Source organism: Vibrio sp. CB1-5 (assembly GCF_059412285.1).
Window position 1 is genome coordinate 1 of sequence record NZ_JBJHPB010000025.1, and the last position, 57,323, is coordinate 57,323.

Annotated in this window: 60 protein-coding genes (1 of these 60 running past the window's edge); 23 read left to right on the forward strand and 37 right to left on the reverse strand. The window is 47.6% G+C overall.

Annotated features, from left to right (window positions below):
- The first annotated feature begins 134 nt into the window (after positions 1-134).
- The gene (locus tag ACJB0T_RS16425; RefSeq protein WP_479292158.1) at positions 135-683 is read left to right on the forward strand and encodes a gamma carbonic anhydrase family protein; all 549 of its coding nucleotides are present in this window, start codon (positions 135-137) and stop codon (positions 681-683) included.
- Positions 684-694: 11 nt separating this feature from the next.
- Here ACJB0T_RS16425 and ACJB0T_RS16430 read toward each other — a convergent pair whose 3' ends face one another.
- From ACJB0T_RS16430 to tsaC, 4 genes are all read right to left on the reverse strand, one after another.
- Complete coding sequence (locus ACJB0T_RS16430) at positions 695-958, reverse strand: DUF1488 family protein (RefSeq protein ID WP_112481093.1); 264 nt, start codon at positions 956-958, stop codon at positions 695-697.
- A gap of 1 nt (position 959) precedes the next feature.
- Positions 960-1,790 (reverse strand): shikimate dehydrogenase, encoded by an 831-nt coding sequence (gene aroE, locus ACJB0T_RS16435; RefSeq protein ID WP_479292156.1) that lies wholly within the window; start codon positions 1,788-1,790, stop codon positions 960-962.
- A gap of 99 nt (positions 1,791-1,889) precedes the next feature.
- Positions 1,890-2,795, reverse strand: a complete 906-nt coding sequence (hemF, locus tag ACJB0T_RS16440; protein ID WP_479292154.1) for an oxygen-dependent coproporphyrinogen oxidase — start codon at positions 2,793-2,795, stop codon at positions 1,890-1,892.
- Positions 2,796-2,804: 9 nt separating this feature from the next.
- Positions 2,805-3,362, reverse strand: coding sequence for an L-threonylcarbamoyladenylate synthase type 1 TsaC (gene tsaC / locus ACJB0T_RS16445; protein ID WP_112481089.1), 558 nt, complete (start codon positions 3,360-3,362; stop codon positions 2,805-2,807).
- Positions 3,363-3,545: 183 nt separating this feature from the next.
- Between tsaC and purE the strand changes: the two genes are divergently transcribed.
- The gene (purE, locus tag ACJB0T_RS16450) at positions 3,546-4,031 is read left to right on the forward strand and encodes a 5-(carboxyamino)imidazole ribonucleotide mutase (RefSeq protein WP_042478050.1); all 486 of its coding nucleotides are present in this window, start codon (positions 3,546-3,548) and stop codon (positions 4,029-4,031) included.
- A gap of 2 nt (positions 4,032-4,033) precedes the next feature.
- Positions 4,034-5,164, forward strand: coding sequence for a 5-(carboxyamino)imidazole ribonucleotide synthase (locus ACJB0T_RS16455; protein ID WP_479292353.1), 1,131 nt, complete (start codon positions 4,034-4,036; stop codon positions 5,162-5,164).
- Positions 5,165-5,213: 49 nt separating this feature from the next.
- Here ACJB0T_RS16455 and ACJB0T_RS16460 read toward each other — a convergent pair whose 3' ends face one another.
- Genes ACJB0T_RS16460 through ACJB0T_RS16475 form a run of 4 tightly spaced genes read right to left on the reverse strand, consistent with a single transcriptional unit; the run spans position 5,214 to position 8,508 of the window.
- Positions 5,214-5,792: a DNA topoisomerase family protein gene (locus ACJB0T_RS16460; RefSeq protein WP_479292152.1), complete on the reverse strand. Its 579-nt coding sequence runs from the start codon at positions 5,790-5,792 to the stop codon at positions 5,214-5,216.
- A 45-nt stretch (positions 5,793-5,837) separates the two neighbouring features.
- Positions 5,838-6,314: a DUF494 family protein gene (locus tag ACJB0T_RS16465; protein WP_479292150.1), complete on the reverse strand. Its 477-nt coding sequence runs from the start codon at positions 6,312-6,314 to the stop codon at positions 5,838-5,840.
- A 2-nt stretch (positions 6,315-6,316) separates the two neighbouring features.
- On the reverse strand, positions 6,317-7,417 hold the full coding sequence (gene dprA, locus ACJB0T_RS16470) for a DNA-processing protein DprA (protein WP_479292149.1): 1,101 nt from the start codon (positions 7,415-7,417) through the stop codon (positions 6,317-6,319).
- 11 nt (positions 7,418-7,428) lie between these two features.
- Positions 7,429-8,508, reverse strand: coding sequence for a LysM peptidoglycan-binding domain-containing protein (locus tag ACJB0T_RS16475; RefSeq protein WP_479292146.1), 1,080 nt, complete (start codon positions 8,506-8,508; stop codon positions 7,429-7,431).
- A 115-nt stretch (positions 8,509-8,623) separates the two neighbouring features.
- Here ACJB0T_RS16475 and def point away from each other — a divergent pair, with 115 nt between their 5' ends.
- From def to ACJB0T_RS16500, 5 genes are all read left to right on the forward strand, one after another.
- Positions 8,624-9,133, forward strand: a complete 510-nt coding sequence (def, locus tag ACJB0T_RS16480; RefSeq protein ID WP_446648901.1) for a peptide deformylase — start codon at positions 8,624-8,626, stop codon at positions 9,131-9,133.
- A gap of 36 nt (positions 9,134-9,169) precedes the next feature.
- Positions 9,170-10,117 carry a methionyl-tRNA formyltransferase gene (gene fmt / locus ACJB0T_RS16485; protein ID WP_479292143.1) on the forward strand — a complete coding sequence of 316 codons (948 nt, stop codon included), beginning with the start codon at positions 9,170-9,172 and terminating at the stop codon, positions 10,115-10,117.
- Positions 10,118-10,207: 90 nt separating this feature from the next.
- Positions 10,208-11,488 (forward strand): 16S rRNA (cytosine(967)-C(5))-methyltransferase RsmB, encoded by a 1,281-nt coding sequence (gene rsmB / locus ACJB0T_RS16490; protein ID WP_479292142.1) that lies wholly within the window; start codon positions 10,208-10,210, stop codon positions 11,486-11,488.
- Positions 11,489-11,589: 101 nt separating this feature from the next.
- Positions 11,590-12,966: a Trk system potassium transporter TrkA gene (gene trkA / locus ACJB0T_RS16495; protein WP_479292140.1), complete on the forward strand. Its 1,377-nt coding sequence runs from the start codon at positions 11,590-11,592 to the stop codon at positions 12,964-12,966.
- A 9-nt stretch (positions 12,967-12,975) separates the two neighbouring features.
- Positions 12,976-14,421: a TrkH family potassium uptake protein gene (locus tag ACJB0T_RS16500; RefSeq protein WP_479292138.1), complete on the forward strand. Its 1,446-nt coding sequence runs from the start codon at positions 12,976-12,978 to the stop codon at positions 14,419-14,421.
- Between the two features lie 17 nt (positions 14,422-14,438).
- Here the strand turns inward: ACJB0T_RS16500 and trhA are convergent, their stop codons facing one another.
- Both trhA and ACJB0T_RS16510 read right to left on the reverse strand, forming a co-directional pair.
- Entirely contained in the window at positions 14,439-15,089 is a 651-nt protein-coding gene (trhA, locus tag ACJB0T_RS16505; protein ID WP_479292136.1) for a PAQR family membrane homeostasis protein TrhA, read from the reverse strand.
- A 70-nt stretch (positions 15,090-15,159) separates the two neighbouring features.
- Positions 15,160-15,960 carry a sporulation protein gene (locus ACJB0T_RS16510; RefSeq protein WP_479292133.1) on the reverse strand — a complete coding sequence of 267 codons (801 nt, stop codon included), beginning with the start codon at positions 15,958-15,960 and terminating at the stop codon, positions 15,160-15,162.
- Positions 15,961-16,196: 236 nt separating this feature from the next.
- On the opposite strand from ACJB0T_RS16510, the gene ACJB0T_RS16515 reads away from it, so the two are divergent.
- From ACJB0T_RS16515 to ACJB0T_RS16535, 5 genes are all read left to right on the forward strand, one after another.
- A complete protein-coding gene (locus ACJB0T_RS16515; protein ID WP_479292355.1) occupies positions 16,197-16,439 on the forward strand; it encodes a hypothetical protein in 243 nt (80 codons plus the stop codon).
- A gap of 116 nt (positions 16,440-16,555) precedes the next feature.
- Complete coding sequence (locus ACJB0T_RS16520; RefSeq protein ID WP_112460775.1) at positions 16,556-16,822, forward strand: YihD family protein; 267 nt, start codon at positions 16,556-16,558, stop codon at positions 16,820-16,822.
- A gap of 247 nt (positions 16,823-17,069) precedes the next feature.
- Positions 17,070-18,488, forward strand: a complete 1,419-nt coding sequence (gene ccoG / locus ACJB0T_RS16525; protein WP_479292131.1) for a cytochrome c oxidase accessory protein CcoG — start codon at positions 17,070-17,072, stop codon at positions 18,486-18,488.
- Positions 18,489-18,547: 59 nt separating this feature from the next.
- Complete coding sequence (locus ACJB0T_RS16530; protein ID WP_479292129.1) at positions 18,548-19,531, forward strand: serine/threonine protein kinase; 984 nt, start codon at positions 18,548-18,550, stop codon at positions 19,529-19,531.
- A 54-nt stretch (positions 19,532-19,585) separates the two neighbouring features.
- Positions 19,586-20,185 (forward strand): thiol:disulfide interchange protein DsbA/DsbL, encoded by a 600-nt coding sequence (locus ACJB0T_RS16535; RefSeq protein WP_479292126.1) that lies wholly within the window; start codon positions 19,586-19,588, stop codon positions 20,183-20,185.
- A gap of 50 nt (positions 20,186-20,235) precedes the next feature.
- Here the strand turns inward: ACJB0T_RS16535 and yihG are convergent, their stop codons facing one another.
- Positions 20,236-21,120 (reverse strand): 1-acylglycerol-3-phosphate O-acyltransferase, YihG family, encoded by an 885-nt coding sequence (gene yihG / locus ACJB0T_RS16540; RefSeq protein ID WP_479292123.1) that lies wholly within the window; start codon positions 21,118-21,120, stop codon positions 20,236-20,238.
- A gap of 198 nt (positions 21,121-21,318) precedes the next feature.
- On the opposite strand from yihG, the gene ACJB0T_RS16545 reads away from it, so the two are divergent.
- A complete protein-coding gene (locus ACJB0T_RS16545; RefSeq protein WP_479292122.1) occupies positions 21,319-22,308 on the forward strand; it encodes a DUF2860 family protein in 990 nt (329 codons plus the stop codon).
- 142 nt (positions 22,309-22,450) lie between these two features.
- A complete protein-coding gene (locus ACJB0T_RS16550; protein WP_479292120.1) occupies positions 22,451-23,419 on the forward strand; it encodes a DUF2860 family protein in 969 nt (322 codons plus the stop codon).
- Here the strand turns inward: ACJB0T_RS16550 and ACJB0T_RS16555 are convergent, their stop codons facing one another.
- On the reverse strand, positions 23,420-24,943 hold the full coding sequence (locus ACJB0T_RS16555; RefSeq protein ID WP_479292119.1) for a YifB family Mg chelatase-like AAA ATPase: 1,524 nt from the start codon (positions 24,941-24,943) through the stop codon (positions 23,420-23,422). It lies immediately after the preceding gene.
- Between the two features lie 481 nt (positions 24,944-25,424).
- Here ACJB0T_RS16555 and ilvG point away from each other — a divergent pair, with 481 nt between their 5' ends.
- Genes ilvG through ilvA form a run of 5 tightly spaced genes read left to right on the forward strand, consistent with a single transcriptional unit; the run spans position 25,425 to position 31,708 of the window.
- Positions 25,425-27,071 carry an acetolactate synthase 2 catalytic subunit gene (ilvG, locus tag ACJB0T_RS16560; protein ID WP_479292118.1) on the forward strand — a complete coding sequence of 549 codons (1,647 nt, stop codon included), beginning with the start codon at positions 25,425-25,427 and terminating at the stop codon, positions 27,069-27,071.
- Positions 27,071-27,352 carry an acetolactate synthase 2 small subunit gene (ilvM, locus tag ACJB0T_RS16565; RefSeq protein WP_479292116.1) on the forward strand — a complete coding sequence of 94 codons (282 nt, stop codon included), beginning with the start codon at positions 27,071-27,073 and terminating at the stop codon, positions 27,350-27,352. Before ilvG ends, ilvM begins: the two co-directional genes overlap by 1 nt.
- Positions 27,353-27,366: 14 nt before the next feature.
- Entirely contained in the window at positions 27,367-28,314 is a 948-nt protein-coding gene (locus ACJB0T_RS16570; protein WP_479292114.1) for a branched-chain amino acid transaminase, read from the forward strand.
- Positions 28,315-28,325: 11 nt separating this feature from the next.
- A complete protein-coding gene (gene ilvD, locus ACJB0T_RS16575; protein WP_338165717.1) occupies positions 28,326-30,167 on the forward strand; it encodes a dihydroxy-acid dehydratase in 1,842 nt (613 codons plus the stop codon).
- Between the two features lie 2 nt (positions 30,168-30,169).
- On the forward strand, positions 30,170-31,708 hold the full coding sequence (gene ilvA, locus ACJB0T_RS16580) for a threonine ammonia-lyase, biosynthetic (RefSeq protein ID WP_479292112.1): 1,539 nt from the start codon (positions 30,170-30,172) through the stop codon (positions 31,706-31,708).
- Between the two features lie 42 nt (positions 31,709-31,750).
- On the opposite strand, the gene punR is transcribed toward ilvA, so the two are convergent.
- Positions 31,751-32,650, reverse strand: coding sequence for a DNA-binding transcriptional activator PunR (gene punR / locus ACJB0T_RS16585; protein ID WP_479292111.1), 900 nt, complete (start codon positions 32,648-32,650; stop codon positions 31,751-31,753).
- Between the two features lie 138 nt (positions 32,651-32,788).
- Between punR and punC the strand changes: the two genes are divergently transcribed.
- On the forward strand, positions 32,789-33,994 hold the full coding sequence (gene punC / locus ACJB0T_RS16590; RefSeq protein ID WP_479292110.1) for a purine nucleoside transporter PunC: 1,206 nt from the start codon (positions 32,789-32,791) through the stop codon (positions 33,992-33,994).
- Between the two features lie 73 nt (positions 33,995-34,067).
- Here the strand turns inward: punC and ACJB0T_RS16595 are convergent, their stop codons facing one another.
- Entirely contained in the window at positions 34,068-34,844 is a 777-nt protein-coding gene (locus tag ACJB0T_RS16595) for a transporter substrate-binding domain-containing protein (RefSeq protein WP_112460764.1), read from the reverse strand.
- Positions 34,845-34,935: 91 nt separating this feature from the next.
- Between ACJB0T_RS16595 and ACJB0T_RS16600 the strand changes: the two genes are divergently transcribed.
- The gene (locus tag ACJB0T_RS16600; protein ID WP_479292350.1) at positions 34,936-35,679 is read left to right on the forward strand and encodes an amino acid ABC transporter permease; all 744 of its coding nucleotides are present in this window, start codon (positions 34,936-34,938) and stop codon (positions 35,677-35,679) included.
- 95 nt (positions 35,680-35,774) lie between these two features.
- Here the strand turns inward: ACJB0T_RS16600 and glmU are convergent, their stop codons facing one another.
- The 23 genes from glmU to ACJB0T_RS16715 all read right to left on the reverse strand — a co-directional run bounded on the left by glmU (position 35,775) and on the right by ACJB0T_RS16715 (position 55,883).
- On the reverse strand, positions 35,775-37,136 hold the full coding sequence (gene glmU / locus ACJB0T_RS16605; RefSeq protein WP_479292108.1) for a bifunctional UDP-N-acetylglucosamine diphosphorylase/glucosamine-1-phosphate N-acetyltransferase GlmU: 1,362 nt from the start codon (positions 37,134-37,136) through the stop codon (positions 35,775-35,777).
- Positions 37,137-37,289: 153 nt separating this feature from the next.
- Positions 37,290-37,712: a F0F1 ATP synthase subunit epsilon gene (locus ACJB0T_RS16610; RefSeq protein WP_042478114.1), complete on the reverse strand. Its 423-nt coding sequence runs from the start codon at positions 37,710-37,712 to the stop codon at positions 37,290-37,292.
- 18 nt (positions 37,713-37,730) lie between these two features.
- Positions 37,731-39,134 (reverse strand): F0F1 ATP synthase subunit beta, encoded by a 1,404-nt coding sequence (gene atpD / locus ACJB0T_RS16615; RefSeq protein ID WP_112460762.1) that lies wholly within the window; start codon positions 39,132-39,134, stop codon positions 37,731-37,733.
- Between the two features lie 35 nt (positions 39,135-39,169).
- Positions 39,170-40,036, reverse strand: a complete 867-nt coding sequence (atpG, locus tag ACJB0T_RS16620; RefSeq protein ID WP_042478116.1) for a F0F1 ATP synthase subunit gamma — start codon at positions 40,034-40,036, stop codon at positions 39,170-39,172.
- 41 nt (positions 40,037-40,077) lie between these two features.
- On the reverse strand, positions 40,078-41,619 hold the full coding sequence (atpA, locus tag ACJB0T_RS16625) for a F0F1 ATP synthase subunit alpha (protein WP_353497484.1): 1,542 nt from the start codon (positions 41,617-41,619) through the stop codon (positions 40,078-40,080).
- Positions 41,620-41,632: 13 nt separating this feature from the next.
- The gene (gene atpH / locus ACJB0T_RS16630) at positions 41,633-42,166 is read right to left on the reverse strand and encodes a F0F1 ATP synthase subunit delta (protein ID WP_353497483.1); all 534 of its coding nucleotides are present in this window, start codon (positions 42,164-42,166) and stop codon (positions 41,633-41,635) included.
- A gap of 14 nt (positions 42,167-42,180) precedes the next feature.
- The gene (gene atpF / locus ACJB0T_RS16635) at positions 42,181-42,651 is read right to left on the reverse strand and encodes a F0F1 ATP synthase subunit B (protein ID WP_112460760.1); all 471 of its coding nucleotides are present in this window, start codon (positions 42,649-42,651) and stop codon (positions 42,181-42,183) included.
- 82 nt (positions 42,652-42,733) lie between these two features.
- On the reverse strand, positions 42,734-42,988 hold the full coding sequence (gene atpE / locus ACJB0T_RS16640; RefSeq protein WP_006073065.1) for a F0F1 ATP synthase subunit C: 255 nt from the start codon (positions 42,986-42,988) through the stop codon (positions 42,734-42,736).
- A 57-nt stretch (positions 42,989-43,045) separates the two neighbouring features.
- A complete protein-coding gene (atpB, locus tag ACJB0T_RS16645) occupies positions 43,046-43,849 on the reverse strand; it encodes a F0F1 ATP synthase subunit A (protein WP_479292106.1) in 804 nt (267 codons plus the stop codon).
- Positions 43,850-43,857: 8 nt separating this feature from the next.
- Entirely contained in the window at positions 43,858-44,247 is a 390-nt protein-coding gene (locus tag ACJB0T_RS16650) for a F0F1 ATP synthase subunit I (RefSeq protein WP_479292104.1), read from the reverse strand.
- A gap of 190 nt (positions 44,248-44,437) precedes the next feature.
- Positions 44,438-45,319 (reverse strand): ParB/RepB/Spo0J family partition protein, encoded by an 882-nt coding sequence (locus tag ACJB0T_RS16655; protein ID WP_112460757.1) that lies wholly within the window; start codon positions 45,317-45,319, stop codon positions 44,438-44,440.
- A 22-nt stretch (positions 45,320-45,341) separates the two neighbouring features.
- Positions 45,342-46,115, reverse strand: coding sequence for a ParA family protein (locus tag ACJB0T_RS16660; protein WP_042502439.1), 774 nt, complete (start codon positions 46,113-46,115; stop codon positions 45,342-45,344).
- A 13-nt stretch (positions 46,116-46,128) separates the two neighbouring features.
- On the reverse strand, positions 46,129-46,761 hold the full coding sequence (gene rsmG / locus ACJB0T_RS16665; RefSeq protein WP_479292103.1) for a 16S rRNA (guanine(527)-N(7))-methyltransferase RsmG: 633 nt from the start codon (positions 46,759-46,761) through the stop codon (positions 46,129-46,131).
- Positions 46,758-48,653: a tRNA uridine-5-carboxymethylaminomethyl(34) synthesis enzyme MnmG gene (gene mnmG, locus ACJB0T_RS16670; protein ID WP_479292101.1), complete on the reverse strand. Its 1,896-nt coding sequence runs from the start codon at positions 48,651-48,653 to the stop codon at positions 46,758-46,760. The genes rsmG and mnmG overlap by 4 nt, the downstream gene beginning before the upstream one ends.
- A 487-nt stretch (positions 48,654-49,140) precedes the next feature.
- A complete protein-coding gene (gene mioC / locus ACJB0T_RS16675) occupies positions 49,141-49,578 on the reverse strand; it encodes an FMN-binding protein MioC (RefSeq protein WP_479292099.1) in 438 nt (145 codons plus the stop codon).
- Positions 49,579-49,601: 23 nt separating this feature from the next.
- On the reverse strand, positions 49,602-50,963 hold the full coding sequence (gene mnmE / locus ACJB0T_RS16680) for a tRNA uridine-5-carboxymethylaminomethyl(34) synthesis GTPase MnmE (protein ID WP_479292098.1): 1,362 nt from the start codon (positions 50,961-50,963) through the stop codon (positions 49,602-49,604).
- 109 nt (positions 50,964-51,072) lie between these two features.
- Positions 51,073-52,695, reverse strand: a complete 1,623-nt coding sequence (gene yidC, locus ACJB0T_RS16685; RefSeq protein WP_479292096.1) for a membrane protein insertase YidC — start codon at positions 52,693-52,695, stop codon at positions 51,073-51,075.
- 2 nt (positions 52,696-52,697) lie between these two features.
- The gene (gene yidD, locus ACJB0T_RS16690) at positions 52,698-52,955 is read right to left on the reverse strand and encodes a membrane protein insertion efficiency factor YidD (RefSeq protein WP_479292094.1); all 258 of its coding nucleotides are present in this window, start codon (positions 52,953-52,955) and stop codon (positions 52,698-52,700) included.
- Entirely contained in the window at positions 52,922-53,278 is a 357-nt protein-coding gene (gene rnpA / locus ACJB0T_RS16695; RefSeq protein ID WP_081941689.1) for a ribonuclease P protein component, read from the reverse strand. Before rnpA ends, yidD begins: the two co-directional genes overlap by 34 nt.
- 9 nt (positions 53,279-53,287) lie before the next feature.
- The gene (gene rpmH, locus ACJB0T_RS16700; RefSeq protein WP_004400210.1) at positions 53,288-53,425 is read right to left on the reverse strand and encodes a 50S ribosomal protein L34; all 138 of its coding nucleotides are present in this window, start codon (positions 53,423-53,425) and stop codon (positions 53,288-53,290) included.
- 221 nt (positions 53,426-53,646) lie between these two features.
- Positions 53,647-54,381, reverse strand: a complete 735-nt coding sequence (locus tag ACJB0T_RS16705) for an amino acid ABC transporter ATP-binding protein (RefSeq protein ID WP_479292091.1) — start codon at positions 54,379-54,381, stop codon at positions 53,647-53,649.
- A complete protein-coding gene (locus ACJB0T_RS16710; protein ID WP_042502447.1) occupies positions 54,378-55,049 on the reverse strand; it encodes an amino acid ABC transporter permease in 672 nt (223 codons plus the stop codon). The genes ACJB0T_RS16705 and ACJB0T_RS16710 overlap by 4 nt, the downstream gene beginning before the upstream one ends.
- Before the next feature lie 69 nt (positions 55,050-55,118).
- A complete protein-coding gene (locus ACJB0T_RS16715) occupies positions 55,119-55,883 on the reverse strand; it encodes an amino acid ABC transporter substrate-binding protein (RefSeq protein WP_479292089.1) in 765 nt (254 codons plus the stop codon).
- A gap of 392 nt (positions 55,884-56,275) precedes the next feature.
- Here ACJB0T_RS16715 and dnaA point away from each other — a divergent pair, with 392 nt between their 5' ends.
- Positions 56,276-57,323, forward strand: the 5' portion of a protein-coding gene (gene dnaA / locus ACJB0T_RS16720) for a chromosomal replication initiator protein DnaA (RefSeq protein ID WP_479292087.1). It continues 359 nt past the right edge of the window; the window shows 1,048 of its 1,407 coding nt (coding positions 1-1,048); the start codon lies at positions 56,276-56,278; its stop codon lies off the right edge, out of view.

The following is a 57,323-nucleotide window of genomic DNA, read 5'->3' on the forward strand; positions in this document are numbered from 1 at the left end:
AAATCACATTGGCAATACCCTAAATACAGTTTTTTTGCTTTTTTTGTTCGCATGGTTATTTTTTGTGCTTTGGCGCTGTAATTTGCCGCAATAACTCGCCAAAATAGCTCTGTCCCATAGAAATAGAGACTGATATGACTTCAATTCGTAGTTACAAAGGCATCACCCCACAACTGGACGACTCCGTCTACATAGATGAAACCAGTGTGATTGTTGGCGATGTTCGATTTGGCAAAGATGCCAGTGTATGGCCGCTTGTGTCCGCGCGTGGTGATGTTAACCATATAGAAATTGGCGAGCGCACCAATATCCAAGACAATAGCGTGTTACATGTTACTCATAAGAACGCAGAGAACCCTGAAGGTTACCCTCTACTAATAGGTAATGATGTCACCATCGGTCATAAGGTGATGCTGCACGGGTGCATTATAAAAGATCGCGTTCTTGTCGGTATGGGCAGTATTGTGCTTGATGGCGCCACCATTGAATCAGATGTGATGATTGGTGCGGGTTCTTTAGTACCACCGAACAAAGTATTAGAAAGTGGTTATCTGTATGTGGGTAGTCCGGTAAAACAGGCTCGTCCTCTTACCGAGAAAGAAAGAGCCTTTTTACTTCGCTCTGCCAACAACTATGTGCAGAATAAAAATGACTACATGCAGGATGTGCACGCCATTCGTTAGCGAATCATGGCTTAGTTAATGACAACACGTCCCTGTTCATCGAAAGCTTCATCCTCTATGAGGCTTTCTGCTATCTCTTCTAGATCAAAACGAACAGCCTCAAAGCACTCAAACGCCTGTTCCTTAGCAACCTCATTCAAACCATTTAATCTAGCAAGCTTCTCCAGCCCAACAAGACAAACAATCAACATCCCTGCTTGTTGGGCGTGAAACTCAACCATGCCTAGTTCTTGGTTCCATTCAAGCTGATCTGAAAACAAAATTGATTGGTTCATGTTATAGACCTTCTAGATTCTTTCTTAACTCACGTAAGATCTGTTTCGTGCCTGGTCTTAGGCCGCGCCATAGCATGAAGCTTTCTGCCGCCTGACCCACTAGCATGCCTAAACCATCATAGGCAAACCTAGCTCCTGACTCTTTCGCCCATTGGTTGAAAGTCGTCAAACCCTGTCCATAGGTCATATCATAACTCACAGTATGGCCAGCAAAGATTGCATCACTGATATCAGGCAGTTGTTTATACAGACTGGTTGAAGCAGAGTTAATCACCACATCATAGGCACGAGTTACGTCACTCATAGGTACCGCATTAATCTGACCAAAAGGCTTAAATAGCTCGGCAAGCTGCTGCGCTTTCTCAAACGTACGGTTGGTAATAGTAATAGAGGCTGGTTTTTGGTCGAGTAACGGCTTTAATACACCACGCGCCGCACCACCCGAGCCAATCACTAGTATAGAAGCGCCTTCTAGCTGAACTTGATGTTGCAGTAAGTCCTGAACTAAACCCTCGCCATCGGTGTTATCGCCAATGATCTCGCCATCATCCAGCTTCTTAAGAGTATTAACTGCGCCCGCAAGCTGAGCACGCTCGGTCAGGCGACCTGCAAACTGAAAAGCATCTTCTTTAAACGGTGCGGTAATGTTGCACCCTTTACCACCCGATTGGAAAAATTCGGTGGCAGCCTGCTTAAACGCATCAGGCTCTGGCTGCTGGCTTACATATTCAAGATTTTGCGAGGTCTGTCTTGCGAAGAGCGTATGGATATACGGTGATTTGCTTTGCGAGATGGGGTTACCAAACACCACGTATTGATCGGGCTTGCTCATGTTTATGCCTACTGTCCTTGTAATGGGTACCGAAATGTATAGTTCGACACTATCACTTCGGCACACATTCGCCAAGTTGAACAAAGGCTGTTGGTTAGATTACCACTCTCTTGGTTTTAGATAGTCGTTATAGAGGCGCGCTTCTTCACTTCCCTCTTGTGGCTCATAGCTGTATTCCCAGCGAGCCAATGGCGGCATTGACATAAGAATGGACTCAGTGCGACCACCACTTTGCAAGCCAAATAACGTGCCACGGTCGTAAACAAGATTGAATTCAACATAACGACCGCGACGATAAAGCTGGAAGTTGCGCTCACGTTCGCCATATTGCTCAGCTTTGCGTTTTTCGACAATTGGCAGGTATGCATCGGTGTAGCCGTTCCCCACCGCTTGCATGTAAGCGAACGAACGTTCAAAGCCCCACTGATTTAAATCATCAAAGAACAAACCACCAACACCGCGCGTCTCATTACGGTGTGGTAGGAAGAAATAGTCATCACACCATTTTTTGTGCTCCGCATACACCTCATCACCGAATGGCAGGCAAATCTGCTTCGCCGTATCATGCCAATGCTGGCAATCCTCTTCATATGGATAGAATGGCGTTAAGTCAAACCCGCCGCCAAACCACCAAATCGGATCCTCACCCTCTTTCTCAGCGATAAAGAAACGTACATTGGCATGTGACGTTGGGATATACGGGTTCTTGGGATGAATCACCAGCGATACACCCATGGCTTCGAACTTGCGCCCAGCGAGTTCTGGTCTGTGCGCTGTGGCTGATGCCGGCATCTTGTCCCCAAACACATGGGAGAAGTTCACCCCACCTTGCTCAAACACTTGGCCATCTTTCATAACGCGACTGCGGCCACCACCACCTTGCTCACGCTGCCACTCATCCTGTTGAAAGGTCGCGGCGCCATCTTGTTGTTCGAGCTTTTGGCAGATATCGTCTTGAAGCTTAAGAAGGAATGTCTTTACTTGATGTTTATCGACTTGCTGCACGAGAACTCCTTAGCCTTGTCGTAGTACTTTAAGGGTGCGAGCATCGCGGATTTCGCTCGGCTTATTACGGCCACCCGTCTCACCTTCAAGGATTGAAGACAAACGAGAACCCAATTGCTGTTTAACTTCTTCGGTTGTCATGCAAGATGGCATGCCTGATAAATTAGCACTGGTCGAAGTAATTGGCTTGCCATAGGCCAAACACAATTTTTGCACCAACTCATGATCCGTGACACGCACAGCGATGGTATCAAACGCGCCACTTAACCAAGGGGATACACGTGCACTTGCTGGCATGATCCAGGTATACGGGCCAGGCCAAGTTTGCTGAACACTCTCTAGCTGCTGCTCTGTCAGTTGAGTCTCATCAATATAAGGGCGAAGCTGCTCAAAATTCGCAGCGATCAAAATAAGTCCCTTTTCAACCGGACGCTCTTTGACAGCAAGAAGCTTTTCAATGGCTTGCGTATCGTCTGGGTCGCAACCCACGCCAAATACTCCTTCCGTTGGATAAGCAATTACTTCACCGGATTGAAGCGCCGCAACTGTGGTTTGAAAATTATCCACCGAGACTTCCTTTTATTAAAAGCTAAACAAATATTTTACATTTCTACGGCACTATGCTCAAAACCCGAGTGAGAATCCAGAAAAAAACACAAAAATCACTCGCGCAAACGTTTTCCTAAGAAAAAAATCCTCGTATAATGCGCGCAAATTAGTCCATTTCCACACGCCTTGAAGGAGCTTCGGATGAAAGTCGGCATTATTATGGGTTCAAAATCAGATTGGCCAACCATGAAACTAGCAGCAGAAATGCTGGATCAGTTTGGTGTGGATTATGAAACCAAGGTTGTTTCTGCTCACCGCACACCGCAGCTACTCGCTGACTACGCGACTTCTGCGAAAGAGCGCGGTATCTCAGTCATCATCGCTGGTGCTGGCGGCGCTGCGCACCTTCCAGGTATGGCAGCAGCGTTCACAAGCGTTCCTGTATTGGGCGTTCCTGTTCAAAGCCGCGCACTGAAAGGCATGGACTCTCTATTGTCGATTGTTCAAATGCCAAAAGGCATCGCAGTTGGCACTCTGGCTATCGGTGAAGCAGGCGCAGCAAACGCGGGTATCCTAGCCGCGCAGATCATTGGTGTTCACGACAACGCCGTAATGGAAAAAGTTGAAGCGTTCCGCAGCCAACAAACAGAAACCGTACTTGCTAACCCAGATCCTTCTGAGGACTAATGATGAAACACGTACTGATTCTTGGAGCAGGCCAACTGGCGCGCATGATGTCGCTAGCCGGTGCCCCTCTGAATATCAAAATCTCAGCATTTGATGTGCGCAGTGAGAATATCGTTCACCCACTGACACTTGAAGTGCTGGGTAACGGTCTAGAGCATGCAATTGCTGAAGCTGACGTTATCACGGCTGAGTTCGAACACATTCCACTCGATGTACTCGCGATCTGTGAAAAAAGTGGCAAGTTCCTCCCATCGACAGACGCTATCAAAGCCGGTGGCGACCGCCGCATTGAAAAAGGCCTTCTCGACAGTGCGGGGGTAAAAAACGCCAAATACGCAGTCATCAATACACGCGCAGATTTTGATGCGGCAATTGCCTACGTTGGTCTGCCTATGGTGCTTAAGAGCGCATTGGGTGGCTACGATGGAAAAGGTCAGTGGCGATTAAAAACGCTTGATGATGTCGATGCAGTTTGGACAGAAATGGCCGAGTGTATTGAAGAATCAGAAAGCCAAGCCATCGTTGCTGAAGAGTTTGTCCCTTTCCAGCGCGAAGTATCACTGGTTGGCGCACGCAACAAACAAGGTGAGATTGCTATCTACCCGCTGGCTGAGAATGTGCATACCGATGGCGTACTGACGCTATCAACAGCGATTGATGAACAAGAACTGCAAGCTCAAGCGGCACAAATGTTTACCGCTGTAGCAGAGTCTTTGGACTATGTTGGTGTGCTTGCACTTGAGTTCTTCGATGTGAATGGCCAGCTACTTGTGAATGAGATTGCACCTCGCGTGCACAACTCTGGGCACTGGACACAACAAGGTGCGGACACTTGTCAGTTTGAAAACCATCTGCGTGCGGTATGCGATATGCCTCTTGGCTCAACACAAACCATTCGTGCCACGTCTATGGTGAACATTTTAGGCGAGGATACATTGCCAGCGGCGGTACACGGCCTGTCTGGTTGCCACGTTCATTGGTATGGCAAAGAGAAGCGCGCTGGACGTAAGATGGGTCACATCAATGTCACGGCCAATAACAAAGCGGCGCTTAAGGCGCAGCTACTCGCCTTGTCCGAGCTACTTGATGAAGCGGCTTTTCCCGCGCTGAAGCCAGCAGCTAAAGCCCTTTAAGCTGGGCGTAAACCTTTAAAAAATGGCTCCCTTGGGAGCCATTTTTTGTTTATTCGGTATCTTGAATTTTATGGCATCGCCTTGATGCACACTCTTGCACGGTTCCAGACGCTCGCTTTTTTTCCACCAGCAGCTCAAATCCACAAAACTGACAGTGACCCGCGATAGGGGGGTGATTGACCGCAAACTTACATTTTGGATACTGATCGCATGCATAGAAGGTTTTGCCGAATCGAGACTTTCTCTCTTTGAGTGCCCCTTTAGAACACTCAGGACAAGAGACCGAAGCTTGATCGGTTTGCTCTGGCTCTTCTTGCTTGTTGGGTGATTGAAGGAAGTGGCATTCTGGGTAATTGCTGCACCCAATGAACATACCAAAGCGTCCTTGACGTAGCAGTAGCTCAGAACCACAATCCGGACATGGCACCCCCAGCTCTTTGACGATATGGCCGTCATTTTGATGTAAGGGTTTAATATAGTCGCAGCTCGGATATTGGTCACACCCTAGAAAAGGGCCATGTTTGCCATTTTTGAGAAGCAGCTTACCGGACTGACATTGGGGACAAGGCTCATGATCTAAGGCGTGTTCATGAGCCGAGAAAAGTTGATTGTCGATTTTACCACTCATGGTGTTCTCTTAACGCGAGCAGCCCATTGAGTTGGGCTGGGAGGATTAATGCACCACACCTCTTTCAGCGGTGTAGATAAGCTCTTCCATGAGAGTGTACGCGTTTTCGTTGCCAGGAACATTGAACAAGACCATTAATATGATCCATTTCAGGTCATCGAGTTCAAAATCATTGGTTTCAAGCCTCATAACCCGGTCAATGACCATCTCGCGAGTTTCGGTGGTCAAGACGCCGATCTGCTCTAGGAACATCAGTAGGCCACGGCTTTTGACATCCATACGCGTCATTTCTTGCTGGGTATAGATTCGCGTAGAGGTCGCGGCACTCATCGCAATCGCAGAATGCTCATCGGTGTTTTGCAGCTCAGCAAGATCCTCAAGCCACTCTAGTGCCTTGTAGATATCTTTTTGCTTGAAGCCTGCTCTCAGTAGTTCATCCTCAAGTTCGTCTTGGTCTACCTGCAGATCTGCATCGCTATGCACGTAGGTTTCGAACAGGTACATCAGTATGTCCATCATCATAGCTAGCCTCTCCCCTTAAGAATATAACCACCGTTAACCGCAACAACATGGCCCAGTAACTCGAGCTCTAAAAGCTGTTGCATGACCTCTTGAACAGGAATATGGGACTTTTGAGCCAAAATATCAACCGGCGTTGCCTCTATTCCTACGTTAGCCAACAGATCTGCATATGGCAATTCTTCTTTATCAATAACTTGGTCGAAAAGTGTTGGTTGTACTTTTTTAGACCAGTTCGACAGAGATTCTATTTCACACAGTACATCTTCCACCTTTTGTACGAGGCAGGCACCAGTTTGTATTAATGAATGACACCCCTGATGATAGGCATGACGAATGGACCCTGGCACAGCAAACACCTCACGCCCCTGCTCTGCCGCATACCTTGCTGTAATTAACGAACCACTTTTCTCAGTTGCTTCCACGACGACAACGCCCAGCGATAAGCCACTGACAATTCGGTTTCGTCTTGGAAAGTGTTCAGCTCTCGGTTTTATCCAAGGTAGATGCTCGCTGACGAGCGCACCATGCTGAGCGATGCGATGCGCAAGCGACTTGTGTCGAGCGGGATAAATGGAATCCAGCCCAGATCCCAACACGGCGATAGTCTTGCCATTTGCCTCTAGCGCTCCTTGATGAGCATGACCGTCGATACCCAGCGCCAATCCACTTGTTACGCAATAACCAAAGTTAACGAACTCCGCTGCAAAGCTGCGCGCTGTTTCTAAACCACCAGCACTAGCGTTTCGGCTGCCAACCATGGCAATTTGCGGCTCTGATAATAGCGCCGCGTCACCTTGTACAAAAAGAACTGGCGGACAACCTTTGGACTCTCGCAGTAACGTTGGATACTCATGGTCTTGTTGAAGAAGAATATGATTATTCGCATTCTCTCGCCAAGCCAAGGCTCGCTCTGCGAGCTCAATAGATTGCTTGCGAATAAAACTAACCTGATTGGACTTGAGTCCAATGGCCGATAATGTCCGCTCATCCGACTCAACGATATTACGCGGATCATCCACAGCGAGCAGCTTATAGAATGTCACAGGGCCAATGCCAGGACATAAAGAAAGTCGCAGCCACGCTAAGACAGTGCTGTCATCCATGAAGGTGTCCATTAGCTTTTTGCGCGTCTAGAAACGGGAACAACCAACATCTGCTGGGTAATGGGCTCACTTGCCTCAATGATTACCGCAATGCTAAAAAAAGCATAACTGCGGATCACCACAACTTGCCCCACTTCAATAGTTGGCATCATCAGCGCGGTCTCTTCGCTATCTCCTTCCACCAGCCCAAATTCTCCTTGGGAAAATTGAAAGCCATGAGCTGGTTTCGCCAACGAGTAACTACTGCCCTGTTCAACTCGAGACACATAGCCGCGATTAAGCACCACGGCCTGCCCTCTGACGACATAATTCACCTCATCCATCATTCCCGCAATGCTGAGATCATCAATGGCGGGGCCAGCATGAGGCTGAAAGTGATTAATGTGTTCTGGAGTCTGAATGGCCGACAGAGGGATGGCGACGTCGCCTTGCTTGATTTCATGAATGAACCTTTCAATCTCTAGAGTGGTCACGCCACCAGCTTGAGGCTGACTGCGCGCTTTCGCCACCATTCTGACTTGCTGCATGCTGTATTCTGGCTGCGGAGCAGCAAAGCGCTGGCTAACACGGTAAATAGCCCATTCCGTTTCATCACCTTGATAATCAATATAGACATCATCTTCAGCGGTCACATAGTTGAGTCCTTCGCTAGAACCAATCACTTTCGGGAAGTTTGCCAGTTCACTTTCGAGTACCAGGCCCTCTCTTTGAGTATAACGAGCTTGAGTCAGGGCATTAATGGCAAAGATGGGCGCCTTGGTGGTCACTTGCATCGTCGGCGACAACTTTTTCGTCGCTTTACGCACCAAACGAGGTTGACCGTCAACCCAAGTCAGTATCAGTTTGTCGCCGGGATAAATAAGGTTAGGATCACCAATGTGCTTGTTATGGTTCCATAGCTCTGGCCAGCGCCATGGCGAGTGCAAATACAGACTGGAAATATCCCACAAGGTATCGCCCTGTTTTACCTGATAAACAGCAGGAACAGTCCCTTTAATAGTGAGTGGATTATCAGCGAAAGAAGTAAAGCTCAGAATGAGTGTGGTAACAACAATGTAAACCCTCAATAACAGCACATTTCCCTGTTTCATACACCGCAATCCTTCGCTTTGTTTCAAGGGATGCTGTCATTTAGGTTGGAAAATGTCTAGAATTGAACCAACAAAGCCCAAGCCTATTCGGCACAGTTCAACATTTTGAGTGTATATGTCTGTATTACAAGTATTAACTTTCCCGGATGATCGCCTAAGAACGGTAGCAAAGCCCGTTGAAGCGGTAACGCCGGAAATCCAAAAAATCGTCGATGACATGATTGAAACCATGTATGACGAAGAAGGTATCGGTCTGGCAGCAACCCAAGTTGACGTTCATCAGCGAATTGTTGTGATTGATATTTCAGATACTCGCGACGAGCCTATGGTACTGATTAACCCTGAAATCACAGAAAAACGTGGTGAAGACGGTATCGAAGAAGGTTGCCTTTCTGTTCCTGGCGCTCGTGCATTAGTTTCTCGCGCAGCGGAAGTAACGGTGAAAGCACTTAACCGCGATGGTGAAGAGTTCACTTTCGATGCAGATGACCTACTGGCTATCTGTGTTCAGCATGAGCTTGACCACCTAGAGGGTAAACTGTTTGTTGATTACCTATCCCCTCTAAAGCGCAAGCGCATTAAAGACAAGCTTGAGAAAATTAAGCGCTTTAACGCCAAGCAATAAGTCAACGAATAAGAATTTAAGTTAAGAGAGGTCAGTGTGAGCCAATCATTACGTATTGTGTTTGCCGGTACTCCAGACTTCGCCGCCCGTCACTTGGCGGCGTTATTGTCTTCGGAGCATGAGGTTATCGCGGTTTATACCCAGCCAGATCGCCCTGCGGGTCGTGGTAAAAAACTCACGGCAAGTCCTGTAAAGAACATCGCGCTTGAGCATGACATTCCGGTTTATCAACCAGTCAATTTCAAGTCTGATGAGGCAAAACAAGAATTAAAAGATCTCAATGCCGATATCATGGTTGTCGTGGCATACGGCCTGTTACTTCCTCAAGCTATACTGGATACTCCAAAGCTGGGTTGCATCAACGTACATGGCTCAATCCTACCTCGCTGGCGTGGTGCTGCGCCGATTCAACGCTCTATCTGGGCGGGTGATGAGGAAACAGGCGTAACTATTATGCAAATGGATATCGGCCTTGATACCGGTGACATGCTAAAAATTGCCACATTGCCAATTGAAGCTACCGATACCAGCACCACCATGTATGACAAGCTTGCCGAATTGGGACCAGAAGCTCTGGTTGATTGTCTTGGTGATATCGCTGCAAGCAAGGCAACCCCTGTCAAACAAGATGATGAGCAAGCCAATTACGCTAGCAAGCTGAGCAAAGACGAAGCGAAGATCGATTGGTCACAAAACGCCGCGTTTATCGAGCGCTGTGTGCGTGCCTTTAACCCATGGCCGATGAGTTTCTTCTCTGTAGAAGAGAACAACATCAAAGTTTGGCAATCTCGCGTTGAAGTGGGTGCGACAGAGGCGCCTGCGGGGACTATCCTTAAGGCTGATAAAACAGGAATTTACGTTGCAACGGGTAACGACACCTTGGTTCTAGAACAAATCCAGATCCCAGGTAAGAAAGCGATGTCAGTGAGTGACGTACTCAATTCCAAAGCCAGCTGGTTTGAAGTCGGCAGTATCCTAGGTTAGTGATACACACCGCATACGATATTTAGGGCCAGTACTGACCAGTACAGGCCCTAGTTTGTTTTCATAGCAACACAAATTTAGGTAACTAACATGAACGTTCGCGCTGTCGCGGCTAATATCCTTTTCCAAGTGGTTGATAAAGGCCAATCGCTCTCGAGTGCACTTCCATTAGGTCAACAGCAGGTAAAACCTCGCGACCAAGCACTGCTTCAAGAAATCTGTTTTGGTGCACTTCGAATTCTGCCTCGCCTTGAGTCTGTCGCATCCGAACTGATGGATAAGCCACTCAAGGGCAAACAGCGCGTGTTTCATCACCTGATTTTGGTGGGTCTTTACCAAATCGGTCACATGCGTATTCCAGCTCACGCCGCCGTTGGTGAAACCGTGGAAGCGACCAAAACGCTAAAAGGCCCGAGGCTGCGCGGCTTAATCAACGCAGTACTGCGAAACTACCAACGCAATCAAGAAGAGCTAGACCAAAAGTCGGTCAGCCACAATGCAGGTAAGTACGGTCACCCAAGCTGGCTATTAAAACTTCTGCAGCAAAGCTACCCAGAACAGTGGGAAAGCATTGTTGAAGCCAACAACATGAAAGCACCGATGTGGCTACGCGTGAACCACCAGCACCTACCTCGTGACGATTATCAAGCGCTTCTCAAAAATGAAGGCATAGATTCCACCTCTCACCCAGAAGCGCAAGATGCCCTAAAATTGGCCGCCCCTTGTGACGTGACGAAACTTCCGGGCTTTGAAAAAGGCTGGGTATCAGTTCAAGATGCCGCGGCGCAGCTGTCAATCAACTATCTGCAACCACTAGATGGTGAGCTAATTTTAGACTGTTGTGCAGCGCCAGGTGGTAAAACCGCCCATATTCTTGAGCGCACCAACGGCAGCCAAGTGGTGGCTATTGATTGTGACGAGACGCGACTGAAGCGTGTCCACGACAACCTTAAACGCCTCAACCTACAAGCGAAAGTCGTTTGCGGTGATGCAAGAACGCCACAAGAGTGGTGGCAGGGCGAGCAATTTGACCGTATTTTGTTGGATGCTCCGTGTTCTGCAACTGGTGTTATTCGTCGTCACCCTGATATTAAATGGCTGCGTCGTGCGGATGACATTGAAGCGCTTGCAGAGCTACAACGCGAGATCTTTGATGCTATGTGGCAGCAACTGAAAGTGGGTGGCACCTTGGTGTACGCTACGTGCTCTATCACGCCACAAGAGAACAAAGACCAAGTGATTGCGTTCTTGGCTCGCACTGAAAACGCTGAACTTATTGGCTCAGATAAAGAGAACCCTGGACGTCAGATTCTTCCGGGTGAGCACGATATGGATGGCTTCTATTACGCAGTTCTACAAAAGACACAGTAATCGAGCATTGTGTAGGGAACTTAAAAATCAATAGCATGCTAACTTATTGATGGCTATGCTATTGACGTAACGAGTGTATAAAAACAGAAGAGCGAAATGTTATGAAAATCATCATTCTTGGAGCTGGTCAAGTTGGTGGCACCCTGGCGGAGAACCTGGTGGGGGAAAACAACGATATCACTATCGTCGACCGCGACAGCGACCGCTTAAGAGAGCTGCAAGATAAGTATGATTTGCGTGTCGTCAATGGCTACGCTTGTCACCCAGACGTGCTACGAGAAGCCGGCGCGCAAGATGCCGATATGTTGGTCGCCGTGACCAATATGGACGAAACCAACATGGCAGCCTGTCAGGTAGCATTTTCGCTGTTCAATACCCCTAACCGTGTCGCGCGTATTCGCTCCCGTGAATACCTGATTGAAAAAGAGAGCTTGTTTAAATCCGGTGCAATTCCAGTTGACCATCTGATTGCCCCTGAAGAACTCGTCACCAGCTACATCGAAAGACTGATCCAATACCCAGGCGCCCTGCAAGTGGTCAGCTTTGCGGATGAACGCGTCAGTCTCGTCGCGGTAAAAGCGTACTACGGTGGCCCGCTAGTGGGCAATGCTCTATCGACTCTGCGTGAGCACATGCCGCACATCGACACCCGCGTAGCAGCGATTTTCCGTCAAGGCCGCCCCATCCGTCCACAAGGCACCACCATTATTGAAGCCGATGATGAAGTGTTCTTCGTCGCAGCAAGCAACCATATTCGCTCGGTAATGAGTGAGCTGCAGCGCCTAGAGAAGCCTTACCGCCGCATCATGATTGTGGGTGGTGGTAACATCGGCTCCAGTCTTGCCAAGCGCCTTGAGCAAAACTACAGCGTTAAACTGATTGAGCGCAGCTATCAACGTGCAGAGAAGCTGTCTGAAGAGCTAGAAAACACCATTGTCTTCTGTGGTGATGCCGCAGACCAAGAGCTGCTCGCAGAAGAAAACATCGATCAAGTCGATGTATTTATTGCACTCACCAACGAAGATGAAACCAACATCATGTCGGCGATGCTGGCGAAGAAAATGGGCGCAAAGAAGGTGATGGTGCTTATCCAGCGCGGTGCTTATGTTGACCTCGTCCAAGGCGGCACCATTGATGTCGCAATTTCTCCTCAGCAAGCAACGATTTCGGCTCTGCTTACTCATGTTCGTCGTGCGGATATCGTTAACGTATCTTCACTACGTCGCGGCGCGGCCGAAGCTATCGAAGCGGTTGCGCATGGTGATGAAACTACCTCCAAAGTGGTTGGCAAAGCCATTGGTGAAATCAAACTACCACCGGGTACCACCATTGGCGCGATTGTGCGTGGTGAAGAAGTATTGATTGCCCACGACCGAACCATTATCGAGCAAGATGACCACGTGGTGATGTTCTTGGTTGATAAGAAATACGTGCCTGATGTTGAGGCATTATTCCAGCCGAGCGCGTTCTTCTTGTAAGGCAATTTTATGGTTAACGCCCGTCCGGTCTCGTTCGTTATAGGGTTGGTGCTCTCTAAGCTCGCCCTATTTATGTACGTGCCGACTCTAGTCGCCTTCTTTACTGGTACTGATGGTTTCCTCGACTTTGGTCTTGCGGTCATCATTACTCACATCGCGGCTTTCCTATGCCTATCCATCGGCCGAACCAAGCACTTTAAATTGGGTGTTCGAGACATGTTCTTGATCACCAGTTTAGTGTGGACCATTGCCAGTGCGTTTGCGGCTCTGCCTTTTGTATTTATCAACCACATTAGCTTTACCGATGCCTACTTTGAGACCATGTCAGGCATCACTACCACCGGCTCAACCGTACTCAGCGGCCTCGATATTATGGCACCGAGTATCTTGCTGTGGCGCTCAATATTACAGTGGCTCGGCGGTATCGGCTTTATTGTGATGGCAGTAGCCGTCTTGCCGATGCTCAACGTCGGCGGGATGCGACTGTTCCAGACCGAGTCTTCCGACTGGTCTGATAAAAGTAGCCCGCGCGCGAAAACGGTCGCGAAAAACATTGTGATGGTGTATTTAGTGCTGACGGGACTGTGCTTGCTCGGCTACCTTGCTACCGGCATGAACCTATTCGATGCCATTAACCACTCGTTTACCACGTTATCCACGGGCGGCTACTCCACCTCTGATGGCTCAATGAACCACTTTTCAGAAGGGTCACATTGGGTCGGTACCGTGTTTATGTTCTTGGGCGGCTTACCCTTCTTGCTGTTTGTGGCTGCACTATCGAAACGCGACCCGAGAGTATTGTTTAATGACGCTCAAGTGCGCGGCTTTGGTTATCTATTCTTAGTAGCCAGTACGGTTGTGGCTCTTTGGCTGTTTATCGAGGACGGCTATGCGTTGGACGATGCCTTCCGCGTTTCTATGTTCAACATCGTCTCAGTAGTCACAACAACAGGATTTGGTTTAGAAGACTTCACCGCTTGGGGACCACTACCTTCAGTGGTGTTTGCATTTATGATGATGGTGGGGGCGTGCTCAGGTTCAACCTCTGGCGGCATTAAGATCTTCCGCTTTCAGATCGCAGTGACTCTACTACATAAACAGATGATGAAGCTTATTCACCCTTCTGGCGTGTTTGTACAGCGTTACAACCAACGACCAGTGAACGATGACATCGTGCGCTCAGTGGTGGCCTTTGGTTTGATGTTCTTTGTGACTATCATAGTCCTTGCAGGTGCACTCAGCGCAATGGGTCTAGATCCCACTACCAGTATCTCTGGCGCGATTACCGCCGTTGCCAATGTGGGACCAGGAATGGGCTCAATCATTGGCCCGACTGGAAACTTCGCACCACTTCCCGATGCGGCAAAATGGCTGCTGAGCTTAGGTATGTTGATGGGACGCTTGGAAATCCTCACGCTCATTGTACTGTTCTTCCCTGCATTCTGGCGCCGTTAATCGCGGCGTTATCTCGGTTACACGGGAGTCACGTACCAATACACAGCAAAAAAGTGACACGCCGCTCCCCCTAACACAAACAGATGCCAGATAGCGTGATTATAGGGTATGCGCTTGTTGGCGTAGAACACTACGCCCAGTGTGTAAATTGCCCCGCCGGCAGCGAGTAAGATTAGACCTGAAGGGTCAAGGTGTTTGGCAAGCTGGTAAATCACGATGAGCGATAGCCACCCCATCACCAGGTAAGTAATCAATGACGCACGTTTAAAGCGATAGACAAAAAACAGCTTCATGATAATGCCAATCACCGCAAGCGCCCAAATCACCACCATCAACCCAATCGCAAGTGGCGTGCGTAAACTCACCAGCATAAATGGGGTATAGCTACCCGCGATCAATAAGAAAATAGCGCAGTGATCAAAAGTCTTAAGCCAACGCTTGCTGCTCGGGTGCGGAATGGAGTGATACAAGGTTGAGGCGAGGAACAAGGTGATCATGCTGCCGCCATACAGACTCATGCTGGTCATGGTCATCACATCGGCACCAGCGGCCAGCGAGCGCTGCAATAGCAACACCAATCCTAGGATCGACAGCAAGATTCCAATGCCATGGGTAACACTGTTGGCCCACTCTTCACGTGCGCTGTAGTGGGAAGTTATCGTCGACATGCCCGCATACTCTCATTTTGGTCACAAAATCAGAGTATGCCACATTCAGCGAACATGCGTTAGCTCAAAGTTAGGTAGTTTGCTCTAAGTAGTCTAGAACCTGTTTGCCCGCTTCTTCACCAGAAAGAGTACTTGGTAAAGTGAGCTCGCGTTTGAGCTGACCAAGACCAATCAAGCTAGACAGCATACCCTTGATTCCTTCTTTGTTGCGGTCGATCTCGAACCACAACTTGAGTTCATCCTCACTTCGATACGCAATGATCTCCAACTCTCGCCAGCGACCGTGGTAAGGGCCTGTGGTTGGCACAAACTCAAATTCTTGAACAAAGGGCATGGCAAAGCCTTTTGCTGCTTCGCATTCCACTTGGCGTATGCGCAGCCCTTGATCTTCAAGCGCGACAAAAATGCCATCTATGAGAGGATCGGGGCGAACGGTCAGCATATCTTTGTCTTTCGGATCCGCTGCCATAGCAATATCAAGGCCGGTCTCTAACCACACACGTGAGTCGCCGATTGTCACCGGTGTATTCCATGGCACGTCCAGTTCAACGTCAAAGTCACGGGTTTCTCCCGGCTCTATGGTAAAGGCATACGGCAACGTCCAGGATTGTAGTTCATAGGTTTTAGAGACTTTCTTTTTTGGCGCGCCAGGATGGTTACTGTTGTCATTTTGGTTTTGCGCTACCTCGTCGATGTAGCGACAGCAGAGCTTAAGCTTGATGTTGTCTACTGTTTGCGCGGTTTTACCACCATAAACATGAATGGTCACTTTTGCGGTTTCACCTGGATGGAGAAACTCTTGATGCAGAACAGAGTCAACTTTGGCTGCCCCTATTCCAAAACTTGCTAAGGTTTTTTTGAAAAAAGACATTCTTAGTTCCCTTTATAACCAAAGACACAGCTAGTGTTGTATCGTAAATCGCGAGAGAAAACAAACGTTACGCGCACAGAGTCAGTGAAGAAAAAATAACCACTTTTTTTATGAGATCTATCGAATATCCAGACGCTTACTGCTATTCTAAGCGTGGTGTGCATGCACACCGTTATTCCTGATTACTTATTTGGAGTGGCATCAGTCAAAAAAGAGCGACATTGGGTGTCTATTCAGTGTTTCTCATAGGTGATCAGGCCATGTATTTGGCAACGGAATTGCCTGACTTGTTAGGTTACAACAATATGCGCCCAACACCCGTCAGGTTTTCGTACTCGGCTAACCGTAGTGCGTTAATGCGTCGTCGCAGTGGTTTTGTCGCTGCACCTGTCGCGAAAAAAGTCGCTCCTTCAATGACCCTCGTTGAGCAAGGTGTCCGAATGACATCTACGCCAGCAAGCATTGTTAAGGCAGCTTAATAAAAAGCGCAGTCTGTCTGCGCTTTTTTTTGTCTTCCATTTCGCCACATATTGGTATTCTCAATGATATTTGATACTTTTACTCAAAAATACCTATAAATTTTGTGGAGAAAGTTATGAAGTGTCACCGCGTCAACGAACTAATTGAGCTCATTCACCCAGAATGGCAAAAAGATTCCGATCTCAATCTGCTTGAGTTCCTAGTTAAACTTGCTCAAGAGGCAGGCTACGAAGGCAAACTCGAAGATCTCACTGATGATGTGCTTATCTACCATCTCAAGATGCGCAACAGCAAAAAAGACGAGATGATCCCTGGTCTCGCCAAAGACCAAGAAGATGATTTCAAGACTGCTTTGCTCAAGGCTCGCGGCATCATAAAATAACTATGAGTTATAAAAACGACCCTTGATAGGGTCGTTTTTTCTATGACCGCTCACGCATTTTGTTGTTAAAGGTTGATAGCCCTAAAGAAATGAAATTGTTATCAAGGTTATAATCCTTGGGTTTTCATACTGCGTACTGAATAGCACTGCCGAATAATGTGGCATGACACCGTACACAGTTACTGCAATGTCGGAAAAGATAGAGTGTGTACGAAACACACCGTCAGCCCAAGAAGGACACTCAACAATGAGTCAGGACAAAATCGACGTAAAGGATGTAACGCCTAAAACGTTCAACCCGAAAACCCACAAAGGCAACGGCGACAGATTCAACCCAAGCAATCGGATCTATGTACGCGAAAGCAAAGGCACCTTTCAAAAGCTCAGACGCTATGGCGGCTGGTTTTTACTCGTGCTATTTGCCATCATCCCATGGATACCTTACGGCGAGAGACAAGCGGTACTGCTCGATATCGGTAATCAGCAGTTTAACTTTTTTGGTACCACCCTTTATCCGCAAGATCTCACCCTGCTTGCGCTGCTATTTGTAGTTGCGGCCTTTGCCCTATTCTTTATTACCACTTTCTTAGGTCGCGTATGGTGTGGGTATTTATGCCCGCAAACCGTGTGGACCTTTATGTATATCTGGTTTGAAGAGAAACTCGAAGGCAGTGCCAATAAGCGCCGCAAGCAAGACAGCGGCAAGCTCACCAGTAACCTCATCGCACGCAAAGGGCTCAAGCATGCCGCTTGGATAGCGATCGCTCTTGCCACCGGCTTTACCTTTACTGGCTACTTTGTGCCGATTGGGCCGCTCGTTAGTGACTTCTTTACCTTCAATGCCAGCTTTTGGCCCGTGTTCTGGGTCGTGTTCTTCGCGGCTTGTACCTACGCTAATGCTGGCTGGATGCGCTCTATTATGTGTATCCATATGTGTCCGTATGCGCGTTTCCAGTCGGCGATGTTCGACAAAGACACCTTCATCGTCGGTTACGATACTAAGCGCGGAGAAAAGCGTGGTCCTCGCTCTCGCAAAGCGGATCCGAAACCACTTGGACTGGGCGACTGTATCGACTGTGATCTCTGTGTGCAGGTCTGCCCAACCGGTATCGATATTCGCGATGGCCTGCAATATGAATGTATTAACTGCGGCGCCTGTATCGATGCCTGTGACAAAACCATGGATCGCATGGGCTACGACAAGGGGCTGATCAGCTACACCACCGAGCACCGTTTATCGGGCAAACACACCAAAGTAATGCGACCAAAACTGCTCGGCTATGGTGCGGTGTTAATGGTCATGATTGCGCTGTTCTTTGTTCAAGTGTCGGCGGTCGATCCTGCAGGTCTCAGTGTACTGCGTGATCGCAACCAGCTGTTCCGAGTGAACAGCGACGGCTTAGTTGAAAACACCTACACCCTAAAAGTCATCAATAAAACTCAGCAAGAGCAGCAGTACACGTTAAGTGTTTCTGGTCTAGAAGATGCGACTTGGTATGGTAGACAAACCATTACCGTTGAGCCCGGTGAAGTGTACAACCTGCCAATGAGCCTTGGCGCCGATCCGGATGCGCTAAGTTCACCTGTCTCGACAATTCAGTTTATACTGAGTGACAGCAGCGACTTCTCCGTACAAGTGGAAAGTCGATTTATCAAAAAGCTCTAGCTCTCTAGCAGCAACCAATAATAGGAAAGGGCTCGGCAACGAGCCCTTTTATCATCACAATGACAGATACTGCGTTTAACTTTGACGCCCTCACTCCCGATTTCATGTGGTACGCCCTTGAAAGTATTGGTGTCAGAGCCGAGTCCGGCTTACTTCCTCTCAACAGCTATGAAAACCGTGTGTATCAGTTCACCGATGAAGAGCGTAAGCGCTACGTGGTTAAGTTCTATCGCCCCCAGCGTTGGAGCCAAGCACAAATCCAAGAAGAGCACGATTTTGCTCATGAACTGCTAGACCACGAAGTCCCTGTCTCTGCGCCCTTAATCATCAACGGCCAGAGCATTCATGAATATCAAGGTTATCTGTTTACCCTGTTTGCTAGCGAAGGCGGCCGACAGTTTGAGGTGGATAACCTTGAGCAAATTGAGTGGGTAGGACGCTTCCTAGGTCGCATCCACAAAGTCGGCGCTAGTAAGCCTTTTGAGCATCGTCCAACGATAGGACTGGAAGAATACTTGTACCAGCCACGCAAGCTGCTTCAAAACTCTAGCTTTATTCCTATGCATCTAGAAAACGCCTTCTTTAGCGATTTAGATATGCTGATCGGCCAAATTGAAACTCACTGGCAACCCGCTGAGACCATCAGACTGCACGGCGACTGCCATCCAGGTAATATCTTATGGCGCGATGGTCCATTGTTTGTCGATCTTGACGATTCACGCAATGGCCCCGCAATTCAAGATTTGTGGATGCTGCTCAACGGCGATCGTCACGACAAACTGATGCAGCTCGACGTGTTATTGGAGGGCTATCAAGAATTTAGTGAACTGCCTAGCGGTCAATTGAAACTTATTGAACCATTACGCGGTCTACGTATAGTGCACTACATGGCATGGCTCGCCAAACGCTGGCACGATCCGGCGTTCCCACAAGCGTTTCCGTGGTTTAATGACGCGAAATACTGGGAAGGTCAGGTTCTTGGTTTTAAAGAGCAAATTGCCGCTCTTAACGAAAAGCCACTTTCATTGCAGCCGCAGTGGTGACAAACTAATTGAAATCCATCAACAGGATTTTGAGTTTTACACATGGAGAAAATAATGAAAAAAATCATCGCACTTTTTGCGACGCTACTCGTCAGCTTAAGCGTCTGTGCCGCTCAGTTTGAAGAAGGTAAACACTATAAAGTGTTGGAATTGGAAAAGTCCTCGAAGCCAATCGTGACTGAGTTCTTCTCATTCTACTGTCCGCACTGTAACAGCTTTGAGCCTATCATCGCTCAGCTGAAAAAGAAGATCCCTGCCGACGCTAAGTTCCAGAAAAACCACGTTTCCTTCATGGGTGGTCCAATGGGTCTTTCAATGAGTAAGGCTTACGCGACGATGATTGCACTCAAAATCGAAGACAAGATGACACCAGTGCTATTTAACCGCATTCACAACCTTCAGAAGCCACCTAAAAACGATGAAGAACTGCGTCAAATTTTCCTAGATGAAGGTGTTGATGCTAAGAAGTTCGATTCAGCATTTAATGGTTTTGCCGTTGATTCCATGGTTCGTCGCTTCGACAAGCAATTTAAAGATAGCGGCCTAACAGGTGTTCCTGCGGTTATCGTCAACAACAAGTACCTGGTTGAAGCCGGTGGCATTACCTCTCTTGATGAGTACTTCGAGCTGGTTAACTTCCTATTGAAAAAATAACCCCACTCTAAAAAGAAAAATCGAGCCTGATATCAATCAGGCTCGGTTTTTTATTTACGATGAATCTCTTTCAATACGTCATCTTTTTGCTGCCAGATATCCCCAAGCCATTGCTGGAAACGACGCTTATAGGGCTTGTCGTTGAAGTAGTCTCCCGATACGTTTTCATCTAGGGGCAAAGTACGCACTTTGACCACTATCTTGCTCATGTTACCCATTAGCGCCGCTTTAAACGGCTCTACTCTATTTTCTGGGTAGGCCAAGGTGACATCGATAATGCTATCAAACTGCTCACCCATCGCGGCCAATGTATACGCGATACCGCCTGACTTAGGTTGTAGCAAATGCTGGTAGCCCGCCTTGCTTCGCTTTTGCTTCTCAGTGGTAAAGCGCGTGCCTTCTACATAATTCACCACCGTTGTTGGCGTATCTTTAAATTTGGCGCAAGAGCGACGCGTGGTTTCCAAATCTTGGCCACGCTTTTCTGGATGTTTGATTAAATATTCACGGGAGTAGCGCTTCATAAACGGCATGTTAAGCGCCCAGCAGGCCATACCGACAAATGGAACATACAAAAGTTGCTGCTTAAGAAAGAACTTAGGCATAGGAATGCGATCTTTAAACACGCTACATAGCACGACGATATCCGTCCAACTCAGGTGATTGCTGATCATCAAATACCAGCCATCTTTTCGCAGCGCTTCAATACCTTCGACCTCCCATTCAAGCTTAGGGTTTATCAATCGAAGTATCCCGTGATTAATCGTTGCCCATAACCACATAAATTTATTCGCAAGCGCAGTACACAATGCCTGAATAGGCTTAAACGGCAGCACCAGCTTGATCAGCCCAAAACCTAGAATGGGGATCGAACAAAATGCGGTATTGAGGATGACGAGCGACGAACTCATTACAAAAATTAGGTATCCAAGCATATCTAACGTTCTATGAAGTATTTGTAACAGTTTTATGGCGGTTAATTGTACAAGGGGAGACGCCCTGCGCAACGATTAATTTATTGGTCTGATTTGTGTTGTAACTTGCAAAAAACAAACTTATTGTGAACCAATAACATAACATAAACATATAATTACAACCGTTACCTCAAAATCAGAATGTGATAAGGAATCGTTATGAAAAGGGCATGGAGTGTCTTAGCAGTGTCACTGAGTGTTGTCTCTTATGGTGCTGTAGCTAAATTAGGAGAAAGTAATGGCTTTAGTGGAGAAATTGCACTAAACGCCGCTTACTCGAGCAAAACGTCAAACCTTAGTAACACCGACGATGAATTTCAAACCTATACCGGTGAGGCGCAAGAGAACAGCAGCGCCTTAGTTCTGCCACTGGGAAATGTTCAATACACCTGGGGTTCACGTTCCAACCACCAAGTATTCCTAGGTACCTCTCGAGCCGACGTTGCGGTGGGTACGCTGGCACTTGAAACTGGCTACCGCTATCAGTTCCAAGATGGGACTAAGTGGAGTCTGGCGATTTTGCCAACCATTCTTGAAGGTGAGGTATGGCGCGATCCTTACCTTGAAAACCAAGCTCGAAGCACCACCGATGAGAAAGGCACGGCCTATCGTATGCAAATCGATAACATCGCCGGCTCGCTATTTAGCCTCGACCTTGCATATGGTAAACGCGAGTTGGACACAGAGCTGTCTGGCTCTGGCGCAAACTTAACCCCAGCGCAAATGGCGACACTCGACAGAAACGCCGATGTTTTCTACGGCAAATTCAAAATGATGCTGCCAGTCAACAAAGGTGTTTTACTGTTCCCTGCGCTCATTTACACCCAACAAGATGCGAATGGCAGCGCGATGAAGAGCAACACTTATGGCGCAGAAGTTTCGTCATTTATCTCCGCTGGCAATCACCAATTTGCTTTCACATTCACGTATCTCAACCGTCAATATGATGGTGCGAACCCAGTGTTCGACAATATCACTCGAGAAGACGATGAATGGAAAGCGTTTTTGGCGTATGAATATCCGGGCATCTTCTATGCGGACAACCTCTCTTTGGTCGCATTCGGTGGCGTGAACAACAGCAGCTCCAATATTGCCTTCTATGATGAGAAAGATTGGATCACGTCTGTGGGCCTAAATTGGGAGTTCTAATAGAACCCGAAGCGAAGCATTAAAACTATCAATATATGGCTTAACAAAACATGTTGTTAAGCCATTTTTTGTCATTAAAGTATCCGCATAAAATATAGGTGCTTGGATTGAGCACTCTAATGAGCCTACTGACGGATATTGTATGACCAAGTTTAAGCCCCTCGTTTCCATAGCCCTATTGACTGTTATCAGCCAATCCGCCATCGCAGCATTGGCGCCAGAGTCAGGCTTTAGTGGCGATATCTCCATCAGTAATGCGCAAATCGGTGACAAGTCCAACTTCGTTGCCAGCTCCGATCCCAAGATCAGCAGCGCCGAAGAAGCCTATGATGAATTCTGGATGCCGCTGGGCATGGTCAAATACACCTATGGTGCGAAGCGGGACAAAGAATGGTTTGTCGGTACATCGCGCAATGACATTGCGGTCGGCACCTTTGTACTCGAAGGTGGGTATCGTCAGCAGCTCGAAGATGGCTCTATTTGGAGCGTCTCCTACCTTCCAACCGTCATTGGAGAGCCAATCTGGAAAAACCCTTACGTGGGTGCTGACCAACTTGAAGAGACAGAGGCCAAAGGCGAGGCTTACCGCTTACAGATTGAGAACATTGCGGGCTCATTATTCACACTCGATATGGCCTATGGCAACCGCGAAGTGACTGGTGAAAGTTCTGCGACCAACCTCAACCATAATCTGTCTAACCAGTATGACCGAAACAGTGATATGTATTACGCCAAAGGCTCCTACACGCTCGCGATGAGTGATACCTGGACACTGTTTCCTTCACTCATTTACTTGCTTGATGATGCCAAGGGCGAAGCGATGAATAACCAAGGTGCCGGCGGTGAGCTTACCGCTCTGTATGCGCATAAAAAACATAGCATTGCGGCAACCATGAGCTACATGAATCATGAGTATCGTGGACAAAACGCCATCTTCGAACAGTCAGGCCGTATCGATGACAAGTACAGCGCGTTCCTCGCCTATGAGTACCTTGCGCTGCAATCTCTATCACTAATATCACTTTCAGGCTACAACGCGACAGACTCCTCTATCGCATTCTATGATTCCGCTGACTGGATCACTTCTATCGGTGTGAACTTCGCCTTCTAACTACACCGCTTGCGCGGTGAGCTGCTTGAGTAGCCGATCCATGGCGCGATAACCCAGCGCTTCTGCAATATGAGCCCTTCGTATGGTGGGCTCATTGGCAAGATCGGCAATCGTACGCGCCACTTTGATGATTCGATGATAAGCACGAATCGACAAGCCAAGTCGATGTAAGGCATTTTCCAAAAACTCAGCATCGGCTTTTTCTAAGCGGCAATAATGTTCTATTTCTCGGCTTTGCAGCAGGGCATTCACTTTGCCGCTGCGCGATAACATCGTCTCTCTTGCAACCAACACACGTTGCTTCACGGTTTGCGTCGTTTCTCCTCTATCTCCTCCTTCAGCTAAGGTGCCTTTAGGCAGTGAGGGGATCTCAATCGACATATCAAATCGGTCGAGCAGCGGCCCAGACAAACGACTCAAATAGCGAAGGATAATTTGCGGATTCGTTCGGGATTGATTGCCCTCGTAATAACCTGTTGGGCTTGGATTTAACGCACCAACTAATTGAAAGCGAGCTGGAAAGCGGGTTTTTCCTTGTGCACGAGAAATAATGATCTCACCGGATTCCAGTGGCTCACGCAGTGAGTCTAGTACTTTGCGTTCGAACTCCGGCATCTCATCTAAAAACAGCAATCCATTGTGTGCCAAAGAGATCTCCCCTGGCCGAGGGATAGAGCCACCACCAACAAGCGCCGCCATTGAACTCGAATGGTGAGGCGCCCTAAAAGGTCTGGTTTTCCAGTTGCTCTCGTTAATTTCTTGCTGAGTGAGTGAAGCCACCGAGGCCGTTTCCATGGCTTCATCTTCGCTCATCTCCGGCAATAAATCACAAAGTCGAGAGGCCAGCATGGTTTTCCCTGTGCCGGGAGGGCCGAGAAAAAGTAAATTGTGATTACCCGCCGCGGCAATCTCCAATGCTCTTTTTCCTTGCTGCTGACCAATGATATCTTGCAAATCACGGTTCTTTGTCGCCGCTTGAACAACAGGCTCGCTGGTCACCAATGAAAGAGTTTGCTGCCCCATGAGATAACTGCACACATCCAGCAATGAAGACGCCGACTTATGATTATCTTTGCCAACCAGTGCCGCTTGATCGCCATTATCTTCAGGTACCAACAAGCAGCGCTGCGCTTTATTCGCTGCGAGCGCGGCAGGCAATACACCTTTCACGGTTCTGAGCTCCCCCGACAATGCCAACTCCCCAACAAATTCATGCGCCAGCAGTTTATCGTGAGGCAGTTGATCGGAAGCCGCCAGTATTCCTAACGCGATTGGCAAATCAAAGCGGCCGCCTTCTTTGGGGAGATCTGCGGGGGCGAGATTCACGGTGATTCTTTTGGCGGGAAACTCGAAACGAGAATTGATGATCGCACTACGAACTCTATCCTTAGATTCTTTGACCGTCGTCTCGGGAAGTCCTACTAGTGTAAAGCCTGGCATGCCATTACTGATGTGCACTTCCACTGTCACCAGAGGAGCCTCCACACCAACACTGGCACGGCTGTAAATAATAGATAATCCCATATATTCCCTTTTTTATTCCAACTTATCTTTGTCTAACGATTAAAATTCAGATTTTTATATATACCCTATGTTATAACTCGACATTTAATGCTGAGTAAATGTGAAGAAAGTATGATTTTTTGCTTGTCAGCTAACAGAAATATGTGATACCACTAGTGACGCAAACATTTTCGTTAGACACGACACAACGAATAGAAAACAAAATAATGACTTTTAACGCACACTCTCACACTCTGATTAACCTGATTATTGTGGTCCTGATTGGCACCGCACGGGGGAATGTGGGCGTTAAATAGCCACAAGATTTTAAAAACCCCCGCACTGAAAAGTCCGGGGGTTTTTTTACAAACTCAAAATAGTAATTTGATAGTGATCACTCATTGACAGCCAGATAGGCTGAGATGACAGGAAGAAATGGAGCACAACATGTGCAAGCAAACAACAAATCGTCACGAAAATCGTGGCACTCAAGGAGGCTATAATGACAGGTGCTGAGTTAGTTGTAGCCGCATTGAAGCAACAAGGTATCGAGACCGTATTTGGTTACCCAGGTGGTGCCATCATGCCAATCTACGATGCCTTGTATGACGGTGGTGTGGAACATATCCTTTGCCGACACGAACAAGGCGCTGCAATGGCTGCCATCGGTATGGCAAGAGCCACCAAAGATGTTGCTGTTTGCATGGCGACTTCTGGCCCTGGAGCCACCAACCTTGTTACCGGCCTTGCCGACGCTTTCCTTGATTCTATCCCTCTCGTTGCTATTACTGGCCAAGTTGCTAGTTCACATATCGGTACTGATGCCTTCCAAGAAATGGATGTGATTGGTATGTCTCTATCGTGTACTAAACACAGCTACCTTGTGACTGATATCAATGAGCTTGCTCCAACTCTAGCCGAAGCATTTGAAGTTGCTAAAGCAGGCAGACCTGGTCCTGTCATCGTTGATATCGCCAAAGATGTCCAACTTGCTAATGCTCCGGTCGAGGTTCTTCCTCCATTTACGCCACCCGCTATCCCTGTCGCTGACGAGCAGCAAGTAAAACGTGCGCAGCAATTGCTTGATGAAAGCTCTCGCCCAGTACTGTATGTCGGTGGTGGTGTTCAGCTTGCTGATGCTACAGAGTCCGTTCGCGAGTTTTTGCGCATCAACCCAATGCCAAGTGTCAGCACACTAAAGGGCCTAGGTACGATCGATCGACATGACCCTCACTATCTCGGCATGCTCGGTATGCATGGCACTAAAGCAGCAAATCTAGTCGTACAAGAGTGTGACCTACTGATCGTAGTTGGTGCTCGCTTTGATGACCGAGTGACCGGTAAGCTCGATACCTTCGCACCTCATGCGAAAGTCATTCATATCGATATCGATGCCGCAGAATTCAACAAACTTCGTGAAGCGCACGCAGCGCTGCGTGGTGATATCAATGTGATTTTGCCGCAACTTGAGCTTTCAAAAGACATCAACGCATGGGCACATCACAGTGAAAGCCTGCGCTCTGGGTTTAAATGGCGCTATGACCACCCAGGCGATCTGATTTTTGCCCCGCTGCTTCTTAAGCAGCTATCGGACATGATGCCGGAGAACTCCATCGTCTCGACCGACGTAGGTCAGCACCAAATGTGGGCAGCTCAGCACATCCAACCAAGACTACCTGAAAACTTTATCACTTCAGCAGGTCTTGGCACCATGGGCTTTGGTCTACCTGCCGCCATGGGCGCAGCTGTAGGCCGTCCAGAGGACCAATCGGTTCTGATTACTGGTGATGGTTCATTCATGATGAATGTTCAAGAGCTCGGCACCCTAAAGCGTCGCCAAATCCCAGTAAAAATTGTGCTGTTAAATAACCAACGTCTTGGTATGGTAAGGCAGTGGCAGTCACTGTTTTTCGACGGTCGACACAGTGAAACGATTTTGGATGACAACCCTGATTTTGTCATGCTTGCTAAAGCATTTGATATCCCAGGCAAGACCATCACTCGCAAAGAAGAAGTCGAGCCAGCACTGAAAGAGATGCTGGAGTCTAAGACCTCTTACATGCTGCACGTGTTGATCGACGAAGAAGAAAACGTATGGCCTTTGGTTCCACCAGGTGCCTCAAATAGTGACATGCTGGAGAATACCTAATGGACAGATATCTACTAGACATCAAAGCCGATGACAAACCTGTCTTGCTTGAGCGCGTATTGCGCGTTATTCGCCATCGTGGCTTTATTATCAAACAAGTGGCTGCAACCCAAAACCATGAGAGTAAGGTTGCTAGCGTTGAGATCATTGTAGACAGCGATCGTCCAATCACTACCTTGATCAACCAAATTGAGAAACTGTGGGACATCAGAACCATTGAGGTCACCGAACTTAAAAACAACGAACTGACCAATCACAACCTACAAGAACAGAATGCATAAGGAAGGAATGCTAAATGGCTACTAAAACAGCAGATTTTATTTGGTTTAACGGTGAGATGGTTCCATGGGCAGAGGCGAACGTTCACGTCCTGACTCACGCAATGCACTATGGCACATCTGTTTTTGAAGGGGTTCGCTGTTACAACACGCCAAAAGGGCCTGTGGTATTCCGTCATCCTGAACACGCAAAGCGTCTAAAAGATTCTGCAAAAATTTATCGCTTCCCTATTCCTTTCACTGAAGAAGAAATCATGGAAGCGACGCGCGAAACACTGCGTCAAAACAAACTTGAGTCAGCGTATATTCGCCCACTTGGCTTCGTTGGTAATGTCGGTCTGGGTGTTTGCCCACCTGAAGGCACAGAAATGGAGCTGATCATCGCTGCATTCCCATGGGGCTCTTACCTAGGCGAAGAAGCACTAGCCAGTGGCGTTGATGCGATGATTTCAAGCTGGAACCGCGCAGCACCAAATACGATTCCAACAGCAGCGAAAGCCGGTGGTAACTACCTGTCTTCACTATTGGTTGGTGGTGAAGCTCGTCGTCATGGCTACGATGAGGGTATCGCGCTAAGTGTGGATGGTTACCTATCAGAAGGTGCGGGCGAGAACATTTTCGTGGTTAAAGATGGCGTAATTACTACTCCACCAGCAACCAGCGCAATTCTTCCTGGTATTACACGTGACTCCATCATGACGCTTGCTAAAGACATGGGTTATGAAGTTCGTGAAGCGAACATTGCTCGTGAAGCGCTTTACCTTGCAGACGAAGTATTCATGACTGGTACCGCAGCTGAAATCGTTCCAGTACGTACCATCGACAAGATCGAGGTAGGTGACGGCAAACGCGGGCCAATCACTAAAGTGATGCAAGATGCCTACTTTGGCCTATTTAACGGCACCACGGAAGATAAGTGGGGCTGGTTGGACTACGTCTACCCAGAAAACAACCAAGCTAAATAAGGACACATACCATGCCTAAATACAGATCAGCGACCACGACTCACGGACGCAATATGGCTGGCGCTCGTGCCCTATGGCGCGCAACCGGTGTAAAAGACGAAGATTTTGGTAAGCCAATCATCGCCGTTGTAAACTCATTCACACAATTCGTACCAGGCCATGTTCACTTAAAGGATATGGGACAACTGGTCGCTCGTGAGATTGAAAAGTCAGGTGGTATCGCAAAAGAATTCAACACCATCGCGGTTGACGATGGCATTGCGATGGGCCACGGCGGCATGCTTTACTCACTGCCATCGCGTGAATTGATTGCTGATTCCGTTGAATATATGGTCAACGCACACTGCGCCGATGCAATGGTATGTATCTCAAACTGTGACAAAATTACTCCTGGGATGCTAATGGCATCCATGCGTTTGAATATTCCAGTGATATTTGTCTCTGGTGGTCCGATGGAAGCAGGTAAAACGAAACTGTCTGATCAGATCATCAAACTGGACTTAGTCGATGCCATGATCCAAGGCGCCGATCCAAAAGTTTCCGACGAACAAAGTGAACAGATTGAGCGCTCAGCTTGCCCGACATGTGGCTCTTGCTCTGGTATGTTTACGGCTAACTCAATGAACTGCCTAACCGAAGCTCTGGGTTTATCTCAACCAGGTAACGGTTCAATGCTCGCAACACACGCAGACCGCGAGCAACTGTTCCTTAATGCCGGTAAACGCATTGTTGATTTGACTCGTCGCTACTATGAACAAGACGACCAATCAGCACTACCACGCAATATCGCCACGTTTGATGCATTTGAAAATGCGATGGCGCTGGATATCGCAATGGGTGGCTCAACCAATACTATCCTCCACCTATTGGCGGCCGCTCAAGAAGGTGACGTCGATTTTGATATGGAAGACATTGATCGCCTATCTCGTAAAGTTCCACACTTATGTAAAGTGGCGCCTTCGACACAGAAATACCACATGGAAGATGTGCACCGAGCGGGTGGTGTTATGGCTATCCTAGGTGAGCTCGATCGTGCCGGACTGCTACACAATCAGGCACGTACTGTGTTAGGACTGTCAATGGAAGAGCAGCTTGCGCAATACGATATCATGCAAACTGAAGACGCTGATGTGCTCAAATTCTTCCGCGCTGGACCTGCTGGCATTCGCACCACTCAAGCCTTCTCGCAAGATTGTCGCTGGGATCGCCTTGACGACGATCGTGAGCAAGGGTGTATTCGAACTAAAGACAACGCGTTCAGTCAGGAAGGTGGTCTAGCCGTGCTGAAAGGCAATATCGCCCTTGACGGCTGTATTGTTAAAACAGCAGGTGTGGATGAAAGCATCCATAAGTTCCAAGGCCCTGCGGTGGTATTCGAAAGCCAAGAAGATGCAGTAGATGGCATCCTAGGCGGTAAAGTGAAAGCCGGTGATGTCGTGATTATCCGCTACGAAGGCCCAAAAGGCGGTCCGGGCATGCAAGAGATGCTGTACCCAACCACTTACCTAAAATCTATGGGTCTAGGTAAAGAGTGTGCACTACTGACTGACGGCCGCTTCTCTGGCGGTACATCGGGTCTTTCTATCGGTCACGCTTCTCCAGAAGCCGCCAATGGCGGTACGATTGGCTTGGTGAAAGATGGCGATCTGATCAACATCGATATTCCAAATCGTGAGATCACACTTGTTGTTTCTGAAGACGAGCTAGCCGCTCGCCGCGCAGAGCAAGACAAGCTTGGCTGGAAACCGGCTGATCGTGAGCGTACGGTTTCTCTAGCATTGAAAGCCTACGCCAATCTTGCCACCAGCGCCGACAAAGGTGCGGTACGTGATAAGTCCAAACTCGAGGGCTAATCATGAGTGACGTAGATAATCATCCCGTATCTGGCGCAGATTATCTGCGTCAGGTTCTCAGAGCACCTGTCTACGAAGTGGCGACCGTATCGCCACTTCAAGATATGCCTAGACTCGGCGCTCGCATCGGCAACCAAGTCCAAATCAAGCGTGAAGACAGACAGCCTGTACACTCGTTCAAGCTTCGCGGCGCCTACAACATGGTGGCGAACCTTAGCGATGAACAAAAGCGTGCGGGTGTGATTGCCGCTTCGGCAGGTAACCACGCTCAAGGCATGGCGCTATCAGGCACCAAGCTGGGTATCAACACCACCATCGTAATGCCAAAAACCACACCAGACATCAAGGTAGAGGCGGTACGCGGCTTTGGTGGCAACGTGGTACTTCACGGCAGCAACTTTGATGAGGCGAAAGCGGAAGCCGAGCGTCTATCAAAAGAGCATGGCTATACCTTTGTTCCCCCTTTCGATCACCCTTTGGTGATTGCAGGACAAGGCACTATCGGTATGGAAATGCTGCAGCAAAATGGTCATCTTGATTACATCTTTGTCCCTGTGGGCGGCGGTGGTCTGGCAGCGGGTGTCGCCGTGCTGGTTAAGCAGCTTATGCCTGAAATCAAAGTGATCGCGGTTGAACCTGAAGATTCAGCTTGCCTTAAAGCCGCTCTTGATGCCGGTGAACCCGTTGTACTTGATCAAGTGAGCATGTTTGCTGACGGCGTGGCAGTGAAGATCATCGGTAACGAGACCTTTAGACTGTGTCAGCAGTACATTGATGGCCACATTACCGTATCTAGCGATGAGATTTGCTCTGCGGTAAAAGATATCTTTGAAGACACTCGTGCCATTGCTGAGCCTTCTGGCGCATTGGCGTTGGCTGGCCTAAAGAAATTTGCCGAAAAGCATCAACTGAAGGACAAGCAGCTTGGTACCGTGCTTTCTGGCGCGAACACCAACTTCCATGGTCTACGCTATGTTTCTGAGCGCTGTGAACTGGGTGAAAAACGTGAGGGCTTACTCGCAGTGACTATCCCGGAGCGCCAAGGTGCTTTCTTTGAGTTCTGCAATATCATTGGTGGGCGTGCTGTTACTGAGTTTAACTACCGCTACAACGACGATGATCTCGCAAATATCTTTGTCGGTGTAAGACTGGTTGGCGGCCAAGATGAGCTTGATAGCATCATTAGCGACCTGCGAACAGGTGGCTATCCTGTCGCAGATCTCTCTGATGATGAAATGGCGAAACTGCATATTCGCTATATGATCGGCGGTAAACCATCTAAGCAGCTTAAAGAGCGCTTATATAGCTTTGAGTTCCCAGAATACCCGGGTGCTCTGCTTAAGTTCTTGAGCACGCTGGGTACGCATTGGAACATTAGCCTGTTCAATTATCGCAACCATGGTGCCGACTACGGCCGCGTATTGTGTGGATTTGAACTTGAGGATAGCGATCTTAGCGAGTTCTCAACTCACCTTCGAGAGCTTGGCTACCAGTGTAAAGATGAAACGGATAACCCGTCCTATAAATTCTTCTTATCCTAGGCCGATAATAAAGATCAACGGGAAGTTATTGCTTCCCGTTTTTTATTCCAACCAATCTCGATAAAGCTTATCTTCCTCACCAAGGTAATCAAGTAACCACTCTAGTAGCTTATGGTTATCATGCTTTCTCCACACCATGCAGCATTCGCTGGATAGTTTAGCATCCGGTAGGACTCGCTCGACCAACAAGCCTTGCTGAACCAGCGGTCTCGCCATATGACTTGGCATATAGCCAATTCCTACATGACTTTTCAGACACTCAATCGCAGTAAACCAGTTTGGCAGCAACAAGCGGCGCTGCTGTGGGTAGTGCTCAGTATGACGCTTAGGTAGCTCGCGTGAGGTGTCATCAATACAGATGGCTGGATATTGGCTTACGATCGACTCATCCAAGACATCCACAAGCGCGCAAGGATGAGTGGGCGACATCACCAGAGCCCAATCTAGGCTACCTATTTTTTTGACTCCATACTCACCACTCACTGGCACGGCGGATGTGGCACCAATAACGATATCTGCGCGTTCTTGGGATATTGCCTCCCAAGCGCCATTGTAGACTTCCATATTGATCTGCAGCTCAGCAAACTCAAACTCGCGATAGAAGTCTTCAATCAGCTCTGAAAGCTTATCGACCTTAACGATATTGTCTAAGGTCAGCTTTAAGCTATTTTGCCAGCCTTGTGCTGTACGGCGAGTTTGATGAGTAAGCTCATCCATACGGCGCAACATCTGACGAGCTTCCAATATGAACACTTCCCCGGCTGGCGTCAATTCGACTTTACGTGGCAAACGAGTAAAGAGTTGTACACCAAGCTCTTGCTCTATTTGGCGCACACTATAGCTAATCGCAGAAGGGACTTTATGCAGCACTTGCGCTGCCGCGCTGAAACTCCCCAGATGCGCAACGGCATCGAGCATTTCTAGTGAAGAACGTGAGTACATAACTAGCTTTCAAAAATTTTGATGGATAACCACAAAATATAGCGTTTTATTTTTCTTTTTTCCAAAAATAGAATACCCGTCATCAGCAGTATGGGCTGGCGCCAAACCATTCCTGTGAAATTATTTCAAGGAATAACAATGAAAATCTCTAAACTTCAACTTATCTACTTATCCGCATTGTCCATGTTGGGCTTTATTGCCACGGATATGTATTTGCCTGCGTTTAAACTTATTGAGCAGGACTTTGCCACCGGGCCCGAGCAGATCGCGTTATCACTGACGGTGTTTCTTGTCGGTATGGGTATGGGTCAATTTGTATGGGGACTGGCCAGCGATCGCTTTGGTCATCGTAAAACACTGTTTGCTGGACTTACTATCTTTACCATCGCGTCATTTGGTCTGGCTTGGAGTGAACAAGTATGGCAACTGCTATCACTACGTTTATTGCAAGCGATTGGTGTCTGTGCACCCGCGGTGATCTGGCAGTCTATGGTTATCGATAAATTTGATAAGAAAACCAGCCAGCAGATTTTTGCCACCATAATGCCGCTAGTAGCATTATCTCCAGCGCTCGCGCCACAACTTGGTGTACTACTAACAGAAATGTGGGGCTGGCATAGTATTTTTGTGGTTCTTGCGATCACAGGAGCACTACTGGCAATGATCACCCTATCACTTAAAGATCAGCCAAAATCCACCGAGCAACGATCGTCCATTAGCGCCGATCTTAAGAGTCTGTTTGGATCGAGAGAGTACATGGGCAATGTGATCATGTACGGTGTAGCATCAGCGGCATTTTTTGCGTACCTAACCGGTATGCCAGAAATCATGAGCCAACTTGGTTACTCGGCAAAAGACATTGGTCTTAGCTTTATCCCTCAAACTGTGGCGTTTATGGTCGGCGGCTATGCGGGTAAAAAGCTGGTAGCAAAACTCGGTGATGATGCTGTACTCAAGCAGCTTCTTGGCTTAGAAACCGTAGCAATCTTGATGGTGTTTGTGGCATGTCAGTGGGAGCTTAGCAGTGTATGGCCAATCCTGTTGCCATTCTGTCTACTAGCAGTCGCTAACGGTGCACTCTACCCAATCGTGGTAAACCGTGCACTATCAAGTGCAGCACATTGCTCGGCGACGGCTGCGGGTCTGCAAAATAGCCTACAGATTGGTGTTAGCAGCCTAGCCAGTGCCATTGTAGCGGCATTTGCTGTTATGGCGCAGTCTGCGGTTGGTTATGTGATTCTTGGCTGCTTAGCGGTAATGTGGATTGGCTATTTGATTGCCAATCCAGCGATCACAGAGGAGTTAACAATTCCAGATAACTCTCGCGTAGTGAGCGACGAATAACTGCCAAAAGGGCGACCGCGCATATGTGCGGTCGCCCTTTCTAACTATCGACTGTACTTATTATCGACCGCAGTTACAGACTTTTCAGTCCCCACTTTTCTGCGGTAGCATCAAAGAAGCCCTGAGTCTTCTTGAGCTCTACCCAGTGATTCACGTAGTTAATCCATACTTGGTCTTTTTGCGGCAGCAACATAGAAATAGGTGTTGGCTTACGAGGCTCCGCGACTGGCACAATCGCCAATTGCTTAAACTTAGTAACCAAAGTAGCCGCTTCCACATTTGAGGTCACAGAGACATCAGCGCGGCGAGCCAATAGCTCTTGGAAATCACGCGCAGGCGCTTCAATGACAATATGCTCGGCATCTGGGAAGAAATCTTTGACCATCTTCTCCTGTACCGTACCTAGCGTTGCCGCCACCTTAACATCAGGTTTGTTAAAATCTGCCCAATCCGCGTACTTTTCAAGATCTTTCTTTTGCACTACAGGCACAAAAGCTAAATAGAAATACGGCTGGCTGTATCCCGCTACTTTAGCACGAGACATGTTGAGCGATGCACTTCCTGTGATATCGTACTTGTTTGCGGTAATGCCGTTAACCAATGTCTTCCAGTCGGTCGCGACATATTCAACCTTAACACCAAGATCTTTGGCAAGCTCAGTAGTGACATCAATATCAAATCCACGATAAGAGTTGGTCGCCGGATCTTTCATGGTCATCGGGTTCCAGTCTCCCGTGGTACCGACCCTAAGTACACCTGAGTCTAAAATCTTTTGTAGGCGACTGGTTTCTGCCGCTACCTGCCCGATAGAGAGAAAAGTAATAATAAAGCCCAGAATCCACTTCTTCATTGAATAGTCCCTTAAATTATTAAACATTCGTGGTACATCCTTGATAACATAGCAGTAACAGATGGAAATTTCAGTGATTTTAGGGACGATTGTGAGCTATCGATTACTTGCTGTTGTGTTGTGCCTGCCGCTACTAAGTGGTTGTTCTGACTACGAGTGGGGCTGGTATGTACTCGATCCCTCTACCGAACAAGGGAAAACCAACCTCGGCTTCTTGCTAGCAGGTTTTAAGGACACCATCTATGTGTCACTGTTGAGTATGGTGTTTGCCATGCTGTTAGGTCTACTTGTTGCCTTCCCTGCGCTTTCTGAAAAACCTTGGTTACGCGCTATCAACCGCATCTATGTTGAGGTAATACGCTCCATTCCTGTATTGGTGCTGCTGCTCTGGGTCTATTACGGTATGCCAACGCTGCTAGATATTTCACTCAACCATTTCTGGGCTGGCGTGATAGCACTGACTGTCGCGGAGAGTGCTTTTATGGCGGAGGTTTTTAGAGGTGGTATTCAAGCCATCACACGCGGTCAGCATGAAGCGGCGGAATCATTAGGGCTCAACTATTGGCAAAAAATGCGCTTGGTGATTTTACCTCAGGCGTTTAGGCAGATACTGCCGCCGCTGGGGAACCAGTTTGTCTACATCTTAAAGATGTCTTCACTGGTGAGTGTCATTGGCTTAAGCGACCTGACTAGGCGCGCCAACGAGCTGGTGGTTAACGAGTACTTACCATTAGAGATCTATACTTTTCTGGTACTGGAGTATTTGGTGCTGATTCTGCTGGTTTCTCAGGCGGTTCGTTGGTTAGAAAAAAGGATAGCGATCCCGAGTCATTAACCACCAGCTGGGCATGTAAAAGGCTTTAATAAAGCATCAGAAACCAAAAAAGGGTCTCAATGAGACCCTTTTTCACTATCAGAATGTAATCGTGACTACTTTTTCTTTACTGGACGCTGCCAACCTGTGATTTTGCGCTCTTTAGCGCGAGTGATCACTAACTCACCTTCTGCTACATCTTTGGTTAGGGTGGTACCCGCACCAATCGTTGCGCCATCAGCAATTGTCACTGGAGCAACTAGCTGGCTGTCGGAGCCAACAAACACATCGTTTCCGATAATGGTCTTAAACTTATTCGCGCCATCGTAGTTACAGGTGATCACACCTGCCCCAACGTTAGTACGCTGACCGATCTCTGCATCGCCAAGATAAGTAAGATGGTTCGCTTTAGAGCCTTCACCTAAGCGTGCATTCTTAACCTCAACGAAGTTACCCACGTGAGAGTCATTGCGCATATCTGCTCCTGGACGCAGGCGAGTGAATGGACCTACAGTACATTGTTCACCGACTGTCGCACCTTCAATTACGCTGTATGGACGAACAATGGTGTTGTCATCGATTTCACAGTCTTTCAACACACAACCAGTGCCAATCACCACGTTATCACCTAGCGTTACGCTACCTTCGATGATGACGTTAGTATCGATTTCAACATCCATACCGCACTGCAACTGACCACGTAGGTCAAAGCGCGCTGGATCACGCAGCATAACGCCCTGCTCTAGAAGCTTCTGCGCTTGCATCGACTGGAATGCACGCTCAAGACGCGCTAGCTGAGCGCGGTCGTTCACGCCTTCCACTTCAATTGGGTTCGCTGGGTGCACTGCTTCAACTGCACGACCTTCGTCGTGTGCCGCTGCAATCACGTCTGTCAGGTAGTATTCGCCCTGTGCATTATCGTTGCTAAGACCTGATAGCCAGCGCTTAAGATCGCCGCCGGTTGCGACCATCACACCGGTGTTGATCTCTTTAATTAGCTTCTGCTCTTCGGTCGCGTCTTTTTGCTCGACGATAGCCACCACAGGACCGTTCTTACGCACGATACGGCCATAACCCATTGGGTTATCTAACACCACAGTAAGCAGTGCAATACCGCCTGTTGGCTGCGCATCTAACAAGTTTTCAATGGTTTGTTCTGAAATCAATGGGACGTCACCGTAAAGCACCAGAACTTTCTCGTCATCAGCGAGATGAGGTGATGCTTGGTCTACCGCGTGACCGGTACCCAGTTGGTCTGCTTGTAGTACCCAATTTACCGTCTCCTGTTCAAGAGCCGACTTCATCAGGTCACCACCGTGGCCATACACTAGGTGGATGTTTTGAGAGCCCAAACCTTCACAAGTATCGATGACGTGCTTCACCATCGGCTTACCCGCTAGGGTATGCAATACTTTCGGTTTATTGGAATACATGCGGGTTCCCTTTCCCGCGGCAAGTATAACTGCACTGAACTTCATTATTATCAAACCATTGACGTTGTAAAAACTTCCAGCATTCTAGCTGTGAATAGAAGCTCTGTTAATGTTAATAGGCAAATTTGCGATAAAAAATAAGCAAAAAGGCGACCTAACGGTCGCCTTTCTCATCGCGGTCAATCTAATCGAGCTAGATTAACGACGTTTTTTTGTCAGTTCGATCACTCGAAGCTGAGCAATGGCTTTAGCCAGTTCACTGGCCGCTTGCGCGAAGTCCATGTCGCCATGCTGATTAGAAATCGATTCTTCAGCTTTGCGCTTGGCTTCTTCTGCCTTCGCTGCGTCTAGTTCCTCACCACGGATAGCCGTATCAGCCAGTACAGTCGCTGTACCAGGCTGAACTTCTACAATACCACCAGAGACATAAATGAACTCTTCGTGGCCGTGCTGTTTAACGATACGCACCATACCAGGCTGAATAGCGGTCAGCAGCGGTGTGTGACCATGGAAAATACCAAGTTCACCTTCGCTACCGGACACCTGGAACGTTTCTACGCGACCAGAGAAAAGCTTTTTCTCAGCGCTTACTACGTCTAGGTGAAAGGTTATTGCTGCCATATCGCCTCCTATTTAGCCTTATAGCTTCTTAGCATTCTCGATAGCATCGTCGATAGTACCGCAGTACATGAACGCTTGCTCTGGAATGTCATCGTAGTCACCAGCTAGTAGACCTTTGAAGCCACGTAGAGTCTCTTTAAGAGGTACGTAGATGCCAGGGTCGCCAGTAAATACTTCCGCTACGTGGTAAGGCTGAGTTAGGAAACGCTCAATCTTACGAGCACGAGATACAACTTGCTTATCTTCTTCAGATAGCTCGTCCATACCTAGGATCGCGATGATGTCTTTCAGCTCTTTATAACGCTGCAGTGTTTGCTGCACACCACGAGCAACCTCGTAGTGCTCTTGACCAACAACTAGAGGATCAAGCATACGAGATGTTGAATCTAGTGGGTCAATCGCAGGGTATAGACCCATAGCAGCGATGTTACGGTTAAGTACAACCGTTGCATCCAAGTGCGCGAACGTTGTTGCTGGAGACGGGTCAGTCAAGTCATCCGCTGGTACGTATACCGCCTGTACAGACGTGATAGAACCAGTTTTTGTTGACGTGATACGCTCCTGTAGTACACCCATCTCTTCTGCAAGAGTTGGCTGGTAACCTACCGCAGATGGCATACGACCTAGAAGTGCCGATACCTCTGTACCTGCAAGTGTGTAACGGTAGATGTTATCAACGAACAGTAGTACGTCACGACCTTCATCACGGAAACGTTCTGCCATTGTTAGACCAGTCAGTGCAACACGTAGACGGTTACCTGGTGGCTCGTTCATCTGACCGTAAACCATTGCTACTTTTGATTCTTCAGGCTTCTCAACGTTTACAACGCCCGCTTCCTGCATCTCAAAGTAGAAGTCGTTACCTTCACGAGTACGCTCACCTACACCCGCAAATACGGATAGGCCTGAGTGTTGAAGTGCGATGTTGTTGATAAGCTCCATCATGTTAACGGTCTTACCTACACCTGCACCACCGAATAGACCGATTTTACCACCCTTAGCGAATGGACAAACCAAGTCGATTACTTTAACACCCGTTTCTAGAAGAGCGACTTCGTTAGATTGCTCTTCGTAGCTTGGCGCTTCACGGTGAATCGCATAGCTTTCTTCTGCACCGATCTCACCACACTCGTCAATCGCATCACCAAGTACGTTCATGATACGACCAAGAGTCTTAGTACCTACTGGTACTGAGATAGGCGCGCCTGTGTTCTCTACTGTTACGCCACGACGTAAACCATCAGAGCTACCCATTACGATACAACGAACTACGCCACCGCCTAGCTGTTGTTGAACTTCAAGAACAAGACGCTCTTTAGAGTCCGTTACGTTTAGAGCGTCGTATACACTTGGTACGTCACTCTGTGGGAACTCTACGTCGACTACCGCACCGATGATCTGTACGATCTTACCTGTAGCCATCGTTAATCCTCTAATCTATTTCGTTTTACCTAAGCTTAAACCGCAGCTGCGCCGCCAACGATTTCTGATAGTTCTTGTGTGATAGCCGCTTGACGCGCCTTGTTGTACACAAGCTCTAGATCATCAATCAGGTTGGTCGCATTGTCCGTTGCAGCTTTCATTGCAATCATTCGAGCCGCTTGCTCACAAGCAAGGTTCTCTACCACACCTTGATACACTTGAGATTCGATATAACGAAGCAATAGTGCGTCTAGTAGTGGTTTTGGCTCAGGCTCATAAATGTAGCCCCATGAATGTTCGCGCTGCATCTCGTCACTGTCAGATTTAGGCAGAGGTAGCAATTGATCGATCGTTGGTTCCTGAATCATAGTGTTCACAAAGTGGTTATACACTACGTACAGGCGATCCAATTCGCCTTCGTCATATTTCTTCAGCATCACGCCTACAGTACCGATTAGGTCTTCCAGGCTAGGCTCATCACCCAGACCAGACACCTGTGCCGCTACTTTAGCACCGCTGTTGTTAAAGAATGCCGTTGCTTTTGAGCCAATCACAGCCAGCTCAACTTCCGCACCTTTTTGTTTCCAATCCTGCATCTCTAGGACAGCTTTTTTGAACAAGTTAATGTTCAAGCCGCCACAGAGACCACGGTCGGTAGAAATAATGACATAACCAACACGCTTGGCTTCACGCTCTTCTAGGTACGGATGTTGGTACTCTAGGTTTGCGTTAGCCAAATGACCGATCACTTTACGCATAGTTTCAGCGTATGGACGAGAAGCTTCACGCGCGTCTTGCGAACGACGCATTTTTGAAGCTGCTACCATTTCCATCGCTTTCGTAATTTTCTGAGTGCTTTTCACACTACCGATTTTATTACGTATCTCTTTTGCGCCGGCCATCGTTACTCTCCATAAGTGGTGACCAGAAGGTCACCCACCAATTACCAAGTCTGAGTTGCTTTGAAATCGTCAGTCAGTTTCTTAAGCTGAGCTTCGATATCGTCGTTGTAAGCACCCGTAGTGTTGATCTCTTTAGCAAGATCAGCATATTGACTGTGAGCATACGATAGAAGCGCTGCTTCGAAGTCTAGAATCTTGTTGATTTCAACATCATCTAGGTAGCCGCGCTCAACAGCAAAGATAACTAGCGCTTGGTCAAATACAGACATAGGAGCGTATTGCTTCTGCTTCATTAGCTCTGTAACTTTTTGACCGTGGCTTAGCTGACGCTTAGTTGCTTCATCTAGATCAGATGAGAACTGTGCGAATGCCGCTAGTTCACGATAAGCCGCTAGTGCAGTACGGATACCGCCAGATAGCTTCTTAATGATCTTAGTCTGTGCTGAACCACCTACACGAGAAACTGAGATACCTGGGTCAACCGCTGGGCGTACACCCGCGTTGAAGGCTTCAGTTTGTAGGAAGATCTGACCATCGGTAATCGAGATTACGTTCGTAGGTACGAACGCAGATACGTCACCCGCTTGAGTTTCGATGATAGGAAGAGCAGTCAAAGAACCCGTCTTACCTTTCACTTCACCATTAGTGAAACGCTCTACGTACTCTTCGTTTACACGAGCTGCACGCTCTAGTAGACGTGAGTGAAGGTAGAATACGTCACCTGGGAATGCCTCACGGCCTGGTGGACGTTTAAGTAGTAGAGAGATCTGACGGTAAGCTACCGCTTGCTTAGATAGGTCATCATAAACAATCAGAGCATCTTCACCACGGTCACGGAAGTATTCACCCATTGCACAACCAGAGTATGGCGCAAGATATTGCAGTGCAGCAGATTCAGAAGCAGAAGCAACCACTACGATAGTGTTTGCAAGTGCACCGTGTTCTTCCAGTTTACGTACTACGTTTGCGATAGTAGAAGCCTTTTGGCCAATCGCTACGTAGATTGAGAAGATACCAGAGTCTTTCTGGTTGATGATTGCATCGATCGCCATCGCGGTTTTACCGATCTGACGGTCACCGATGATAAGCTCACGCTGACCACGACCGATTGGGATCATTGAGTCAACTGACTTATAACCAGTTTGTACTGGCTGATCAACCGATTTACGGTCGATTACACCAGGTGCAATCATTTCGACTGGTGACGTAAGCTTAGCTTCAATTGGACCTTTGCCATCGATTGGCTCACCTAGCGTGTTTACAACACGACCAAGCATTTCTGGACCAACTGGCACTTCAAGAATACGACCAGTACCTGTTACTTTCATGCCTTCCTTAAGGTTGGCATAAGGGCCCATTACTACCGCACCAACCGAGTCACGCTCAAGGTTAAGTGCTAGTGCATAACGGCCACCCGGTAATTCAATCATTTCACCTTGCATCACGTCCGCTAGGCCGTGAATGCGAATGATACCATCGCTTACCGATACGATAGTACCTTCATTACGAGCTTCACTCACAACATCGAAAGATTCGATACGCTGCTTGATTAGGTCGCTAATTTCTGTGGAATTAAGTTGCATGCTCCAATCCCCATCAAGACTGCATTGCTTCACTCAGGCGGTTCAAACGACCACGTGCTGAGTTATCAATTACAAGATCTCCGGCTCGAATAATAACCCCACCAAGTAGGGTCTCATCTACACTGCAATTCAGCTTAACTTTGCGTTCAAGACGCTTTTCAAGTTTGTTGCTGATCTCAGTACGTTGCTCTTCTGTTAGTTCAGATGCAGAAATAACATCTACATCTACTTGCTTTTCTAGCTCTTTTTTAAGTTCTAGAAACTCAACTAACACATAAGGCAACGCCACTAGTCGACCATTTTCAGCCATTACCTTAACCAGGTTCTGACCAAATTCATCAAACTGTTCACCGCCAATTGCGTTGAAAATTTCAGCCACTCGCGTCGCTGTTACAGAGCCTGAGATCAGGTCTGCAATTTCATCGTTCTTAGCGATTGCAGCGGCAAACGTTAGCATTTCGACCCACTGGTCTAGCGCTTGTTTTTCCACCGCAAAGTCAAATGCTGCTTTAGCATAGGGGCGTGCGATTGTAGTCAATTCAGACATATGCGCCCCTCGCTTTAAAGTTTCGCAGTAATATTGTCGAGAATATCTTTTTGCGCATCTTTATCGATACTACGCTCAAGAATCTTCTCAGCACCAGCTACAGCCAGAGTTGCAACCTGTTTGCGCAGGTCATCACGAGCACGGTTACGTTCCGCTTCGATTTCCGCTTCCGCTTGCTTTAGGATGTTTTGACGTTCTGCCAAAGCTTCCTCACGAGCTTCATCGATAATCTGAGCTTTACGCTTGTTTGCTTGCTCAATAACCTCAGTTGCAGTGCGCTTCGCTTCTTTCAATTGGTCAGAAGCGTTGGCTTGTGCTAGATCCAAGTCTTTTGCAGCGCGTTCAGCCGCTGACAGACCGTCAGCAATTTTTTTCTGACGCTCTTCAATCGCATTCATGATTGGCGGCCATACATATTTCATGCAGAACCACACAAACATTGCGAATGAGATTGCTTGACCTAGCAGAGTTGCGTTCATATTCACAACAGCTACCCCTCTAAAGATTCATTGACGAGCTAAAGTGTAATCAGGTGACAAGTCCGAAACTTGCCAAGATAAAAACTGATTAACCTAGCTGACCAACGAATGGGTTCGCGAACGTGAATAGAAGTGCGATAACAACACCAATCATAGGAACCGCATCAAGTAGACCAGCGATGATGAACATCTTAACTTGAAGCATAGGAGCCATTTCAGGTTGACGAGCTGCACCTTCTAGGAATTTACCACCTAGCAGACCAAAACCGATCGCAGTACCGAAAGCAGCCATACCGATGATGATACCTACGGCGATTGCAGAAAAGCTCAGTAAAGTTTCCATTACTATCTCCAATTTATAGTTGTTGGCTAAAATTTGCCTAAATAAAACGCGTTAATATTAGTGATTGTCTTCGTGAGCCATCGATAGATAAACGATCGTTAGCATCATAAATACGAAGGCCTGAATCAAAATAACTAGAATATGGAATATCGCCCATGGTAGTGAGCCCATCCATTGTAAATACCATGGCAGCATTGCCGCACAAAGAATGAAAACAACTTCACCCGCAAACATGTTACCAAACAGACGCATGCCGAGAGACAGTGGCTTTGAAAGCAAAGACACCACTTCGATAAGCATATTGAATGGGATCATGATTGGATTGTTAAATGGGTGTAGAGTCAACTCCTTGATAAATGCCACTGGGCCTTTCACTTTGATGCTGTAGTAAATCATCAGAGCAAAAACACCTAGCGCCATCGCCATGGTGATATTGACATCAGTCGTCGGTACCACTTTCAAGTAAGGGATACCCAACTGCTCTGCAGGATAAGGAATGAAATCGATAGGCACAAGGTCCATCAAGTTCATCAAGAATACCCAACAGAAGATAGTTAGTGCTAGGGGCGCGATAAGTGCATTGCGTCCATGAAACGTGTCTTTGACGTTTTCATCGACAAATTCCACGATTATTTCAACAAGACACTGCAGTTTGCCCGGCACACCAGCTGTTGCTTTCTTTGCTACTGAACGGAAAATTCCTAGGAAAATTAATCCAGTAAGCACAGAAAAAAACAGGCTATCGATATGTACGTTCCAGAAACTCGACTCGTCCACAAGACCTAATTTACCTAATGAAAGGTTGGTCAAGTGGTGAGTGATGTATCCGGCCGATGTTAGCGCTTCACCTGGCGCAGCCATAACTCATCCTATTTTTTGTTGTTAACGAAAATTACTGGAGCCATAAGGTTAATTAAGACGACCAGTAAAAATGTGAGATTCAAGGGAATCACTTCCACCTGAATATACATGTAAGCTATCGAGAATAGGGAGGCTATAATAAGGATTTTCAGAGCGATGCCCGCATAGAAAGACGCGGCAACTTTTTTTGCTGCTCGAGCCCCACTAAAAAGAAATGCGCACAACGCGAAAACAGCATTAGCGATAACAAAAATGCCACCACCAATGAGCGCTGAAATTCCCCACTCAGCATTTACAGCCACTGTCATCCCAACAGCTACTAACGCAACCGCACTGGCCTGTATCAGCAACAAACGCTTTGCAAGCGCTCGTCCTGGTTTAGCTAATGCCGCTACCATGTATTCTTACCTTTAGTTCTATCCACACTGCACCTAATAACTACTGTGCTGGGAGATTGGCGAAAATTATACTTTCTACCAAAGTTATTGCAATCAAAGCGTATCAAAAAGATACACTTTCATTCACAAAACCATAACTTTCGCACATAAATTGCATTTATAAAGAATTGATGTAGGTCAATTATCTCATTTAGCTCTCAAGCTTGGCAATAAGTTGCTCCAATTTGTGAGGTTCATCAAGACTTATCGTCACCTTAGCTTTTCCACTCGCGTTTCTTACCAAAGACACTTTCGCGCCGAGTTTTTCACTCAAACGTAGCGAAATTTCTTGTGCATCACGGTCTTCTGACTGTTTTTTCTCAGAAGAGTTCGGTTTTAAGCACTTTTTCACTAAGTCTTCGGTCTGTCTTACGGTGAGCTGCTTCTTAGCAACGGCTTGTGCGATCTCGCATTGCACATCGCCTTCTAGCGCGAGCAGCGCACGAGCATGACCCATATCGATCTGTTTGCTCTCTACCAGTTTTTTCACTGGTGCTTCGAGTTGATTTAACCTCAGCAGGTTACTGACTGCGGTTCGTGACTTACCAATCACATCCGCAACCTGCTGGTGGGTGAGTTCAAACTCATCTTGCAAACGCTCAAGCGCTTGAGCTTCCTCGATCGCATTGAGATCTTCACGTTGAATGTTTTCTATCAGCGCCATGGCTACCGCTGCACGATCTTGGACATTTTTCACCAAGCAAGGGACCATTTTTAATCCTGCTTGTCGCGCGGCACGCCAACGGCGCTCACCGGCAATGATCTCAAACTGATCGTGTCCGACATTTCGTACAACAATCGGTTGGATAATTCCTTGAGATTGGATGGATGCAGCCAGTTCTTCCAGAGCTTCAGGCGCCATATCTTTTCTTGGCTGATAAATACCTGGACGAAGGCTGTTAATTGACAGTTCAGTAAGCTGTCCATCACTGGATAGCGTCTGACTTTGAGTTGCCACCTGCTGCTTTTCTCGTGCAAGCGAACTAGTCGACAGCAGGGCGTCTAGTCCTTTCCCTAAACCACGTTTAGACATCGAATCTTTTTCCTTAAGAGCGTTAAGCCGTTACTTCTTCTCGTCGTAGCATCTCACCGGCCAACGCTAAATAAGCTTTTGCCCCGGCGGAGTACTTGTCATAGTACATCGCTGGTTTGCCATGGCTCGGTGCCTCTGCGAGGCGTACGTTCCTAGGGATAACGGTTCGGTAGACTTTGTCGCCGAAGTGTTTTTTCAATTGCTCTGAAACCTCGTTGGCTAGACGGTTTCGTGGGTCATACATGGTACGAAGCAAACCTTCGATCTTAAGGTTTTCATTGACCACAGCCGCCAGCTTACTGATGGTATCCATCAGTGCGGTTAGACCTTCCAGAGCAAAATACTCACATTGCATCGGCACAAGCACAGAGTCTGCTGCAGCCATCGCGTTAATTGTAAGTAGGTTCAAAGAGGGAGGACAATCGATAAAGATGAAATCATAGTTATCACGGATTGGCGTTAACGCATGCTTTAAGCGAACTTCGCGCGCAAACACCTCCATAAGCTTGATTTCTGCAGCCGTTACGTCCCCGTTCGCTGCAATTAGGTCAAATTGGCCAGAAGTATCGGTGCACACCACCTGCTCAAAAGGTAGCTCATCAACCAGTAAATCGTAAGCAGTTGTTTCAACCTGATACTTATCGACCCCACTGGCCATTGTCGCATTGCCTTGTGGATCGAGGTCAATCACCAACACTTTACGCTTTGTCGCTGCCATCGAGGCAGCTAAGTTAATACAAGTGGTCGTCTTTCCAACTCCACCTTTCTGGTTCGCGATAGCGACAATTTTTCCCACGACAAGCTCTCCGTTATCCCTTCTTGGATAAGACTACAAGATGACGGTCACCTTCCAACTCAGGAACTTGCAAAGGTTTGAGTTCGATCACAGAACACCACGACGGCAGCTCAGTGATCTCCTGATCATGGAGTTGACCCTTTAAAGCGTAAAAGCGACCAGACTCAGGTTTTGGTAAATGTTCACACCAGTTCACCATGTCTGTCATCGACGCAAATGCACGACTCAATACTCCATCAAAGCCTTCTCCCGCGTCAAATTCTTCCACTCGAGATTGGACTGGACTGACATTTTTGATCTTCAGTTCGTGCGCAACCTGCTTAATGAAACGAATTCGCTTGCCAAGGCTATCAAGCAATGTGAATGACTTTGTAGGATGCATGATAGCCAGCGGAACACCCGGCAGACCAGGTCCCGTGCCAACATCGATAAAACGCTCACCTTCAAGGTGCTCGCCAACGATGATACTATCAAGAATATGTTTCACTAACATCTCTTCAGGATGACGAACCGAGGTCAAGTTGTAAGCTTTGTTCCACTTGTCGAGAAGCTGAACGTAGCCGACAAGCTGTTCACGTTGAAGTTCAGAGACCTCTAATGAGGTCTCTGCAATAAGTTGATCAAGTTTTACTCTTAAGTTGCTCACGCAGCTTCACCTTTTTTAAGCACGCCTTGTTTCTTCAAATAAACCAACAGGATTGAGATCGCCGCTGGCGTAATGCCTGAAATACGTGACGCAATACCGATCGTTTCCGGTTTGGCTTCAGTTAGTTTCGCCACCACTTCGTTAGAGAGTCCTTTGACATTGCTATAATCAAGATCTGTTGGGATCTTGGTATTTTCATGACGCAACGACTTCTCGATCTCGTCTTGTTGTCTCTGAATGTAGCCTTCGTATTTCACTTGGATCTCGACTTGTTCACTTGCTTGGCTATCTTCAAGAGCCGGAGCAAACGTATCAAGCGCCGTTAGCTGAGCATAGGTTAACTCTGGGCGACGCAGTAGATCTTCACCACTCGCTTCACGAGAAATCGGCGTTTTTAGCAGAGTATTCAGTGCTTCAACCCCTTCCGATTTTGGATTAATCCATGTCTCTTTCAGGCGTTGGCGCTCTTTGGCCATATTGTCCATTTTCTCGTTGAAACGGCTCCAACGTTGTTCGTTGATCAAACCTAGCTCGTGCGCTTTTTCGGTCAGACGAATATCGGCATTGTCTTCACGCAGCAACAAACGGTATTCCGCACGAGAAGTAAACATACGGTACGGCTCTTTGGTGCCCATCGTTGATAGGTCATCAATCAGAACGCCCATGTAAGCTTGGTCGCGACGTGGGCTCCAACCCTCTTTGCCTTGTGAGTACAAGCTTGCATTGAGACCAGCCATTAGGCCTTGCGCTGCTGCTTCCTCATAGCCTGTTGTACCGTTGATTTGTCCCGCAAAGAACAGACCTGAGATAAATTTGGTTTCGTAGGTTTGCTTCAAATCACGTGGATCGAAGAAATCGTACTCAATGGCGTAGCCAGGACGAACGATGTGCGCATTTTCGAAGCCTTTCATCGAACGAACGATTTGTACCTGAACATCGAACGGCAAACTGGTTGAAATACCATTTGGATACAGCTCATGAGTCGTCAAACCTTCAGGTTCAATAAAGATCTGGTGACTGTTCTTATCGGCAAAGCGCATCACTTTGTCTTCAATCGATGGACAATAGCGCGGGCCAATGCCTTCGATCACACCGGCATACATCGGGCTACGATCAAGGTTATTGCGGATCACTTCATGAGTGCTTTCATTGGTGTGCGTAATGAAGCATGGGATCTGCGTTGGGTGCTGGGTGCGCTGACCCATGAATGAAAATACAGGTGTTGGGTTGTCACCATGTTGCACTTCAAGTTCAGAGAAGTTCACACTGCGAGCATCAATGCGCGGTGGTGTGCCTGTTTTCAAGCGATCCACTCTAAATGGCAGTTCTCGAAGACGACGAGCAAGCGCAATCGAAGGTTGATCGCCCATACGACCACCCGATGAGCTTTCCATACCAATGTGGATCTTACCACCTAGGAAGGTACCAACGGTGAGAACAACAGACTGCGCGTGGAACTTAAGTCCCATCTCGGTGACAACACCGCGTACTTGATCTTGTTCTACGATCAAGTCATCTACAGACTGTTGGAATAGTGTAAGATTTGGCGTGTTTTCAAGAGCATGGCGCACATACGCTTTGTAAAGCGCACGGTCTGCTTGCGCGCGAGTGGCACGAACTGCAGGGCCCTTAGACGCATTGAGCGTACGGAACTGAATACCAGCATGATCGATGGCTTCAGCCATTAGACCACCCAGAGCATCGACTTCCTTAACTAAGTGACCTTTACCAATGCCACCAATTGCTGGATTGCATGACATCTGGCCCAACGTATCAATGTTGTGCGTTAGCAGAAGTGTTTTTTGCCCAGTGCGAGCAGATGCGAGTGCGGCTTCCGTTCCTGCATGTCCGCCACCTACAACGATGACGTCAAATGTTTCGTGATAAAGCATGAACCGACCTCAGTATTCAATCGATAAAATAGACAAACCAAAAGGAGCGGTATTCTACCGCTTTTCTGGTATTGAGAAAATCGCTTTTAAAACATTTTGGATCTAAGAAATAAGAATATAAAGATAAGATCTATATATATGATCTTTTACTAGATCTATTATTAGGATCCACGATCTCTGTGGATAACTCAAAAATGATCAACAATACCATGGATCTTTTCGAGATCGATTGTTGTGATCTAGTGTTGATCTAGGACTGTATTAGCTGGGATCAAAATGGCATGTTATACACAAGGGGATGGGCGATCAAAACTTGTTCTTTGGATAACTATAGGTTTTTCACCGAAAAGATCATATTTTATCCACAGATATGTAGGTTGAATAATGTTCAGTTGGGTTTTGTTTAGTAGAAAAAGTTACTCACAGGTACAAAAAAAGCGGCTTATGCCGCTTTTTTCACACGCAGGGTGTTTGATAAGACTGGTGTCTATTGAAACTTGCTCAGGTGCTCATTGAGCCACTCTTCGGCTGCATCTTCTGGCACTGGGTGGTTGAGAATGTCGATCTCCAAGCAGTCCGCCAGTGGTGTGCCACCAATATCCTCAAGTAGCGAGTAGGCGTGTTTGCCAGCCGCGCAGAAAGTGTCATAGCTAGAGTCGCCAATACCGACCACTGCGAACTTTACTTCAGACATGCGAGGTGGGGTCGCTTGCAGCGCAGCAATAAACGGCTGAATGTTATCTGGGTATTCACCCGCACCGTGCGTTGAGGTGATAACCAGCCAAGTGCCTTGCGCAGGGATGTCAGCGAGCTCTGGTTGGTTATGTATGGTGGTCTCTAGACCTTGCTCTACCAGCAAATCACTAAGGTGGTCGCCTACGTACTCAGCGCCGCCAAGTGTACTGCCTGTGATGATATGAATCATTGATGTTCCTTTTTCAATATCGCTTATTTACCAATACAGAAAGACGAGAAGATGCGTCCTAGTAGATCATCTGAGCTGAACTCACCGGTGATCTCATTCAAATGCTGCTGAGCAATGCGCAGCTCTTCTGCCAAAATTTCGCCTGCCATATAGCCTTCTAGCTGCTGCTGGCCAATATCAAGGTGCTCGGCTGCGCGCTCCAAGGCATCAAGGTGTCGGCGACGTGCCATAAAGCCACCTTCGCTTGCGCCAGAGAAACCCATAATGGACTTAAGGTGCTCGCGAAGTGCTGGTACGCCATCACCTGTGCGCGCAGAAAGACGAATCAACGTCGGATCGTTAACGTGGCAGATCCCCAGTGTTTCACCGGTTTCATCGACCTTATTGCGGATCACTGTAATACCGATCGATTCAGGTAAGCGATCAATAAAGTCAGGCCAAATCTCTTTTGGATCCGTCGCGTCTGTTGTGGTGCCATCAACCATAAATAGCACACGGTCTGCTTGCTCGATCTCTTCCCAAGCTCGCTCAATACCAATGCGTTCCACTTCGTCAGAAGCATCGCGCAGACCTGCGGTATCAATGATGTGCAGTGGCATACCATCAATATGGATGTGCTCACGTAGAACATCACGAGTGGTGCCGGCAATATCCGTCACAATCGCTGACTCTTTACCAGAAAGGGCGTTGAGTAGGCTTGATTTACCCGCATTTGGGCGCCCGGCAATGACCACCTTCATACCTTCACGCATGATGGCGCCTTGGTTGGCTTCTTTGCGCACAGAATCGAGATTATCGATGATGGTTTGCAGATCACCCGCCACTTTACCGTCGGCGAGAAAGTCGATTTCTTCTTCAGGGAAATCAATCGCGGCCTCAACATAGATGCGCAAATGGATGAGTGATTCCACCAGCACTTGAATGCGTTTCGAGAACTGACCTTGCAGTGATTGCAGGGCTGATTTTGCCGCTTCTTCTGAACTGGCATCAATTAAGTCAGCAATCGCCTCGGCTTGGGTTAAGTCCATTTTGTCGTTGAGGAACGCACGTTCACTAAACTCACCCGGTCTTGCAGGGCGAACACCTGGAATGAGCAGAATACGTTTAATCAGCATATCCATCACTACAGGACCACCGTGGCCTTGAAGTTCAAGAACATCTTCACCGGTAAATGAGTGCGGGTTAGGGAAATAAAGCGCAATACCTTGGTCGAGTTCGCCGCCATTTTCATCTTTGAATGGCAGATAGTCAGCGTAGCGAGGCTTGAGAGCTTTGCCTGTTACTTGCTGTGCGACTTCTTGAGCCAAAGGGCCTGAAACGCGAATGATGCCCACGCCACCGCGGCCTGGAGCTGTGGCTTGTGCCACAATGGTGTCTGTTGTCATTGAATTGCCTATTCGCCGTGCTTTAGCCAAATTGTAATCATGGAGCATGAAAAAGGCGACCACTTAGGTCGCCTTTTATTTAATCGAATTCAATTATGATTCGTTTGGGCTACTTAGTATGTAGACCTTTCTTCTCGAGCGCTCGGTAAATCAGCGTTTGCTGGATAAGCGTCACGATGTTAGAAACCAACCAGTAAAGAACGAGACCTGATGGGAACCAAAGGAAGAAGAAGGTAAACATAACCGGCATAAAGGTCATGATCTTCTGCTGCATTGGATCTGTTACCGTCGTTGGGCTCATCTTCTGGATCAGGAACATACTTGCACCCATTAGTAGAGGCAGAATGTAGTACGGGTCCTGAGCTGAAAGGTCATGAATCCAACCGAAGAATGGTGAGTGACGAAGCTCAACCGATTCCATTAGTGCCCAGTACAGAGCGATGAAGATAGGCATCTGTAGCAAGATTGGCAGACAGCCACCCAGTGGGTTAACTTTCTCTTTCTTGTACAGTTCCATCATTTCTTGGCTCATGCGCTGACGGTCGTCGCCGATACGCTCACGCATTGCTTGCAGCTTAGGCTGAAGCATACGCATTTTCGCCATAGAGGTGTACTGTGCTTTCGTTAGTGGGTACATCGCACCACGTACGATGAAGGTCAAACAGATGATTGCTAGACCCCAGTTCACCACAATACCTTGAATGAACGACAGTAGTGTGTGAAGTGGTTTCGCAATGAACCATAGCCAGCCGTAGTCCACTACTAGGTCTAGGTTTGGCGCAACTTCAGCCATTTCGCTTTGCAGTTTTGGACCTGCCCAAAGCGTTGCTTTCAATGTTGCTGCTTGGCCATCGGCAATCGTCGTGTTTGGCATACGAACACCGATATCACCTAGGTTACCAATCACGCGAGTGTAAAGGTTAGTACCCGGTGCTTCACGTGGGATCCACGCGGCTGCGAAGTAGTGCTGGATCATCGCTGCCCAACCTTGACCATCAGTCAGGTTAAGAGACAGGTTGCGATCTTGCATATCTTCGAAGCTGTATTTTTTGTAGCGAGTGTCTTGAGTTGAGTAAGCACCGCCATTGTAGGTTGGCATTGTGATGCTGCCGCCTTTGTCTTGAAGATTTTGACGAAGGTGAGCGTACATGCCAAACGTTGCATTTTGACCAGAGTTGTTGTTTACCGTGTATTCAACATCAATGTCGTAGTGGCCACGTTTTAGAATGAAGGTTTTGGTGTAGCTGATGCCATTCGCTTCGAATGTCATTGGTACACGTAGCTCGTTTTGACCGTCAGCCAGCGTGAAGCTGTCTGCAGATACTGAGTAAGCTGGACGGCTTGTGCTGCTAAGGTCGATACCTTGAGGGCCTACCAGACCACTTTGAGCAATAAACTGGTGACCTTGTGAGTCTTTTAGTAGCTCAAACGGGTCGCTAGATTCCAACTCGGTTGCGTACTCGTTTAGGTTTGCGGTAACAACATCACCGCCCACTGTTGTGACACCTAGGGTCAGTACGTCGGTTTTCACTGTGATGATTTTATCTGCGGCCGCTGTTGTGTGGCCTGGCGCAGGATCATGCTCATCAGCGAAAGATGGCGCAGGTAGAGTACTGCTTTGCGTCTGCTGAGTCGGAACTGGAGCTGGATTCTTATAAGATTGCCATTGTTGGAACAGCAAAAAAGAAACCAAAGCCAAACCGATTAACAGAATATTACGTTGAGAATCCATCGTTATTTATCTCTGTCTTGTTTTTGGGCTGGTGGTACGGGGTCAAAACCCCCTTCATTCAAAGGATGGCATTTTAATAGACGTTTGCCTGATAACCAACACCCTTTTACAAAACCGTGAGCTTTAAGGGCTTCTATTGCATAAAGAGAGCAAGTTGGGTTGAACCGACAACGTGGCCCAATAAGAGGACTTATGACCCATCTATACAGATAGACGAGACCAATAGCTAACCACGCGAAGGGCGAGACAGGCGATGCCATAGCTTATCTAGAAGTTGGAACATTTCTTCATTGCTGAGAGTTTGCGCACTCTTTTTCGCAATTACAACAAAATCTTTGCTTGGAAGCTCGTGTTGTTTGTTACGAAAACTTTCACGTACCAGGCGCTTGAAGTGGTTTCTGCCGACAGCTGTTTTAATCTGCTTTTTAGGAACCGCTAGACCAAGACGAGGGTGTGATAGCGAGTTTTTGCGGGCAATGATGGTGAAATGGGGGGAGCCAGCTCGGTGAGCTTGCTTAAATACATTTTGGTAATGCTCGGGAGTTAACAAGCGTAACTCCCGAATAAAGGCATGCTTTTTCAAAATAGAAGATTATTTTGAAAGGCGAGCACGGCCTTTAGCACGACGTGCGTTAATTACTTTACGACCGTTCTTAGTCGCCATGCGAGCACGGAAACCGTGAGTACGCTTGCGCTTTAGAACTGAAGGTTGAAAAGTGCGTTTAGACATGGTTATTACCTTTACTGATCAGTAGTTTTAGGTTCTCGTTGAACCCGGCGTGGGACTTATTTCCCGTCTTCTTCTCTATATAGAGATAGAGAGGAAATCCGACGCCTCTCAACAAAGAGGCGGAATTGTAATCACTGACTCGTCAAGAGTCAATAATCAGTTCAACTTCAATTCCAGCCGGCGAATTATACTTTTTGTGAGCAAGAGCGCAAGGATCATTATTAGATCCCAACCTGATTCAGGAATTTCTTAAGTTGGATATCCTGTGGATCATTAAAGATTTGCTCTGGCGTACCTTGTTCCACAATATGGCCGTTGGCCATAAAGATCACTCTATCGGCAACCTCTTTGGCAAATTGCATTTCGTGGGTCACAACCAACATGGTTTGATGCTGAGTTGCGAGCTTTTTCATAAGGTTAAGTACTTCACCAACCCACTCAGGATCGAGTGCTGAAGTTGGTTCATCGAAGAGCAACAGCTCCGGTTGGAGCGCCATAGCGCGGCCAATACCGACACGCTGTTGCTGTCCACCGGATAGGGACGCAGGGTATTGATCCCCTTTATCGCCTAGACCGATGTCATCGAGAATTTGCTGCGCTTTTTCAAGCGCTTGGTCTTTTTTCCAGCCTTTTACGGTGATAAGACCTTCGGCAATGTTCTGACGCGCAGTCATGTGCGCGAACAGAGCGTAGTTTTGAAAGACAAAGCCGGTTTTGCGGCGCAGTGCCAATACTTCGGCTTTCGTGTGGCTCTGACAATCGACCGTCACATCATCGATGGTGATTTTGCCTTTGTCTGCTTGCTCAAGAAAGTTTACGCAGCGCAGCAGCGTCGATTTTCCGGTGCCGCTTGAGCCAATAATGACGATGATTTCACCTTGTTTGATATCGATGTCGATACCTTTTAGGACTTCTGTTTCGCCAAACTGCTTGTGGATATTTTCCAGTTTAATCATCGTTGATATGCCTTGTTCAATCTTTGTTCAGCCCACAGTTGTACGCGAGTAAGCACTAACACCACGCCCCAATAGATCAGTGCGACTGCCAAGAAAGCTTCAAAGAAGCGGAAGCTGGATGACGCCTCCATTTGAGCCTTGGCCATGATTTCAGCCACGCCGAGTGTAAAGGCCAGTGATGTCGATTTGATCATGTCGATGAAATAGTTCATCAGCGATGGTAAAGCGACACGGGTCGCCTGCGGCAAAATAATGCGGCGCATAGCTTGGCTGGTTGTCATACCCACTGACAAGCTCGCTTCCATTTGGCTGCGATCAATACCGATGATGGCAGCACGAATGCTTTCTGCCATGTATGCCGCGAAGTGGAGTGTTAAACCGATGACGGCAGCACTAAATGCATTCAGTCCGACCATCCACGGGAAGATTTGTGGCAGACCGTAGTAAAGCAAGAACAACTGCACCAAAAGTGGGGTGCCGCGGAAAAAACTGATATAGAGCTGACTGAGCTGATCGAGGACTGGGATCTTGAAAACACGAATATTCGCTAAGATGACCGACAAGATCAGAGAGAACACCAGTCCCCATACTGCCATTTCCATCGTAGTGCCAAGATACTTGAGCAGTATCGGCATCAGCTCCAGCATATATTGAAAATCAAATCCCATAACGTTACCAAACTTCTAGAAAAACAAACGCCCACTAACAAGCGTAGTGGGCGTAATAATAGTGATCACTTACTTTTTAGTGATGTCTGCGCCAAACCACTTCTCAGAGATAGTCGCTAGCGTACCATCTGCACGCATATCTGCCAGTGCCGCATTGACTTCTTGTTGCAGTTTTTGACCTTTTTCGTTGTTCACGAATGGCCATGCGTTTTCAATCGTTTCGAACGGTTCGCCTGCTAGCTGTAGTGGCAGACCTGTCTTCTTGATAAGTTCAAGTGCAGATAGGCGATCCATCACGAATGCATCAGCGCGACCAAGGGCAACATCGTGTTCAATACCTGTATCGTAGGTTTTAACGTTGATTTTGCTGTCTTTATCGTAGCTACGTAGTAGCTGCTCAAAGTTAGAACCAAGGTTTACCGCTACCGTTTTACCTGCGAGGTCTTCAATACCTTTAATGCTGTCATTGCCTTTGCGAACAGTAATCTGTGCACCATCAATCACGTATGGGTTTGCAAATAGGTATTTCGCTTTACGTGCATCGGTCATGGTGATCTGGTTTGAGATGGTGTCGATACGACCGGTCTCAAGCAAACCAAACAACCCAGAGAAGTTCGCAGTCACGTACTCGACCTTGTAGTCGTTACGACGACCGATTTCATCCCAAAGGTCAACTTCAAACCCTTGTAACTTATCTTGCTTAACAAAGGTAAATGGGAAGTAGCGACCAGACATGCCGACTTTCACTTCTTGTGCTGTCGCAGCATATGCTGCTTGAGATACGGTTGCAGAAAGCACTAATGCCGTTAGTAGGCTTTTAATCCAGTTTTTCATTTTACTACTCCTTCGGTTTATGGAGAGGATGTTACTGGTAAAACTGTCGATAAGTTAAATAACGAGTTGTTATTAACCATAACAAATCCGTGGTTGAACGCTGACTTTTTGTTCATCTCTGTTCAAGGTTTGATCAAATTCGATGACAGCTTAAACACGGATCTATACACAAGTTAGATCATGTTTCGCATTTTGTGGGTAGATCTGTGTTTTGTGCATGCGTTTGTGAGTAAAATTAGGGAATATTGTGTGGATCAAGCCAAATCGACCGAAAAAATTGTGAATAACTTAGATCTTATTCACTGGATCGCCGATCATTTGCTGGCGATCTTGGTTATCAACAGGTAAAATTACCAATCTTTTCCAATTCCAATAAATAGAGTGAGAGCACCGTGTCATCTTCGCTTTGGTTGCAATGTTCGCAACGTCTACAAGAAGAGCTACCCGCTACCGAATTCAGCATGTGGGTTAGACCCCTGCAAGCTGAGCTTAATGACAACACCTTAACTCTATTTGCGCCTAACCGCTTTGTACTCGACTGGGTGCGCGATAGATACCTCAACAGCATTAACCGCCTACTGAAAGAGTACTGTGGTAATGATGTGCCGAATCTTCGTTTCGAAGTCGGCAGCAAGCCGATTTCTGCGCCGCCAGCACCTAAGCCAGTTAAGACCGCTGCTGACGTTGCGGCTGAGTCTTCTGCGCCTGCGCAGCTACAAGCGCGCCAACCTGTGCATAAAACCTGGGATGATGAGGCAGAAGTCTCGGACATCAATCATCGCTCGAACGTTAACATCAAGCATAAGTTCAACAACTTCGTTGAAGGTAAGTCGAACCAGCTTGGTCTTGCTGCGGCACGTCAGGTGGCGGATAACCCTGGTGCGGCCTATAACCCGCTGTTCTTATATGGCGGTACAGGTCTAGGTAAAACTCACCTATTGCACGCTGTAGGCAATGCCATTGTTGATAACAAGCCAAACGCGAAAGTGGTGTACATGCACTCGGAGCGTTTCGTTCAGGACATGGTTAAGGCGCTACAAAACAACGCAATTGAAGAATTTAAGCGCTACTACCGCAGTGTTGATGCGCTTCTTATCGATGATATTCAATTCTTCGCCAATAAAGAGCGTTCACAAGAAGAGTTCTTCCATACCTTTAATGCGCTGCTTGAAGGCAATCAACAGATCATCCTGACATCGGATCGTTATCCGAAAGAGATCAACGGCGTAGAAGATCGCCTGAAATCTCGTTTTGGTTGGGGCTTGACCGTGGCTATTGAACCACCAGAGTTGGAAACTCGCGTGGCGATCTTGATGAAAAAAGCCGAAGACCACCAAATTCACCTAGCGGATGAAGTGGCATTCTTCATTGCTAAGCGTCTGCGTTCAAACGTCCGTGAGTTGGAAGGCGCCCTAAATCGCGTGATTGCTAACGCCAACT

Bases quoted from the DNA above. Each gene is read 5' to 3' on its own strand.
- ACJB0T_RS16425 (WP_479292158.1), top strand. From the start codon at position 135: ATGACTTCAATTCGTAGTTACAAAGGCATCACCCCACAACTGGACGAC.
- ACJB0T_RS16430 (WP_112481093.1), bottom strand. From the start codon at position 958: ATGAACCAATCAATTTTGTTTTCAGATCAGCTTGAATGGAACCAAGAA.
- aroE (WP_479292156.1), bottom strand. From the start codon at position 1,790: ATGAGCAAGCCCGATCAATACGTGGTGTTTGGTAACCCCATCTCGCAA.
- purE (WP_042478050.1), top strand. From the start codon at position 3,546: ATGAAAGTCGGCATTATTATGGGTTCAAAATCAGATTGGCCAACCATG.
- ACJB0T_RS16455 (WP_479292353.1), top strand. From the start codon at position 4,034: ATGAAACACGTACTGATTCTTGGAGCAGGCCAACTGGCGCGCATGATG.
- ACJB0T_RS16460 (WP_479292152.1), bottom strand. From the start codon at position 5,792: ATGAGTGGTAAAATCGACAATCAACTTTTCTCGGCTCATGAACACGCC.
- ACJB0T_RS16465 (WP_479292150.1), bottom strand. From the start codon at position 6,314: ATGATGATGGACATACTGATGTACCTGTTCGAAACCTACGTGCATAGC.
- dprA (WP_479292149.1), bottom strand. From the start codon at position 7,417: ATGGATGACAGCACTGTCTTAGCGTGGCTGCGACTTTCTTTATGTCCT.
- ACJB0T_RS16475 (WP_479292146.1), bottom strand. From the start codon at position 8,508: ATGAAACAGGGAAATGTGCTGTTATTGAGGGTTTACATTGTTGTTACC.
- def (WP_446648901.1), top strand. From the start codon at position 8,624: ATGTCTGTATTACAAGTATTAACTTTCCCGGATGATCGCCTAAGAACG.
- rsmB (WP_479292142.1), top strand. From the start codon at position 10,208: ATGAACGTTCGCGCTGTCGCGGCTAATATCCTTTTCCAAGTGGTTGAT.
- trkA (WP_479292140.1), top strand. From the start codon at position 11,590: ATGAAAATCATCATTCTTGGAGCTGGTCAAGTTGGTGGCACCCTGGCG.
- ACJB0T_RS16500 (WP_479292138.1), top strand. From the start codon at position 12,976: ATGGTTAACGCCCGTCCGGTCTCGTTCGTTATAGGGTTGGTGCTCTCT.
- trhA (WP_479292136.1), bottom strand. From the start codon at position 15,089: ATGTCGACGATAACTTCCCACTACAGCGCACGTGAAGAGTGGGCCAAC.
- ACJB0T_RS16510 (WP_479292133.1), bottom strand. From the start codon at position 15,960: ATGTCTTTTTTCAAAAAAACCTTAGCAAGTTTTGGAATAGGGGCAGCC.
- ACJB0T_RS16520 (WP_112460775.1), top strand. From the start codon at position 16,556: ATGAAGTGTCACCGCGTCAACGAACTAATTGAGCTCATTCACCCAGAA.
- ccoG (WP_479292131.1), top strand. From the start codon at position 17,070: ATGAGTCAGGACAAAATCGACGTAAAGGATGTAACGCCTAAAACGTTC.
- ACJB0T_RS16530 (WP_479292129.1), top strand. From the start codon at position 18,548: ATGACAGATACTGCGTTTAACTTTGACGCCCTCACTCCCGATTTCATG.
- ACJB0T_RS16535 (WP_479292126.1), top strand. From the start codon at position 19,586: ATGAAAAAAATCATCGCACTTTTTGCGACGCTACTCGTCAGCTTAAGC.
- yihG (WP_479292123.1), bottom strand. From the start codon at position 21,120: ATGCTTGGATACCTAATTTTTGTAATGAGTTCGTCGCTCGTCATCCTC.
- ACJB0T_RS16545 (WP_479292122.1), top strand. From the start codon at position 21,319: ATGAAAAGGGCATGGAGTGTCTTAGCAGTGTCACTGAGTGTTGTCTCT.
- ACJB0T_RS16550 (WP_479292120.1), top strand. From the start codon at position 22,451: ATGACCAAGTTTAAGCCCCTCGTTTCCATAGCCCTATTGACTGTTATC.
- ACJB0T_RS16555 (WP_479292119.1), bottom strand. From the start codon at position 24,943: ATGGGATTATCTATTATTTACAGCCGTGCCAGTGTTGGTGTGGAGGCT.
- ilvG (WP_479292118.1), top strand. From the start codon at position 25,425: ATGACAGGTGCTGAGTTAGTTGTAGCCGCATTGAAGCAACAAGGTATC.
- ilvM (WP_479292116.1), top strand. From the start codon at position 27,071: ATGGACAGATATCTACTAGACATCAAAGCCGATGACAAACCTGTCTTG.
- ACJB0T_RS16570 (WP_479292114.1), top strand. From the start codon at position 27,367: ATGGCTACTAAAACAGCAGATTTTATTTGGTTTAACGGTGAGATGGTT.
- ilvD (WP_338165717.1), top strand. From the start codon at position 28,326: ATGCCTAAATACAGATCAGCGACCACGACTCACGGACGCAATATGGCT.
- ilvA (WP_479292112.1), top strand. From the start codon at position 30,170: ATGAGTGACGTAGATAATCATCCCGTATCTGGCGCAGATTATCTGCGT.
- punR (WP_479292111.1), bottom strand. From the start codon at position 32,650: ATGTACTCACGTTCTTCACTAGAAATGCTCGATGCCGTTGCGCATCTG.
- punC (WP_479292110.1), top strand. From the start codon at position 32,789: ATGAAAATCTCTAAACTTCAACTTATCTACTTATCCGCATTGTCCATG.
- ACJB0T_RS16595 (WP_112460764.1), bottom strand. From the start codon at position 34,844: ATGAAGAAGTGGATTCTGGGCTTTATTATTACTTTTCTCTCTATCGGG.
- glmU (WP_479292108.1), bottom strand. From the start codon at position 37,136: ATGAAGTTCAGTGCAGTTATACTTGCCGCGGGAAAGGGAACCCGCATG.
- ACJB0T_RS16610 (WP_042478114.1), bottom strand. From the start codon at position 37,712: ATGGCAGCAATAACCTTTCACCTAGACGTAGTAAGCGCTGAGAAAAAG.
- atpD (WP_112460762.1), bottom strand. From the start codon at position 39,134: ATGGCTACAGGTAAGATCGTACAGATCATCGGTGCGGTAGTCGACGTA.
- atpG (WP_042478116.1), bottom strand. From the start codon at position 40,036: ATGGCCGGCGCAAAAGAGATACGTAATAAAATCGGTAGTGTGAAAAGC.
- atpA (WP_353497484.1), bottom strand. From the start codon at position 41,619: ATGCAACTTAATTCCACAGAAATTAGCGACCTAATCAAGCAGCGTATC.
- atpH (WP_353497483.1), bottom strand. From the start codon at position 42,166: ATGTCTGAATTGACTACAATCGCACGCCCCTATGCTAAAGCAGCATTT.
- atpE (WP_006073065.1), bottom strand. From the start codon at position 42,988: ATGGAAACTTTACTGAGCTTTTCTGCAATCGCCGTAGGTATCATCATC.
- atpB (WP_479292106.1), bottom strand. From the start codon at position 43,849: ATGGCTGCGCCAGGTGAAGCGCTAACATCGGCCGGATACATCACTCAC.
- ACJB0T_RS16650 (WP_479292104.1), bottom strand. From the start codon at position 44,247: ATGGTAGCGGCATTAGCTAAACCAGGACGAGCGCTTGCAAAGCGTTTG.
- ACJB0T_RS16655 (WP_112460757.1), bottom strand. From the start codon at position 45,319: ATGTCTAAACGTGGTTTAGGGAAAGGACTAGACGCCCTGCTGTCGACT.
- mnmG (WP_479292101.1), bottom strand. From the start codon at position 48,653: ATGCTTTATCACGAAACATTTGACGTCATCGTTGTAGGTGGCGGACAT.
- mioC (WP_479292099.1), bottom strand. From the start codon at position 49,578: ATGATTCATATCATCACAGGCAGTACACTTGGCGGCGCTGAGTACGTA.
- mnmE (WP_479292098.1), bottom strand. From the start codon at position 50,963: ATGACAACAGACACCATTGTGGCACAAGCCACAGCTCCAGGCCGCGGT.
- yidC (WP_479292096.1), bottom strand. From the start codon at position 52,695: ATGGATTCTCAACGTAATATTCTGTTAATCGGTTTGGCTTTGGTTTCT.
- yidD (WP_479292094.1), bottom strand. From the start codon at position 52,955: ATGGCATCGCCTGTCTCGCCCTTCGCGTGGTTAGCTATTGGTCTCGTC.
- rpmH (WP_004400210.1), bottom strand. From the start codon at position 53,425: ATGTCTAAACGCACTTTTCAACCTTCAGTTCTAAAGCGCAAGCGTACT.
- ACJB0T_RS16705 (WP_479292091.1), bottom strand. From the start codon at position 54,381: ATGATTAAACTGGAAAATATCCACAAGCAGTTTGGCGAAACAGAAGTC.
- ACJB0T_RS16710 (WP_042502447.1), bottom strand. From the start codon at position 55,049: ATGGGATTTGATTTTCAATATATGCTGGAGCTGATGCCGATACTGCTC.
- ACJB0T_RS16715 (WP_479292089.1), bottom strand. From the start codon at position 55,883: ATGAAAAACTGGATTAAAAGCCTACTAACGGCATTAGTGCTTTCTGCA.